Source organism: Arthrobacter sp. NPDC057259, assembly GCF_042668995.1.
In the GTDB taxonomy this organism is placed as follows: Bacteria; Actinomycetota; Actinomycetes; order Actinomycetales; family Micrococcaceae; genus Arthrobacter.
This window is the reverse complement of sequence record NZ_JBHUYA010000001.1, coordinates 1-57,671: the sequence shown is the minus strand read 5'-3', so window position 1 is coordinate 57,671 and position 57,671 is coordinate 1. Positions and strand designations below refer to the sequence as shown.

47 protein-coding genes, 1 other RNA gene, 1 pseudogene and 1 riboswitch (1 of these 50 running past the window's edge) are annotated in these 57,671 nt (G+C 64.5%); of the genes and pseudogenes, 26 read left to right on the top strand and 23 right to left on the bottom strand.

All coding sequences use genetic code 11. The features are described 5' to 3' along the window. On the bottom strand, positions 1-681 hold the 5' portion of the coding sequence (locus ACFUCU_RS00245; protein WP_377969935.1) for a hemolysin family protein. 675 nt of this gene lie to the left of the window's left edge; only the first 681 of its 1,356 coding nucleotides appear in the window; its start codon is at positions 679-681; its stop codon lies off the left edge, out of view. A 323-nt stretch (positions 682-1,004) separates the two neighbouring features. Further along, complete coding sequence (locus ACFUCU_RS00240; protein WP_290257355.1) at positions 1,005-2,465, bottom strand: GuaB1 family IMP dehydrogenase-related protein; 1,461 nt, start codon at positions 2,463-2,465, stop codon at positions 1,005-1,007. Positions 2,466-2,726: 261 nt separating this feature from the next. Between ACFUCU_RS00240 and ACFUCU_RS00235 the strand changes: the two genes are divergently transcribed. The 5 genes from ACFUCU_RS00235 to ACFUCU_RS00215 all read left to right on the top strand — a co-directional run bounded on the left by ACFUCU_RS00235 (position 2,727) and on the right by ACFUCU_RS00215 (position 8,955). Beyond that, positions 2,727-6,539 (top strand): multifunctional oxoglutarate decarboxylase/oxoglutarate dehydrogenase thiamine pyrophosphate-binding subunit/dihydrolipoyllysine-residue succinyltransferase subunit, encoded by a 3,813-nt coding sequence (locus ACFUCU_RS00235; RefSeq protein WP_377969932.1) that lies wholly within the window; start codon positions 2,727-2,729, stop codon positions 6,537-6,539. Positions 6,540-6,658: 119 nt separating this feature from the next. After that, positions 6,659-7,258, top strand: a complete 600-nt coding sequence (locus tag ACFUCU_RS00230; RefSeq protein WP_290257353.1) for a GDSL-type esterase/lipase family protein — start codon at positions 6,659-6,661, stop codon at positions 7,256-7,258. An 88-nt stretch (positions 7,259-7,346) separates the two neighbouring features. Continuing rightward, a complete protein-coding gene (locus ACFUCU_RS00225; protein ID WP_377969930.1) occupies positions 7,347-8,174 on the top strand; it encodes a DUF4097 domain-containing protein in 828 nt (275 codons plus the stop codon). Continuing rightward, positions 8,174-8,776 (top strand): PadR family transcriptional regulator, encoded by a 603-nt coding sequence (locus ACFUCU_RS00220; protein ID WP_377969928.1) that lies wholly within the window; start codon positions 8,174-8,176, stop codon positions 8,774-8,776. The genes ACFUCU_RS00225 and ACFUCU_RS00220 overlap by 1 nt, the downstream gene beginning before the upstream one ends. 104 nt (positions 8,777-8,880) lie before the next feature. Further along, positions 8,881-8,955, top strand: a complete 75-nt coding sequence (locus ACFUCU_RS00215; protein ID WP_369299106.1) for a 50S ribosomal protein bL37 — start codon at positions 8,881-8,883, stop codon at positions 8,953-8,955. A 101-nt stretch (positions 8,956-9,056) separates the two neighbouring features. Here the strand turns inward: ACFUCU_RS00215 and rsrA are convergent, their stop codons facing one another. Both rsrA and ACFUCU_RS00205 read right to left on the bottom strand, forming a co-directional pair. Then, positions 9,057-9,323: a mycothiol system anti-sigma-R factor gene (gene rsrA / locus ACFUCU_RS00210; protein WP_377969926.1), complete on the bottom strand. Its 267-nt coding sequence runs from the start codon at positions 9,321-9,323 to the stop codon at positions 9,057-9,059. Beyond that, entirely contained in the window at positions 9,320-10,099 is a 780-nt protein-coding gene (locus tag ACFUCU_RS00205) for a sigma-70 family RNA polymerase sigma factor (RefSeq protein WP_377969925.1), read from the bottom strand. Before ACFUCU_RS00205 ends, rsrA begins: the two co-directional genes overlap by 4 nt. Positions 10,100-10,361: 262 nt before the next feature. Between ACFUCU_RS00205 and ACFUCU_RS00200 the strand changes: the two genes are divergently transcribed. From ACFUCU_RS00200 to ACFUCU_RS00165, 8 genes are all read left to right on the top strand, one after another. Beyond that, on the top strand, positions 10,362-10,910 hold the full coding sequence (locus ACFUCU_RS00200; protein WP_290257349.1) for a DoxX family protein: 549 nt from the start codon (positions 10,362-10,364) through the stop codon (positions 10,908-10,910). 7 nt (positions 10,911-10,917) lie between these two features. Then, entirely contained in the window at positions 10,918-12,339 is a 1,422-nt protein-coding gene (aroA, locus tag ACFUCU_RS00195) for a 3-phosphoshikimate 1-carboxyvinyltransferase (RefSeq protein WP_377969923.1), read from the top strand. Further along, positions 12,323-13,438, top strand: coding sequence for a ribosome small subunit-dependent GTPase A (locus ACFUCU_RS00190; protein WP_290257347.1), 1,116 nt, complete (start codon positions 12,323-12,325; stop codon positions 13,436-13,438). Before aroA ends, ACFUCU_RS00190 begins: the two co-directional genes overlap by 17 nt. Before the next feature lie 90 nt (positions 13,439-13,528). Then, positions 13,529-14,341 (top strand): histidinol-phosphatase, encoded by an 813-nt coding sequence (gene hisN, locus ACFUCU_RS00185; RefSeq protein ID WP_364139048.1) that lies wholly within the window; start codon positions 13,529-13,531, stop codon positions 14,339-14,341. Positions 14,342-14,438: 97 nt separating this feature from the next. Beyond that, positions 14,439-14,552, top strand: a riboswitch (SAM riboswitch). Between the two features lie 35 nt (positions 14,553-14,587). Then, positions 14,588-16,003 (top strand): aminotransferase class V-fold PLP-dependent enzyme, encoded by a 1,416-nt coding sequence (locus ACFUCU_RS00180; protein ID WP_377969921.1) that lies wholly within the window; start codon positions 14,588-14,590, stop codon positions 16,001-16,003. A gap of 55 nt (positions 16,004-16,058) precedes the next feature. Then, complete coding sequence (locus ACFUCU_RS00175; protein WP_377969919.1) at positions 16,059-16,817, top strand: class I SAM-dependent methyltransferase; 759 nt, start codon at positions 16,059-16,061, stop codon at positions 16,815-16,817. A gap of 78 nt (positions 16,818-16,895) precedes the next feature. Continuing rightward, a complete protein-coding gene (locus ACFUCU_RS00170; protein WP_377969917.1) occupies positions 16,896-18,191 on the top strand; it encodes an Nramp family divalent metal transporter in 1,296 nt (431 codons plus the stop codon). 10 nt (positions 18,192-18,201) lie between these two features. Continuing rightward, positions 18,202-18,909, top strand: coding sequence for a metal-dependent transcriptional regulator (locus ACFUCU_RS00165; RefSeq protein WP_377969915.1), 708 nt, complete (start codon positions 18,202-18,204; stop codon positions 18,907-18,909). Between the two features lie 7 nt (positions 18,910-18,916). Here ACFUCU_RS00165 and ACFUCU_RS00160 read toward each other — a convergent pair whose 3' ends face one another. Beyond that, entirely contained in the window at positions 18,917-20,368 is a 1,452-nt protein-coding gene (locus ACFUCU_RS00160; RefSeq protein ID WP_377969913.1) for an MFS transporter, read from the bottom strand. A 132-nt stretch (positions 20,369-20,500) separates the two neighbouring features. On the opposite strand from ACFUCU_RS00160, the gene ACFUCU_RS00155 reads away from it, so the two are divergent. Both ACFUCU_RS00155 and ACFUCU_RS00150 read left to right on the top strand, forming a co-directional pair. Continuing rightward, positions 20,501-20,872 (top strand): hypothetical protein, encoded by a 372-nt coding sequence (locus ACFUCU_RS00155; RefSeq protein WP_290257340.1) that lies wholly within the window; start codon positions 20,501-20,503, stop codon positions 20,870-20,872. Positions 20,873-20,923: 51 nt separating this feature from the next. Beyond that, complete coding sequence (locus tag ACFUCU_RS00150) at positions 20,924-21,058, top strand: hypothetical protein (protein ID WP_290257339.1); 135 nt, start codon at positions 20,924-20,926, stop codon at positions 21,056-21,058. 45 nt (positions 21,059-21,103) lie between these two features. Here the strand turns inward: ACFUCU_RS00150 and ssrA are convergent. From ssrA to ACFUCU_RS00105, 9 genes are all read right to left on the bottom strand, one after another. After that, positions 21,104-21,472, bottom strand: a transfer-messenger RNA (tmRNA) gene (gene ssrA, locus ACFUCU_RS00145). A gap of 120 nt (positions 21,473-21,592) precedes the next feature. Further along, positions 21,593-22,063 carry an SsrA-binding protein SmpB gene (gene smpB, locus ACFUCU_RS00140; protein WP_290257338.1) on the bottom strand — a complete coding sequence of 157 codons (471 nt, stop codon included), beginning with the start codon at positions 22,061-22,063 and terminating at the stop codon, positions 21,593-21,595. A 39-nt stretch (positions 22,064-22,102) separates the two neighbouring features. Then, positions 22,103-23,515, bottom strand: coding sequence for a peptidoglycan DD-metalloendopeptidase family protein (locus ACFUCU_RS00135; RefSeq protein ID WP_377970773.1), 1,413 nt, complete (start codon positions 23,513-23,515; stop codon positions 22,103-22,105). 26 nt (positions 23,516-23,541) lie between these two features. Next, entirely contained in the window at positions 23,542-24,456 is a 915-nt protein-coding gene (ftsX, locus tag ACFUCU_RS00130; protein WP_290257337.1) for a permease-like cell division protein FtsX, read from the bottom strand. Continuing rightward, complete coding sequence (gene ftsE, locus ACFUCU_RS00125; protein ID WP_364139062.1) at positions 24,453-25,268, bottom strand: cell division ATP-binding protein FtsE; 816 nt, start codon at positions 25,266-25,268, stop codon at positions 24,453-24,455. Before ftsE ends, ftsX begins: the two co-directional genes overlap by 4 nt. Before the next feature lie 248 nt (positions 25,269-25,516). Continuing rightward, positions 25,517-26,632: a peptide chain release factor 2 gene (gene prfB, locus ACFUCU_RS00120; protein WP_290257335.1), complete on the bottom strand. Its 1,116-nt coding sequence runs from the start codon at positions 26,630-26,632 to the stop codon at positions 25,517-25,519. Between the two features lie 28 nt (positions 26,633-26,660). Next, positions 26,661-27,071, bottom strand: coding sequence for a pilus assembly protein TadG-related protein (locus tag ACFUCU_RS00115; protein WP_377969910.1), 411 nt, complete (start codon positions 27,069-27,071; stop codon positions 26,661-26,663). A gap of 74 nt (positions 27,072-27,145) precedes the next feature. Continuing rightward, entirely contained in the window at positions 27,146-27,640 is a 495-nt protein-coding gene (locus ACFUCU_RS00110) for a hypothetical protein (RefSeq protein WP_377969909.1), read from the bottom strand. Next, positions 27,621-28,076, bottom strand: a complete 456-nt coding sequence (locus tag ACFUCU_RS00105) for a TadE/TadG family type IV pilus assembly protein (RefSeq protein ID WP_377970772.1) — start codon at positions 28,074-28,076, stop codon at positions 27,621-27,623. The genes ACFUCU_RS00110 and ACFUCU_RS00105 overlap by 20 nt, the downstream gene beginning before the upstream one ends. A gap of 573 nt (positions 28,077-28,649) precedes the next feature. Here ACFUCU_RS00105 and ACFUCU_RS00100 point away from each other — a divergent pair. Then, a complete protein-coding gene (locus ACFUCU_RS00100; protein WP_377969907.1) occupies positions 28,650-29,204 on the top strand; it encodes a hypothetical protein in 555 nt (184 codons plus the stop codon). Between the two features lie 294 nt (positions 29,205-29,498). Beyond that, the gene (locus tag ACFUCU_RS00095; protein WP_377969906.1) at positions 29,499-33,692 is read left to right on the top strand and encodes an NACHT domain-containing protein; all 4,194 of its coding nucleotides are present in this window, start codon (positions 29,499-29,501) and stop codon (positions 33,690-33,692) included. A 109-nt stretch (positions 33,693-33,801) separates the two neighbouring features. Here ACFUCU_RS00095 and ACFUCU_RS00090 read toward each other — a convergent pair whose 3' ends face one another. Beyond that, positions 33,802-37,326 (bottom strand): NACHT domain-containing protein, encoded by a 3,525-nt coding sequence (locus ACFUCU_RS00090; protein ID WP_377969905.1) that lies wholly within the window; start codon positions 37,324-37,326, stop codon positions 33,802-33,804. A 749-nt stretch (positions 37,327-38,075) separates the two neighbouring features. Between ACFUCU_RS00090 and ACFUCU_RS00085 the strand changes: the two genes are divergently transcribed. The 4 genes from ACFUCU_RS00085 (at position 38,076) to ACFUCU_RS00070 (ending at position 42,248) form a co-directional block, all read left to right on the top strand. Next, positions 38,076-38,771 (top strand): hypothetical protein, encoded by a 696-nt coding sequence (locus tag ACFUCU_RS00085; protein ID WP_377969904.1) that lies wholly within the window; start codon positions 38,076-38,078, stop codon positions 38,769-38,771. Positions 38,772-38,899: 128 nt separating this feature from the next. Next, complete coding sequence (gene istA / locus ACFUCU_RS00080; protein WP_377969903.1) at positions 38,900-40,576, top strand: IS21 family transposase; 1,677 nt, start codon at positions 38,900-38,902, stop codon at positions 40,574-40,576. Continuing rightward, positions 40,573-41,388: an IS21-like element helper ATPase IstB gene (gene istB / locus ACFUCU_RS00075; RefSeq protein WP_377969902.1), complete on the top strand. Its 816-nt coding sequence runs from the start codon at positions 40,573-40,575 to the stop codon at positions 41,386-41,388. The genes istA and istB overlap by 4 nt, the downstream gene beginning before the upstream one ends. A gap of 182 nt (positions 41,389-41,570) precedes the next feature. Beyond that, positions 41,571-42,248 (top strand): cation diffusion facilitator family transporter, encoded by a 678-nt coding sequence (locus ACFUCU_RS00070; RefSeq protein WP_377969901.1) that lies wholly within the window; start codon positions 41,571-41,573, stop codon positions 42,246-42,248. A 153-nt stretch (positions 42,249-42,401) separates the two neighbouring features. On the opposite strand, the gene ACFUCU_RS00065 is transcribed toward ACFUCU_RS00070, so the two are convergent. Next, positions 42,402-43,001, bottom strand: a complete 600-nt coding sequence (locus tag ACFUCU_RS00065) for a cation transporter (protein ID WP_377969900.1) — start codon at positions 42,999-43,001, stop codon at positions 42,402-42,404. Between the two features lie 379 nt (positions 43,002-43,380). Between ACFUCU_RS00065 and ACFUCU_RS00060 the strand changes: the two genes are divergently transcribed. Next, a complete protein-coding gene (locus ACFUCU_RS00060) occupies positions 43,381-43,512 on the top strand; it encodes a hypothetical protein (RefSeq protein ID WP_377969898.1) in 132 nt (43 codons plus the stop codon). 211 nt (positions 43,513-43,723) lie between these two features. Here the strand turns inward: ACFUCU_RS00060 and ACFUCU_RS00055 are convergent, their stop codons facing one another. Then, positions 43,724-44,068: a helix-turn-helix domain-containing protein gene (locus ACFUCU_RS00055; RefSeq protein WP_377969896.1), complete on the bottom strand. Its 345-nt coding sequence runs from the start codon at positions 44,066-44,068 to the stop codon at positions 43,724-43,726. A 629-nt stretch (positions 44,069-44,697) separates the two neighbouring features. Between ACFUCU_RS00055 and ACFUCU_RS00050 the strand changes: the two genes are divergently transcribed. Next, complete coding sequence (locus ACFUCU_RS00050; RefSeq protein WP_377969895.1) at positions 44,698-45,522, top strand: metallophosphoesterase; 825 nt, start codon at positions 44,698-44,700, stop codon at positions 45,520-45,522. A 103-nt stretch (positions 45,523-45,625) separates the two neighbouring features. On the opposite strand, the gene ACFUCU_RS00045 is transcribed toward ACFUCU_RS00050, so the two are convergent. Then, a complete protein-coding gene (locus tag ACFUCU_RS00045; RefSeq protein ID WP_377969893.1) occupies positions 45,626-46,177 on the bottom strand; it encodes a hypothetical protein in 552 nt (183 codons plus the stop codon). Between the two features lie 232 nt (positions 46,178-46,409). Here ACFUCU_RS00045 and ACFUCU_RS00040 point away from each other — a divergent pair, with 232 nt between their 5' ends. After that, positions 46,410-46,679, top strand: a complete 270-nt coding sequence (locus tag ACFUCU_RS00040; protein WP_377969891.1) for a hypothetical protein — start codon at positions 46,410-46,412, stop codon at positions 46,677-46,679. 1,664 nt (positions 46,680-48,343) lie between these two features. Here ACFUCU_RS00040 and ACFUCU_RS00035 read toward each other — a convergent pair. Next, on the bottom strand, positions 48,344-49,708 hold the full coding sequence (locus tag ACFUCU_RS00035; protein WP_377969889.1) for a hypothetical protein: 1,365 nt from the start codon (positions 49,706-49,708) through the stop codon (positions 48,344-48,346). Positions 49,709-50,208: 500 nt separating this feature from the next. On the opposite strand from ACFUCU_RS00035, the gene ACFUCU_RS00030 reads away from it, so the two are divergent. Beyond that, positions 50,209-50,379 (top strand): hypothetical protein, encoded by a 171-nt coding sequence (locus tag ACFUCU_RS00030; RefSeq protein WP_377970809.1) that lies wholly within the window; start codon positions 50,209-50,211, stop codon positions 50,377-50,379. A 750-nt stretch (positions 50,380-51,129) separates the two neighbouring features. Here ACFUCU_RS00030 and ACFUCU_RS00025 read toward each other — a convergent pair. The 4 genes and pseudogenes from ACFUCU_RS00025 to ACFUCU_RS00010 all read right to left on the bottom strand — a co-directional run. Continuing rightward, a pseudogene (locus ACFUCU_RS00025) lies at positions 51,130-51,369 on the bottom strand (site-specific integrase); the annotation flags it as partial. Positions 51,370-53,099: 1,730 nt separating this feature from the next. After that, positions 53,100-54,041 (bottom strand): type II secretion system F family protein, encoded by a 942-nt coding sequence (locus tag ACFUCU_RS00020; RefSeq protein ID WP_377969887.1) that lies wholly within the window; start codon positions 54,039-54,041, stop codon positions 53,100-53,102. Next, positions 54,038-54,892, bottom strand: coding sequence for a type II secretion system F family protein (locus ACFUCU_RS00015; RefSeq protein ID WP_377969885.1), 855 nt, complete (start codon positions 54,890-54,892; stop codon positions 54,038-54,040). The genes ACFUCU_RS00020 and ACFUCU_RS00015 overlap by 4 nt, the downstream gene beginning before the upstream one ends. Beyond that, positions 54,892-56,115, bottom strand: coding sequence for a CpaF family protein (locus tag ACFUCU_RS00010; RefSeq protein ID WP_377969883.1), 1,224 nt, complete (start codon positions 56,113-56,115; stop codon positions 54,892-54,894). The genes ACFUCU_RS00015 and ACFUCU_RS00010 overlap by 1 nt, the downstream gene beginning before the upstream one ends. 597 nt (positions 56,116-56,712) lie before the next feature. Between ACFUCU_RS00010 and ACFUCU_RS00005 the strand changes: the two genes are divergently transcribed. After that, the coding region (locus ACFUCU_RS00005; RefSeq protein WP_377969881.1) for a GH25 family lysozyme at positions 56,713-57,671 on the top strand (959 nt) is incomplete at its 3' end.

The following is a 57,671-nucleotide window of genomic DNA, read 5'->3' as shown; positions in this document are numbered from 1 at the left end:
TTCGACCCGGATGCGCGGGGTCATCACGTCGGCCGCGGTGCGTCCGGAGAAGTTCAGCGTCCGCGACACGAAGTTCGCGGTCCCCTCGTCCAGGGTGCCCATGGCGGCGGAGCGGCGGACCAGCGAGGCGAGCTCGGCGGGCGTCCGGGCCCCGGAGATCTCCTCCTTGGCCTCCAGGCCGAAGAGGTGCAGGACCTTGTTGGAGAAGCCGTTGAGCAGCACGATGGCCGGCTTGAATATGGCGGTGAACACCAGCTGCGGCCGGGCGAGAGCCTTGCCGACCTGGAAGGACAACGCGATGGCCGCGTTCTTGGGCACCAGCTCGCCGATCAGCATCGAGAGCAGGGTCGCCAGGATCATCGCCACGATCAGGGACACCGACGTCGCGGCAGCCTCCGCCAAACCGAGGGCAGCGAGCGGGCCCTCCAGCAGGCGGCCCACCGAGGGCTCCATGACGTAGCCGGTCAGCAGCGTGGTCAGGGTGATGCCCAGCTGGCAGCTGGAGAGCTGGGTGGAGAGGGACTTCAGGCATTTGAGTAGCGGCGCGGCCGCCGTGTCGCCGTTGTCCACGGCGCGTTGCACCGTTGCCTGGTCGAGCGCGACCAGGGAGAACTCGACAGCCACGAAGAATCCGGTGCCGAGGATGAGCAGGAAACCTGCTCCAAGCAGTAGCCATTCCATTTAGCGGCCCGCTTCGCGGGGCTGGAGGCTGGGCCGGGGGAAACGTCCCGGCGGAGGATGGTCAGCGGACGCCGACCCTGTTTCCTGGAAGACACTCCGGCCGGCGAAGGATGCGTGCCGGGCGCACGGGCTGTGCCGGGCGGCGGGAGTGTGATGGGCGCGTGAACGGGGTTTGCCGGCTCTGTGGGTGGACTGGGCGGGAAGGGCGTGCGTTCCGCGCTGACAGCCCCCAGGCCGGCACCTAGATTTACTGTCCATAAGACTTTCAGTCTACAGGAGCACCGTTCCCCGCCACCGGGGTGTTTCCCACCGCCCGGGTGCCTTTACCAGCTCTGCGGGACCGGGCGGCCTTCCTCGTATCCGGCGGCGGACTGCAGGCCCACCACCGCCCGCTCGCGGAAGGCGGCCAGGTCCGTGGCGCCGGCGTAGGTCATGGAGCTGCGCAGGCCGGCGGTGATCATGTCCAGCAGGTCTTCCACGCCCGGGCGCGCCGCGTCCAGGTACATCCGCGAGGTGGAGATGCCCTCCTCGAAGAGCGCCTTGCGGTCCTTGTCGAAGGCGCCCTCGCGCTGGTTGCGGTTCTGCACCGCCCGCGCCGAGGCCATGCCGAAGCTTTCCTTGTACTGGCGGCCGTTGGCGTCCAGCTGCAGGTCGCCCGGGCTCTCGTGGGTGCCGGCGAACCAGGAACCGATCATCACCTGGCTGGCCCCGGCGGCCAGGGCCAGGGCCACGTCGCGCGGGTAGCGGATGCCGCCGTCGGCCCAGACACGGCCGCCCGCGGCCCGGGCCGCAGCGGAGCATTCGAGGACGGCGGAGAACTGCGGGCGCCCGACGGCGGTCATCATGCGGGTGGTGCACATGGCCCCGGGGCCGACGCCCACCTTCACGATGTCCGCGCCGGCGGCGATCAGTTCGCGGGTCGCCTCGGCGGTGACCACGTTGCCGGCCACGACGGGGACGCCGGGGTTGAGGCCCTTGACGGCGGCCAGGGCGTCGAACATCTTCTGCTGGTGGCCGTGGGCGGTGTCCAGGACCAGGACGTCGACGCCGGCGGCGAGCAGTTCGGCGGCACGGCCGGCCACGTCCCCGTTGATGCCGACGGCGGCAGCCACCTTGAGGGATCCCCCGGCGTCCAGCGAGGGACGGTACAGCGTGGAACGCAGCGCACCCTTGCGGGTCAGGACGCCGGCCAGCACGCCGTCGCGCTGGACCGGGGCGAAGTCCGTGCCCGCGGCATCCATCGCCTCGAAGGCCCGGCGCAGCGCCTGGCCCGAATCCTCCCCGGCGGCGTCGAGGTCGGCGGCGTCGAACACCAGCGGCTGGTGGCGCATCACGGAGCCCAGCGACGCGAAGCGGTCCTGGCCCTCGAAGTCCGCGGCGCGGACAACGCCGGCGACAGCACCGGCGTCGTCCACCACGACGGCGGCGCCGTGCGGACGCTTCCCGATCAGGTGCAGGGCGTCGATCACGGTGTCGGTGGTGCTCAGCCGCACCGGGGTCTCGAAGACCGCGTGCCGGGACTTGACCCAGGAGGCGACGTCCCGCAGCACCTCCAGCGGGACGTCCTGCGGCAGGACGGCCAGGCCGCCGCGGCGGGCCATGGTCTCGGCCATCCGCTTGCCGGTCACGGCCGTCATGTTGGCCACCACCAGCGGAATCGTGGAGCCGGTGCCGTCGTCCGCGGCGAGATCGACGTCCAGCCGGGACGTGACCTCCGACCGGGACGGGACCAGGAAGAGGTCCGAGTAGGTCAGGTCGGTGCTGGGCTCACTGAGGAAACGCACGGTTGCTCCTTGCCGGGAAAGGGGTTCTCCGAACGATTCTAGGCGAGCCCTGCGACACTCCGGCGGCTGCCCCGAACCCGCTATTCCCGGCCCGCTACGGCCAGGCAATGATTTGAGTCACGCTTATTGGCGGATTCGCGCGGGTCGTCACTAGACTGGCAAAGGTCTGGGTTCACTGGACGCGGAGAACTGGTTCGATTGACGTGCTGCGGCACCGTGGAAACCAGCGGGAATCAAACTCATGGAAGAGGCGTATTTCAAGTGCCAGAGCAGCCAAGCCACCGTCTACCCGAGGAATTTGGCGGAAACGAGTGGCTCGTTGACGAACTGTACGAGCGGTACCAGCAGGACAAGAACACGGTAGACGCCAAGTGGTGGCCCCTGTTCGAGTCCTTCGAAGCCAGCGACGGTTCCTCGACCAACGGCGCGACGGCTCCGGCCGCAGCCCACCCCACCACCCGCGAACTCCCTGTCGTGGCGCCCGCCGCCCCGGCCCAGGCAGCCCCTGCCGCCCCGGCTCCCGCGGCTCCTGCCGCCCCGGCTGCTGCGCCCGCCGCTGCCGCCCCGGCCCCCGCCGCTTCGAAGGCTCCTGCCACCGTGGCCCGCGACGGCGCGAAGACCGCAGAGCCCGGCGCCGGCACCCAGCCCATCCCGGCCCAGCTCCCCAAGAACGTCAAGGCACCGACCGCCCCCGAAGAGGACGTCGTCTCCGTCCTCCGCGGCCCGGCGAAGGCCATCGCCGCCAACATGGTCACCAGCCTCGAGATTCCCACCGCCACCAGCGTCCGCGCCATCCCGGCAAAGCTGCTGATCGACAACCGCGTCGTGATCAACTCCAACCTGGCCCGCGCCCGCGGCGGCAAGGTTTCCTTCACCCACCTGATCGGCTACGCCGTCATCCGGGCCCTCGCCCAGTTCCCCTCCATGAACGTCTACTACGACGTCGTCGACGGCAAGCCCTCCGCGGTGCAGCCGGCGCACGTGAACTTCGGCATCGCGATCGACATGCCCAAGCCGGACGGCACCCGCCTCCTCATGGTCCCGAACATCAAGAAGGCGGAGACCCTCAACTTCTCCGAGTTCTGGCACACCTACGAGGACCTGATCAAGCGCGCCCGCAACGGCAAGCTGACCGCCGACGACCACGCAGGCACCACCGTTTCGCTCACCAACCCGGGCGGCATCGGCACCGTGCATTCGGTCCCCCGCCTCTCCAAGGGCCAGGCCGCGATCATCGGCGTCGGCGCGCTGGATTACCCGGCCGAATTCCAGGGCGCCAGCGAGAAGATCATCGCCCAGAACGCCATCAGCAAGGTCCTGACCCTGACCTCCACCTATGACCACCGCGTCATCCAGGGTGCCGGCAGCGGAGAGTTCCTGAAGCTGGTCCACCAGCTGCTCCTCGGCGCGCAGGGGTTCTACGACGAGATCTTCGAATCCCTCCGCATCCCCTACGAGCCCGTGCGCTGGAGCCCGGACCTGCAGGTGGACCCGGCCGACGAGATCAACAAGGTTGCCCGGATCCAGCAGCTGATCCACTCCTACCGCGTCCGCGGCCACCTGATGGCGGACACCGACCCGCTCGAGTACGTCCAGCGCAAGCACCCGGACCTCGACGTCCTGACCTACGGCCTGACCCTCTGGGACCTGGACCGCGAGTGGCCCACCGGCGGCTTCGGCGGCAAGCCGATGCTGAAGTTCCGCGACATCCTGGGCGTGCTCCGCGACGCCTACTGCCGCACCACCGGCATCGAGTACATGCACATCCAGGACCCGGCCGAGCGCAAGTGGTTCCAGGACCAGCTGGAGCACCCGTACTCCAAGCCGAGCCGCGACGAGCAGCTCCGCATCGTCTCCCGGCTCAACGCCGCCGAGGCGTTCGAGACCTTCCTGCAGACCAAGTTCGTCGGCCAGAAGCGCTTCTCCCTGGAGGGCGGCGAGTCGCTGATCCCGCTGCTGGACGCCATCATCTCCGACGCCGCCGACGACGGCCTCGACGAGGTCGCGATCGGCATGGCCCACCGCGGCCGCCTGAACGTGCTGACCAACATCGCCGGCAAGACCTACGCCCAGGTCTTCCGCGAGTTCGAGGGCACCCAGGACCCCCGCTCCGTGCAGGGCTCCGGCGACGTGAAGTACCACCTCGGCACCGAGGGCACCTTCACCTCGGACAACGGCAAGCAGACCAAGGTCTACCTTGCCGCCAACCCCTCGCACCTTGAGGCCGTGGACTCCGTGCTCGAGGGCATCGTCCGCGCCAAGCAGGACCGCCTGGACCAGGGCGAGACCTTCCCCGTGCTGCCGATCATGGTCCACGGCGACGCGGCCTTCGCCGGCCAGGGCGTCGTCGCGGAAACCCTGAACCTCTCCCAGCTGCGCGGCTACCGCACCGGCGGCACCATCCACGTGGTGGTCAACAACCAGGTCGGCTTCACCACCGCACCGTCCTCCTCGCGGTCCTCCACCTACTCCACCGACGTCGCCAAGATGATCCAGGCGCCCGTGTTCCACGTGAACGGCGACGACCCGGAGGCCGTGGTCCGCATCGGCCAGCTGGCCTACGAGTTCCGCCAGCGGTTCCACAAGGACGTCGTCATCGACATGGTCTGCTACCGCCGGCGCGGCCACAACGAGGGCGACGACCCCTCGATGACCCAGCCGCTGATGTACAACCTGATCGAGGCCAAGCGCTCGGTCCGCAAGCTCTACACCGAGTCCCTGATCGGCCGCGGCGACATCACCGAGGAAGAGGCGGAGCAGCTGCTGCGCGACTACCAGGAACGCCTGGAGCGGGTCTTCGCCGAGACCCACGCCGCGCAGACCTCGCCAATCCCGGTCATCACCGCGGACACCGGCGCCGTCTCCGACCTGGAGCTGCCCTCGGCCCAGCAGTCCGACACCGGCTCCGGCGCCCCCGAGTCCACCGCGATCTCCGCGGAGACCCTGGCCCGGATCGGCAAGGCCCACATCGAATACCCCGAGGGCTTCACCGTCCACGCCAAGCTCAAGCAGCTGCTGGAGAAGCGTGAAGTGATGTCCCGTGAGGGCGGCATCGACTGGGGCTTCGGCGAACTGGCTGCCTTCGGCTCGCTGACCATGGAGGGCGTCCCGGTCCGGCTCGCCGGCCAGGACTCCCGCCGCGGCACCTTCGTGCAGCGCCACGCCGTCTTCCACGACCGTGCCAACGGCGACGAGTGGACCCCGCTGGCCAACCTCACCGAGGACCAGGCCAAGCTCTGGATCTACGACTCCCTGCTCTCGGAATACGCGGCCATGGGCTTCGAATACGGCTACTCGGTGGAGCGCCCCGACGCACTCGTGCTCTGGGAGGCCCAGTTCGGCGACTTCGTCAACGGTGCGCAGACCATCATCGACGAGTTCATCTCCTCCGCCGAGCAGAAGTGGGGCCAGCGGTCCTCGCTGGTGCTGATGCTCCCGCACGGCTACGAGGGCCAGGGCCCGGACCACTCCTCGGCCCGGATCGAGCGCTTCCTGCAGCTCTGCGCCGAGGAAAACATGATCGTGGCCAACCCCACGACCCCGGCCTCGCACTTCCACCTGCTGCGCCGCCAGGCCTACAGCCGTCCGCGGAAGCCGCTGATCATCTTCACCCCGAAGCAGCTGCTGCGCCTCAAGGCGGCGGCCTCCTCGGTGGAGGACTTCACCTCGGGTGCCTTCCGCCCGGTCATCCCGGAGCACGAGCAGCTGCAGGCGGACGCCGTCGAGCGCGTGCTGCTGGTCTCCGGCCGGCTCTACTACGACCTGCTGTCCACGCGGCAGAAGACCGGGGACACCACGACGGCGATCGTCCGCGTCGAGCAGCTCTACCCGCTGCCCGCCGAGGAGATCGCGGCCGAACTGGCCAAGTACCCGAACGCCGAGGTTGTCTGGGCCCAGGACGAGCCCGCGAACCAGGGTCCGTGGCCGTTCATCGGCCTGAACCTGCCGGACGCCCTCGACCGCCGCGTGCGCCTCGTCTCCCGCCCCGCCTCCGCCTCCACGGCGGCCGGGTCGATGAAGCGCCACGCCGCCGAGCAGGACACCTTGCTCAAGCAGGCATTCGCACGTAAGTAGCACCGGGCTGCCCGGCCGGAAGTGGACCACCACGAACCGGCCGGGCAGCGTCGTTTAAACCAGCAGCCGGGTCCGTGGGCAGCGTCCCGGGTCGGGGCGCAGGGAGTGAAGAGGTAGACGTGGAAGATCGTAAGCTGCGGATCGCAGCCGTGGGAGATGAACTGCTGGCCGGCATGGGCGATCCCCGCGCCCTGGGCTGGCTGGGCCGGGTCCTGGCGCGCACGCCGCAGGACGGCCTCAGCCTCGAAAGCTACCCGCTGCCCTGCCCCCAGGAGGGCACCGAAGGCCTGGCCGAGCGCTGGCTTGAGGAAGCCGGCCGCCGCTTCTCCCCGCAGAGCGAGAACCGGCTCGTCATCGGCCTCTCCGGACGGGACATCGAATTTGGCCTCTCCACCGCCCGCAGCCGGCTCAACCTCGCCAACATCCTGGATTCGGCCTCGCAGAACAAGATCGAAGTCTTCGTGGTGGGGCCGCCGCCCACCCTCGACCCGGCCCAGAACCGCCGGCTTGGGGACCTGAACACCGCGTTCGCCGACGTCACCACCCGCCGCAAGCACCTCTACGTGGACACCTTCTCCCCGCTGCTCAACCACGACCAGTGGCGCCAGGACCTGGCCGCGAACGGCGGGACCCCGGGGCAGGCCGGTTACGGCCTGATGGCCTGGCTGGTGCTGCACCGCGGCTGGTTCCAGTGGCTGGGCATCGCCACCCCTGAATAGGACGCGATATATCTTGACCCTTCCCTTCCGTGGCGGTAGCGTGGAGCCATCAACGCGATATATCGCATCCTGCAGCCGAAGAGGAACCATGGAAGAGAACTCATGGACCGTCACCGGTCCCCGGACCATCGACGTCGACGGCGTCCGTTCGCTCAAGCTCGGCATCGTCCGGGGCCGCTTCGACATCGTCAGCCATGACGAGGACGTGGCCCGGATCGAAGTCTCCGCGATCGACGGCGACCCGCTGGCCATCAGCCTGACCGACGGCCGGCTGGAGATCCGGCACCAGCTGCACGGACCGCAGGGCTGGTTCAAGAACCTCATGGGCACGGTCAACAACAACTCCACCAACTCGGTGGTCATCAGCATCGCCCTGCCCGCCGGCGCGGACGTCGAGGCGGGGACGGTCAGCGGCGACGGCATGGTCTCCGGGTTGACCGGCCACACCCGGCTCAACACCGTCTCCGGCTCCGTCCTGGCCGATGGTACGGAGGGCGAGCTCGGGGTCAACACGGTCAGCGGCGAGGTCATCGCCCGCAACCACCGCGGGGTCCTCACGGCCAAGAGCGTCTCCGGCGAGGTCACCGCCTCCGGCGACTTCAGCAACATCCGCGCCAACACCGTCAGCGGCGACCTCAGCTTCGACCTCTTCGGCTTCACCCAGGACTTCGGCGCCAACTCCGTCTCCGGCGACGTCACGGTCCGGCTCCCCCACGACGTCGGCGTGGACATCATCGCCAAGTCCGCCAACGGCGCCGTCGTCATCGACAACCAGCAGTACACCCAGCCCGGCGGCAGCGTGCAGACCATCGCCGGCCCGGACGCGAAACTGATGCTGGTGCGGACGAACTCGGTCTCCGGCAAGACCGCGCTCTTCCACCGCCAGCCGGAACCGGGCAGCGAAGCGGGCCTCTGATGCCGCCCGTCTTCGCCCACGGCGCGCTCCGGCTCTACCTGCTGGCCCTGCTCGAATCGGGCCCCAAGCACGGCTACGAGCTGATCAAGGCCCTCAGTGACCGCTTTGGCGGCACCTACTCCCCCAGCGCCGGGACGATCTATCCCCGGCTGGGCAAACTCGAGGAAGAGGGGCTGGTGGCCACCAGCTCCGAGGGCCGGCGCACGAACTACAGCATCACCGATGCGGGCCGGGTGGAGCTGGACCGACGGCGGGACGAACTCGCCGCGGTGGAAAGCGACATCTCCGCCTCCGTCCGGCGCCTGGCCGATAAGCTGCGCGACGACATCCGGAGCAACATGCAGGGCCTGCGGGCCGATCTGGCCGCGACCGCCGAAGCCGCCCGCGGCGCGGCCCGGGCCGGCGCGGCGGCGCGCTACTCGCGGGAGGGCGACCTCCGGCTGCGCGAGGCCGAAATGCTGGTGCAGTCCTTCCGCGACGACATCCGGGTGGAACTGCGGCGGCACGCCGGGCAGGAACCGGTCAGCCCGGTGACCCTGGAGACCGTCAGGACGGTCCTGGACCAGGCCCGGATCTCCATCCTGAACTCCCTGGACGGGTGACCGTCCGACCCTGGCGGAAACGCCCGTCCGGTTCGCGGCGGCCCCGCCAATGTGGGAGACTTGAGGGCAGCTCTTTTGAGTACCAAAAATTAAGGAGGCCAGCTATGAGCAAGCGTGCACGTAAACGTCGTGACCGTAAGCGTGGCGGCGCGAACCACGGTAAGCGCCCCAACACCTAAGCCACGGCTTGGATAGACAGCTTTAAAGCCGAAGACCCCGGAAACCATCTGGTTCCGGGGTCTTCTGCTGTCTCGACCGGCTGTTGTTGCCGGCGGCCGGCTCAGACGTCGGCGTCGGCCGGCTTGTACGAGTGGATGCGGTCGAGGATGGAGTTCTTGAGGTTCTCCGGGGCCGCCTCGGAGCAGGAGCGCTTCACCATGACCCGGATGACACACTCCAGGTCATACTGCTCGTGGCATTCCGGGCACCCGTCGAGGTGGTCCTTGATCTCTGCAATGTCGTCGTGCGTCAGGGCGCCGTCGAGATACTCATAGATGCGCTGCATCCGGGTGTCTTCGCAGTCGCCCAGTCCCTGGCAGTCGCTCATTTCCTGTTCTCCTGATTGTTGCCTTCGGCCACGGCGGTCTCGCCAGCGGCCCTGAATCCCCGCTCGGCCGCGTAGTCGGCCAGCATGTCCCGCAACATGCGCCGGCCGCGGTGCAGCCGGGACATGACGGTCCCGATCGGGGTGTTCATGATGTCTGAAATTTCCTTGTACGCGAAGCCTTCGACGTCGGCGAAGTACACCGCCAGCCGGAACTCCTCCGGAATGGACTGCAGTGCCCGCTTCACGTCGGAGTCGGGCAGGTGGTCCAGCGCCTCCGCCTCCGCCGACCGCAGCCCCGTGGAGGTATGCGATTCGGCGCGGGCCAGCTGCCAGTCCTCGATGGTGTCCGAATTCGACTGCAGCGGCTCGCGCTGACGCTTGCGGTACAGGTTGATGTACGTGTTCGTCAGGATGCGGTACAGCCAGGCTTTGAGGTTGGTTCCCGGCTTGTACTGGTGGAAGGCGGAGAAGGCTTTGGTGTAGGCCTCCTGCACCAGATCCTCAGCATCCGCGGGGTTCCGGGCCATCCGCATCGCCGCCGAATACAGCTGGTCGACGTACTGCATGGCGTCACGTTCGAAGCGGATGCGCCGCTCCTCCGTGCTTTCGACGTCGGTGTCCAGCGGCGTGCCGCTGCCGTCCACCGCGACGGTTTCGCTGGCGGCGCGCTCGGCCGCAACGTCCTCGGCGGTGGTGTCCCGGTCCGACGGGGTGGCGGCTGCATCGTTCCCGGCTGCCTGGTGCTTGGCCGCGACGGCCGGATCCATGGTGCTCATTGCCTTCAAGTCTACTGTCACCGCGGGCCTGCCACCGGTTGGGATGGTTCCCGGCGGACCCGCGAAGGCACGGGCCCAGGGGTTGGCGACGTCCGTGTCGGTCCGTTCCGTGGTCTGAACCAGAGTCAAACTTCCACCTCTCCTCGCTGATTGCGGCACTATCTGCACAACCCCCGTCAGCGGGCAAATATTCCGCAAAAGTGCAAGACTAGAACCGGTTCCCCGCAGAACACCCGCGGTTCATCCCTCCAGGAGGAAATTCATGTCGCCTGTCCGGTTCTTCGCCCGTCCCATGCTCGCCTCCAGTTTCGTGCTCGCAGGCATGGACAAACTGCGGAACGCGGATGACACGGCCACTCAGCTTTCCCCGCTGTTGAGCCGCGCGGCCGACGCGCTCCCCTTCCAGACCTCCGAGAAGACCCTTGCCCGCGTGATCGGGGGCGCACAGGTGGGCGCCGGCGCCTGCTTCGCCCTCGGAAAGTTCGCCCGCCTCTCCGCAACGGTCCTGGGCGTCATCTCCGCCCTCAACGCCTACGTCGAGTGGCGCTCCGCAGACATCTCGTCCAAGGAAGGACGCGAGAACCGGCGCAAGCAACTGCTCAAGAACATCACCCTGACCGGCGGCGTGCTCCTGGCCTCCGTCGACACCAACGGCAAGCCGAGCCTGGCCTGGCGCGCCGAGCACCTCGCGGCCGACGCCCGCCGCTCCACCGCCCACCTTGCCGCCGATGCCCGCAAGAGCACCGGCAAGAAGCTGAAAAAGGCCGACAAGGCGGTTCGCAAGGCCGTGGACAACGCCGTCGGAGCCTAGAGCGTCAATGACTGGTACTGCCCCCGCCGCAGCTGAATCCGTGCCCGCCGGGGGCGGCCCGCACTGGCCTGCGCCCTTTGCCGGCCACCCCGTCGACGCCACCGTGACGGTCCCTGGCTCCAAGTCCCTCACTAACCGCTACCTGGTGCTCGCCGCCCTGGCCGACGGCCCGTCCCGGCTCCGCGCCCCGCTGCATTCGCGGGACTCGGCCTTGATGATCGCGGCACTGCGCCGTCTCGGGGCGACCATCACGGAGGTCCCCGGCGACGGCGCGTTCGGCCCCGACCTCGAGGTGCGGCCGGCTGCCGCCGGGGCGTCCACGGGGTCGGCCGACATCGACTGCGGCCTGGCAGGAACCGTGATGCGTTTCGTCCCGCCGCTAGCCGCCCTCCGGCAGGGCCGGACGGTGTTCGACGGCGATCCCCACGCCCGGCTGCGGCCGATGGGCACCATCATCGAGGCCCTCACCGGCCTCGGCGTCGACGTCGCCGCGCCCGACGGCGGCCCCGCGACGGCCCTCCCCTTCGCCGTCGAGGGCACCGGTGAGGTCCGGGGCGGCCACCTGGTCATCGATGCCAGCGCCTCGTCCCAGTTCGTCTCCGCCCTGCTGCTGGCCGGCGCCCGCTTCACCGAGGGACTGCACCTGGAGCACCGCAGCGCGGCCTACCCCGGCCAGCCCGTCCCAAGCCTCGACCACATCGCGATGACCGTCGCCACGCTCCGGGAGCTCGGCGTCACCGTCGACGACTCCCGCCCCAACCACTGGATCGTCTCCCCCGGCCCCATCCGCGCCTTCGACCGCAGGATCGAGCAGGACCTCTCCAACGCCGGACCGTTCCTCGCCGCGGCCCTCGCCACCCGCGGAACCGTCCGCATCCCCGACTGGCCGGAAGGCACCACGCAGGTCGGCGACCTCTGGCGCGACATCCTCGCCGCGATGGGTGCAACCGTCAGCCTCGAGGGCGGCACCCTGACCGTCACCGGCGGCCGGTCCATCAGCGGCGGCACCTTCGCCGACACCAGCGAACTCGCCCCCACGGTCGCGGCACTCTGCGCTTTGGCCGAAGGCCCCTCCACCCTGACCGGCATCGCGCACCTGCGCGGCCACGAAACGGACCGGCTCGCCGCCCTCGTCACCGAGATCAACCGGCTGGGCGGCGACGCTGAAGAAACCGCCGACGGCCTCGTCATCCGGCCCGCGCCGCTCCATGGCGGGGTGGTCCGCAGCTACGCCGACCACCGGATGGCCACCGCCGGCGCCATCCTGGGCCTCGCCGTCCCCGGCGTCGAGGTCGAGGACATCGCCACGACGGCCAAGACCATGCCGGACTTCCCGCGGCTCTGGGCCACCATGCTCACCCCGGCCGACGGCACCGGTACAGACGAAACCAGTGCAGACAAGGACGCCGCCGGTGGCCCGCAGCACTGACTCCTGGGACGAATCCGACGTCCGGATCCGCCCCAACAAGAAGGGGTCCCGTCCGCGCACCAAGGACCGGCCCAGCCACGATGACGCCGTGACCGGCCGGATCATCACGGTGGACCGCGGCCGCTACACCGCCGTCGTCGCCGAGGGCACCGATGAAGAGCGCACCGTGATCGCCGCGCGTGCCCGCGAACTGCGCCGCAATCCGGTGGTGGCCGGCGACTTCGTCTCCCTCGTCGGCAACGTCAGCGGCGAACCGGACACCCTCGCCCGGCTGGTGAAGATCCAGGACCGGCGCACCCTGCTGCGCCGCAGCGCCGACGACACCGATCCGATCGAGCGGGCCGTGGTGGCCAACGCGGACCAGCTGGTGGTCGTCGTGGCCGCCGCCAACCCGGAGCCCCGCACCGGCTTCATCGACCGCGCGCTGGTGGCCGCCTACGACGCCGGGATCGAGCCACTGCTGCTGATCACCAAGGCCGACATCAAGGACCCGGCCGAGCTGCTGGCGAACTACCGCCACCTCGACCTGCCCGTCATCATCTCCAAGACGGCCGACGCCTCCGCCTCCGGCATCGACGCCCGCTCCGACGACGGCCTCTCCGCCCGGTTGGACGGCCCGGCCGTCGCCGAACTGCACGGCTACCTGGACGGCAGGGTCACCGTCATGCTCGGCCACTCCGGCGTCGGCAAGTCCACCATGGTCAACGCCCTCACGGGGGCAGAACGGGCCACCGGTGGCGTCAACGCCGTCACGGGCCGCGGCCGCCACACCTCTTCCTCCGCCTTGGCACTGAAGGTGACGGACGCCCCGGCCGGCAGCTGGATCATCGACACCCCTGGCATCAGGTCCTTCGGGCTGGCCCACGTGGACCCGGACCGCATCCTGCGGTCCTTCCCCGACCTGGCCCCCGGCACCGAGGACTGCGAGCGCGGCTGCAAGCACGACGCCACCGCCGTCAACTGCGGTGTGGACGCGTGGGTGCAGGCCGGCCACGCGGGACCCTCCGGCCCGGCCCGGCTGGCCTCGCTGCGCCGGCTGCTGGGCACCGACCCGCGGCAGGAAGCCCAGGAGACCAAGGAACTGGGCACGGTCTCCTGACCGTACGTCACCCATTCGTCCCGCGGGCGATCCGGCCGTCCGGGACGTGGCCTCCCCGGCCGGGGCGCGTTTAGACGGTAGTTTGGAAGCATGAGCCAACCCGCGTCGAGCTACAACGATGACCTGCGCCTTGCCCACGTCCTGGCGGACTCGGTCGATTCCCAGACCATGAGCCGCTTCAAGGCCCTTGACCTCAAAATCGAGACGAAGCCGGACCTGACGCCGGTCACCGACGCCGACAAGGCCGCCGAGGAGGCCATCCGCGGCCAGCTCTCCCGCTCCCGCCCCCGCGACGCCGTCCTGGGCGAGGAATTCGGCAGCTCGGGCCACGGCTCCCGCCGCTGGATCATCGACCCGATCGACGGCACCAAGAACTTCGTGCGCGGCGTCCCCGTCTGGGCCACCCTCATCGCCCTGGTAGACGAGGGCGAGCCGGTGGTCGGCGTCGTTAGTGCCCCTGCCCTCGGCAAGCGCTGGTGGGCCGCCAAGGGCGCCGGCGCCTACACGGGCCGTTCGCTGGCCGCCGCAACCCGGCTGCGGGTCTCCAACGTCTCAGACCTCTCCGACGCCTCCCTCTCCTACTCCAGCCTGGGCGGCTGGAAGCAGCGCGGCAACCTCGACGAATTCCTGGGCCTGACCGAGGAAGTCTGGCGCACCCGCGCCTACGGCGACTTCTGGTCCTACTGCCTGGTGGCCGAGGGCGCCGTCGACATCGCCTGCGAGCCGGAACTGAACCTTTACGACATGGCCGCCCTGGTCCCGATCGTCACCGAGGCCGGCGGCCGGTTCACCTCCCTCGAGGGTGAGGACGGCCCGTTCGGCGGCAACGCCCTGGCCACGAACTCGATCCTGCACTCCGAGGTTCTTAAGCGGCTCAATCCGAACCTCGACGACCTGCTCTAAAACCGCGCCTTCCCTAAGGGCCGGTTCCGCGTAACACAGCGCTTCACATTGCCGCGCCCCTTTCCGGGGCGCGGCAATGTGTCCTAGGCTCGAACCAGGTCACGAGTGCCAGCGCTAAACCCCGGTTTGCTGGCCGGCAACCCTCCTTTCGCGGCGGGGTGCCCCGGGTGACGACCTGGCCGGTCCGGAGCGGACCCGGCAAGCGCGGATCCCCTGCACGCGGGGTCCTTTCTCGAGCGAGGTCCCATGTCGACTGCCATTTTTTCGTCCCCAGCATCCATCTCCACGGCTGTATCCGCCGCGCGCGCCCCGCTGGCCGCCGTGACCGGCGCCGAGATCCAGGCGCCGCTGATCCAGGGCGGCCAGGTCCGCTACGCCAATCTGGACTACGGCGCCTCGGCCCCTGCCCTGTCTGTGGTCTCCGCGTACCTCAACGAGATCCTGCCCTACTACGCCAGCGTCCACCGCGGCGCCGGCTACGCCTCCCAGCTGAGCACCTCGGTCTACGAGAACGCGCGGACCATTGTGCGGGACTTCGTCGGCGGCCGGGCCGACGACGCGGTCATCTTCACCCGGAACACCACCGATTCGCTGAACCTCCTGGCCGGGTGCCTGCCCACCGCCGGCGGCCGGCACCTGGGCGAGGTCCTGTACCTGGACATCGAACACCACGCGAACCTGCTGCCGTGGCAGGGGGTTCCGCACCGCAGCGTCGTCGCCGCGCCTACCCTCGCCGGGACGCTGGCGCGGCTCCGGGCCGAGCTGGCAACCGGCGGCATCAGCCTCCTCGCGGTCACGGGCGCGTCGAATGTCACCGGCGAGATCCTGCCCGTCCGCGAGCTCGCGGCGCTGGCGCACGAGCACGGGGCCCGGATCGTCGTCGACGCCGCGCAGCTGGCCCCGCACCGCCGCATCGACGTCGCGGCCGACGGCATCGACTACGTCGCCTTCTCGGGGCACAAGCTCTACGCACCCTTCGGCGCGGGTGTCCTGGTCGGGCGGCCGGACTGGCTCGACGCCGGGACGCCGCACCTGGCCGGCGGCGGCGCCGTCCGCGACGCCCGGCTGGACGCCGTCAGCTGGACCACCGGACCTGCCCGGCACGAGGGCGGCTCCCCCAACGTCCTCGGCGCGGCCGCCCTGGCCCGCGCCACCCAGGCGGTCGCGGCCCTGGACGAAGCATCCTGGCACGGCCACGAGGATGCCATCCGGTCCTTCCTGGCCGACGGCCTGCGGGAGATCGACGGCGTGAGCGTGCACCACATCTTCGAGGAGACCGACCACGGGGAGGGCCACGGCACCATCGGCGTCGTGAACTTCTCGGTCGCGGGGTACGACGCCGGTCTCGTCGCCGCGTACCTGTCCGCAGAGCACGGGATCGGTGTGCGGGACGGCAGGTTCTGCGCGCATCCGCTGCTCAAGCGGCTGGGCCTGCCCGCCGGGTCGCTGCGGGCCAGCTTCGGCCTGGGCTCCCGGCTCGAGGACGCCGAGCGGCTGCTGGCCGCGCTGCGGACGCTGCGGCGGGACGGCCTGGGCTGGGACTACCTGGTGGATGCCGGGCGCTGGGTACCGGCGAACGACACCCGCAGCTACCCGCACTGGGCGCCCAACACCCCCGGCACCGCCGGGGCGGCCCCCTGCACCCTCGACGGCCCCGAATAGCCGGTGTGCGGTAGATTCGACGGGTATCTTCCCGAGCTGCCGAAGGAGAGTTCACGTGGCAGGCGGCGGCCCCAAACTGCATCAGACCCGGCGGAAGGAGCTCGGAGCGAGCTTCCAGGACGGCGGGGAACACTATGACCGGGTGCGGCCCGGCTATCCCGCCGACTCCGCCGACTGGCTGATCCCCGCCGGAGCCCGGGACGCGGCCGACGTCGGGGCGGGCACCGGAAAGTTCACCGCCCTCCTCGTGGAACGCGGCCTGGCCACGGCCGCCGTCGACCCGTCGGCGGACATGCTGGACCAGCTTCGCACCGCGCTCCCGGGCGTCCCGGCCACGGTGGGGACCGCCGAACACACCGGGCTCCCGGCGTCGGCGTTCGACCTGGTCACGGTGGCACAGGCCTGGCACTGGTGCGAGCCACTACAGGCCAGCACCGAGGCCGCCCGCATCCTGCGGCCGCACGGGGTGCTCGGGCTGATCTGGAACCAGCTGGACACCTCCGTGCCGTGGGTGCACCGGCTCTCCCGAATCATGCACGCCGGGGACGTCCACAAACCCTCGTTCCGCCCACCGGTCGGGCCCGAATTCACCGGGCTGGAGAGCCACCTGACCCGGTGGGAGGACCCGGTGACGCCGGAGGAGATCCTGGAGCTGGCCAAGTCCCGCAGCTACTTCCTGCGGGCCGGGGAGGCCACCCGGGCCAAGGTGCTGGCCAACCTCCAGTGGTACCTGTACGAGCACCTCAGTCATGGTCCCGGCGAGACGCTGGCCCTGCCCTACCTCACCCAAAGCTGGCGCGCGATGAAGGTCTGAGCCTATGATTTCGGTATGCCTAACTTTTTTGTTCAGGCATACGGAACTCATTTGACCCACCAGCCGCAGGAGCCTGCAATGTTGCACCTCGCCGAACAGGATCCCGCCGCCGGCGGCCGGAGCCCGGTCCGTGGCAGGAAGGGGCCCCGCCGGGCCCTGCTGGGGCTGCTGGGGCCGGCCTTCGTCGCCGCGATCGCCTATGTGGATCCCGGGAATGTGGCGGCCAACCTTACCGCGGGCGCCCAGTTCGGCTACCTGCTGGTCTGGGTGCTGGTGGTGGCCAACGTCGTCGCCGTCCTGGTTCAGTACCAGTCCGCCAAGCTGGGCATCGTCACCGGCCGCAGCCTGCCGGAACTGCTCGGGGAACGCCTGCGTCCCGGCTGGCGGCGCGCCTTCTGGGTCCAGGCCGAAATCGTCGCGGCTGCCACGGACCTGGCCGAAGTGGTCGGCGGCGCCGTGGCCCTCTACCTGCTCTTCGGACTCCCCCTCCCACTGGGCGCCGTCGTCGTCGGCGGCATCTCCATGGCGCTGCTGGCCATGCAAAGCCGAAACCGGCAGCGGCCCTTCGAATTGGTCATCATGGGCCTGCTCGCCATCATCACGGTGGGCTTCCTGGCCGGGCTGTTCATCAGCCCGCCGGACCCGTCAGGGGTCCTCTCCGGGCTGATCCCCGGGTTCCGCGGACCGGACACCGTGCTGCTGGCCGCGAGCATGCTGGGCGCCACCGTCATGCCGCACGCCATCTACGTCCATTCGGCGCTATCGCGCGACCGGCACCGCCCCGACCGGCACCGGCACGTTCCGCAGCACGCGGTGGAGCGGCTGGTCCGCGCCACCCGCTGGGACGTCATCGCGGCGCTGGCCGTAGCCGGCATCGTCAACATCGGCATGCTGCTGCTGGCAGCGTCGACCCTGGGCGGGGTGGAGGGCACGGACAGCATCGAAGGCGCCCACGCCGCCATCAGCGCCAGCCTGGGACCCGTGGTGGGCGTGGTCTTCGCCGTCGGGCTACTCGCCTCCGGGCTGGCCTCCACGTCAGTGGGCTGCTACGCCGGGGGAACCATCATGGAGGGGTTGCTGAAGATCAGGATCCCGCTGATGCTGCGCCGGCTCCTGACCCTGGTGCCCGCCGTCGTGCTGCTGGCCGTGGGCTTCGACCCGACCTGGGCGCTGGTGCTCAGCCAGGTGGTGCTGAGCTTCGGCATCCCCTTCGTGCTGGTCCCGCTGGTCGTGCTGACCAGCAGTACCCCGCTGATGGGCGGCTTCGTCGACCGGTTGCCGCTGCGCATCGCGTCGGTGGTCAGCGTACTGCTGGTGATGGCCCTGAACCTGGCGCTGCTGTGGTTCACATTCACCGGTGCGGCCGGACGGTAGGCTAGGGGCTGTGAAAACCAGCCTGCCTTCTTCCTCGATCGAGGACTACGTCAAGGTCATCTACACCTTCACGGAGTGGCAGGACAAGCCGATCACCTCCACGCAACTTGCCCAGCGCCTCGGCGTCGCGAACTCCTCGGTCTCGGAGAGGGTCCGCAAGCTCAAGGAGCAGGGCCTGGTGGACCACAAGCCCTACGGAGCCGTCACCCTCACTGCGGACGGTGAGCGGCTGGCCCTGTCCATGGTCCGGCGGCACCGGCTGATCGAGACGTTCCTGGTCCAGGAGCTCGGCTACCGCTGGGACGAGGTCCACGACGAGGCGGAGACCCTGGAGCACGCGGTCTCGGACACCTTCATCGACCGGATGGCTGCGAAGCTGGGCCACCCGGTCCGCGACCCGCACGGCGATCCCATCCCCGCGGCGGACGGCTCCGTCCTGATGCCCCCGGCGGTGCAGATGAGCGAATTGCCAGCCGGCCTGGGCGGCCGCATCACGCGGATCAGCGACGAGGACCCGGACCTGCTGCGCTACCTGGCGACCGAACGCATCGAGTTGGACGCCGCCGTCGCGGTGCTGGGCAGGAAGCCGTTCGGCGGCCCCCTGGTGGTGCGGATCGCCGGACCTGACGGATCACGGGAGCTCGACCTTGCCGACCGGGTCGCCGACGCCCTCTGGGTGCACCCGGAGTCAGCCGACGACGAAGAACCCGGCAGCTGAGCTGCCGCTAGTCTCCGCTAGCCCTTTGGGCTCCCCCGCCGTCGCCCGGCACGCCGTCTGGCGCAGGTCCGGCGGACGCGTCCGCGGGCGCTGGCGGATTCCGGATCCCGACGGCGGAGGCCAGCGCGCCGGCGACGAACAGCGCGGCGGTGACCAGCGACGTCGCGTGCAGTCCCGCAGTGGTGATGACCGGCCCCGTGATCAGCCCGGCGAAGGCGATCGTCACCAGCCCGGCGATGCGGGCGACGGCGTTGTTCACGGCCGAGCCGATCCCGGCCTCCTCCGGCGGAACCGCGCCGAGGATGGCCGAGGTCAGCGGCGCCACGGTCACGGCGAGGCCGATCCCGAAGACCACGACGCCGGGAAGGACCTGCCACGCATAGTCCAGGGGCAGGCAGATGCCGAGCATCAGCAGGAAGCCGGCCGCGCAGAGCAGCGGCCCGGCGGTCATGAACCAGCGGGGGCCAAAACGTCCGGAGAGTGCCCCCATCCGGGAGGAGAGCAGCAACAGGATCAGGGTGGACGGCAACAGGGCCAGGCCGGCGGCAGTGGCTCCGAGCCCGGCCACCTGCTGGAGGTAGAGGCCCAGGACGAAGAAGCCCAGGTTCAGTGCCCCGTAGATCACCAGGGTGGCGGCGTTGCCCCAGCCGAAGTTCCGCACCGTGTAGAGCCGCAGCGGCATCATCGGCGCGCGTGTCCGGCCCTCGTGCACCAGGAATGCGGCGAGTCCGGCGATGCCCACGGCCAGCGGCAGCCACACCTGGGGCGAGCCCCAGCCCTGGCTGCCGCGTTCGATGAACGCATAGACGATCCCACCCAAGCCGACGACGGCGAGCACCGTGCCGGCGACGTCTATGCTGCTGCCGGGAGGCCGCTCCAGGTCCTGGGCCCGCAGCCGGCGCAGCGCCGGCCAGACGGCGGCGGCGGGAACGATGTTCAGGAAGAAAATCACCCGCCAGGTGAAGACATCCACGGAGATCCCGCCCAGCAGCGGGGCGGCGACGATCGCGCCGGAGGTCCACGCGGACCATTTGCCGATCGCGGCGGACTGGGCCGGGCCGCTGAAGACGGTGACGATCAGCGCCAGTGAGCTGGGCACCAGCAGCGCACCGGCCACACCCTGGAGGCCGCGGAAGATGATCAGCGACTCGCCGTTCCACGCCACCCCGCACAGGATGGACGTGGCGGTGAACCCCGCCAGCCCCCACTCCAGCACCCGGACCCGGCCGAACTGGTCGGAGAGGGATCCCGCCACCAGGATCAGCGCGCCGAGGGTCAGCAGGTACGCGTCCACCACCCATTGCTGGACCACCAGGCCGCCGCCGAGTTCCCGGCTGATGGCCGGCAGCGCCAGGTTCACCACGGAACCGTCGAGGAACGCGATGAAGGAGGCCACGATCGCCACGTAGAGCACGCGCTTCTGCAGGCTTGTCATGGGTGCGGCGGGGGTGCCGGGCATGGTTCGTGCCTTCCTGATCCGGTGCCCTGAGCCTAGCACCGGGCGCCCCAACGAGTGCCCGCGGCAGTCCTGCAGCGCCGTCGGCAGTGGCCCGCCGGCGCCGCTTCTCCCGCCGTCGCGTAAAATTGACGGATGATTACCCGTCGCGAAGCAGCCCAGGTCCTCGATATTCCGCTGGAAATGGCCAGCCGCCACGGCATCCCCGCCCGGCTCTCCGACGCCGAACTCGCCGAACTGCTGGACAGCCCTCCGGCGTGGCTTCGCCAGTCCAAGGCCAACCGGACCGGCAAGCGGCCGGTGTGGGCCCAGCTCACCTGCGCCGTGTGCGGCTACTCGGAGGCCGCGCGGCCGAAGAAGTGGTGGCCCGAGTTCAGCTGGGTGTGCTGCGAACGGCACTCCCCCTTCGAGCTGCCGGAACTGGCTCCCAACCACGTACGGAGCGAGTACGAGGGCGTCGGAACCCGGTTTGTCGGCGTCGTGGACGTGGCCGTACCCGGGGCGTAGCCTGAAACGAACGGGTTCATCCCGGGCCCGTTTCTTTTGAGGGAGTGCGCCATGCCTGATAAGTCGCCGCACCGGCACCAGAGCAAGAAACCGGTCAAGACCATCAAGGAAAAACGGGCCGAGAAAAAAGCCAAGCACATCGTCGATGAGCACACGGACCAGGTGTCCCACATCAAGCGGCGTTAACGACGAAACGGCCGGAAGCAGAAGCTTCCGGCCGTTTCGCTGGGTTGGTGGAGATGGGGGGAATTGAACCCCCGTCCGATGTCGTGTTGTCAGGGCTTCTCCGGGCGCAGTTTGCGTCGGATTTTCTCGGCCCCAGCCATCCTGCAAACAGGTGGCTGATCCGGGCCCAGTCATCTAAGAGTCCCGTTTACCCCGATGACGAGGGTAAACAGCAGTGGCTATCTAAATGACGCCAGGATCCGGGGCAATAGCAACCTCGGGCTGACGGACTGTCTTACTGCTTAGGCAGCGAGAGCGAAGTCAGTGCGTTTTGATTCGGCACTTATTGGTTTGCAGACAGCGTTTACGAGATAATTCTGCATCCTCGGCCCGCTTCACCTGTCGCGACTAACATCGTCGAAACCGATCATCCCCATGTTTAGTTATCAAACGTCCATAACCCGCCGTTCGGGACCTTGTGGATCCCTCCCGGACACTCAATGATAACGCAGCCGCCGTCGGAATCATTCCCGCGGCCGCGTGGCCGTCCCGGCCTTAGCGGCGGTTGCGTTCCCGCATGACGCGCAGGGCCTCGCGCTTGTCCTGCTGTTCGCGCAGGGTCTGGCGCTTGTCGTATTCCTTCTTGCCGCGCGCGACGCCGATCTCCACTTTGGCGCGTCCGTCCACGAAGTAGAGCTGCAGGGGAACGATGGTGAAGCCGGACTCGCGGACCTTGTGCTCGATCTTGGTCAGTTCCTCGCGGTGCAGGAGCAGCTTCCGACGGCGGCGGGCGGCGTGGTTGGTCCAGCTCCCCTGGTGGTACTCGGGGATGTGGATACCCTCCATCCAGAGCTCGCCGTTGTAGAAGGTGCAGAACCCGTCCACCATGGACGCGTGGCCCTCGCGCAGGGACTTGACCTCGGTACCCATGAGCGCGATGCCCGCCTCGTAGGTATCCAGGATGTGGTAGTCGTGCCGGGCCTTGCGGTTGGTGGCCACTGCCTTCCGGCCACTTTCTTTGGGCACGGTGCTAACTCCTCAATCGATGGTGCAATTCACTCCAGTTTAGAGCAGGCCCATGGGGTCGACCGCCTGGCCGTTGACCCAGGTCTCGAAGTGGGCGTGGCAGCCGGTGGAGTTGCCGGTGGTGCCGGAGTAGGCGATGAGCTGTCCCTGGCTGACCTGCTGGCCGACGGAGACCACCACGGAGGTGTTGTGGTAGTAGACGGTGGTCAGTGAGTTGCCCTGGATGACGCCGTGGGAGATTTTCACCCGGTTGCCGCCGCCGTCGTTGCCCCACCCGGCGGAGAACACGGTGCCCGCGGCCGCGGCGTAGACCGGGGTGCCGCAGGTGGCACCGAAGTCGATGCCGGTGTGCATGTAGCCGCCCTGGCCGTAGAAGTCGATGGTGCCCGGGGGCGTCGCGCGCCAGCCGAAGCCGGAGGTGATCGGGATGTTGGCCGCGAAGGGGTGCCGCAGCCCGAATGCCGAGATGGGACCCGGTGCGGGCGGAACGTAGGGAGCCTGGGGCGGCGGCGCCTGGCCCTGGGCCTTGGCAGCGGCGGCCGCTGCCGCCGCGGCGGCCTCGGCGATCCTGCGCTGCTCCGCCAGCCACGCCTCGCGGAGCTTGCGGTCCCGCTCGGCGATTTCGGCGGCCACGGCGTCCTGCTGGGCCTTGACCTGGGCGAGCTGGTTCTGGATGCCCGGCTTGGCGGCCTGGAGTTCGGCGTTGATCCGGGTGGTGTCGGCGATGAGCTTGTCCACCTGGGCCTTCTTGGCCTCGGCCTCGTCCCGGGCCGCCTTCTCCCGCTCCAGCGCGGCGTCGGCCTTGGACTTGAGGTCCTTGATCTCGGCTTCCACCGCCTGCAGGCGCGCCTGTGAGTTCACGTTGGTGGCGTTCTGCTGGGTGAGCTTGTCCATCGCCGAGTTCTGGCTGCGCAGCGCCTGGTCGGCCAGGTCGATGGTGTCCGTGAGGCTGCCGCCCTGGTTCGAGCCGAAGAAGAGCGAGAGGTTGGAGGGGACGCCGCCGGACTTGTACGCCTGGGTGGCGATCTGGCCGATCAGCTTCTTGGTCTCGGTGATCTTCTGCTGGTCATTCTGGAGCTGCTGGGTGATCTTGGCCTTGTTCTGCTGGGCCAGGTCCACGCGCGCGGCGAGGGCATCGACCTCCTTGACCGCCCCGGCCACCCGGCCCTGGGCCTCCAGGAGGGATTGCTGGGCCCCGGGCAGCTGGCCCTGGTACACCACCAGGTCGGCCGCGGCCTGGGAGATCTTCGCGTCAACGAATTCGAGGGAGTCCTGGACCCGGGCGGCCTGGTCCCGCAGGGCGGCCTGCTGGTCCTCGAGGTTGTCCGCCACCGCCAGCGGCGCGGGCGCGCCGAGGCTGGCGGCGAGGGCCAGCACGACGGCGGTGCTGACCAGGCGGCTGTGGCGGAGGGCCTTGCGGGCCGCCGCGGTGCGTCGTGCCTTCGGTGTCATGGGCAGTTCCTCTACGTTGCGCACGGCTAGACCCTAAGGTACCGGCGGAGGGTCAGGAGCGATGATATTCCGGCGAGCACGATGCCCAGCCCGATCAGGGCGGGGGCAAGGATCAGCGTCTGGCCCGGGGAAATGAAGGCGGTATCCGGGTACTGCTTGGACAGGAAACCGTTGAGGAAGAAGTTCGCCACGGCCCAGAGCGTGCCGGAGGCCAGGGCCGCACCGATCACAGCGGCAATAACGCCCTCGAGGATAAAGGGCAGCTGGATGACGGTCTTGGAGGCACCGACCAGCCGCATGATGCCAGTTTCCCGGCGGCGGCTGAAGGCCGAGAGCCGGATGGTGGTGGCGATCAGCAGGATGGCGCAGATGATCATGACGCCGGCGATGCTGACGGCCACGAGCGAGGCGGCGTTCATGGCCGAGAAGAGCCGTTCCAGCAGCTGGCGCTGGTCGATGACGGATTCCACCCCGGCCTGGGAGGAGAAGTTTTCGCTGATGACCTGGTACTTCTCCGGGTCCTTGAGGTTGATCCGGAAGGAGGCCGGGAGCTGGTCCGGGGTGACCGAGTCGACGATCGGCGAGTTGGAGAACTGCTCCTTGAAGTGCTTGTACGCGTCGTCCTTGGATTCGTACTGGAAGTCGTTGACGTACTGGGCCACGGACGGGGACTGCAGGAGCTTGCGCAGGTTGTCCTGCTGCTCCTGGGTGGCCGGACCGGAGGCGCAGCCGGGCGCCGTCGAGCCGTCGCTGCAGAGGAAGATCGCCACCTGGACCTTGTCGTACCAGTAGCCCTTCATCTGGTTGATCTGCAGCTGGAGCATGCCGGCCGCGCCGACGAAGGTCAGCGAGACGAAGGTGACCAGGATGACCGAGACGACCATGGAGAGGTTGCGGCGCAGGCCGCTGCCGATTTCTCCGAGGATGAAGGCGAGCCTCACAGCTGAACCTCCCCGGCGTCGTCGGCCTTGGCCGTGGTGTTGCCGGCCGTGCCGGCGTCGTCCCTGCTGCCGTTGTCTTCCCGGCCGCCGGCGTCGCGGGCCCGGCGGGCCTGGCCCACCGTGGGGATCATCGAGGTGTAGAGGGCGCGGGCCTCATCACGGATGACCTTGCCGTTGCGGAGTTCGACGACGCGCTTGCGCATCTCGTTCACGATGTCGTCGTCGTGGGTGGCCATCACCACGGTGGTGCCGTTCTGGTTGATCTTGTCCAAGACACCCATGATGCCCATGGAGGTGGTGGGGTCCAGGTTGCCGGTGGGTTCGTCGGCCAGCAGGATGCCGGGACGGTTCACGACGGCGCGGGCGATTGCCACGCGCTGCTGCTCGCCGCCGGAAAGCTCATGCGGGAGGCGGTTTTCCTTGCCCTCGAGGCCAACGGTTTTGAGGACCTCGGGCACGGTTTCGCGGATGACGCTGCGGCTGCGGCCGATCACCTGCATGGCAAAGGCGACGTTGGCGAAGACGGTTTTTTGCGGCAGCAGGCGAAAGTCCTGGAAGACGACGCCGATCCCCCGCCGGAGCCGCGGCACCCGCCAGCTGGAGATCCGGGCCACGTTCTGGCCGGCGACGTAGACCGCGCCGGAGGAGGCCCGGTCCTCCTTGAGGACCAGGCGCAGGAAGGTGGACTTGCCGGAGCCGGAGGCCCCCACGAGGAAGGCGAACTCTCCCCGGTCGATCTCAAGGTTGATCGAATCCAGCGCCGGCCGCGCCTTCTGGTCGTAGACCTTGGTGACATTTTCGAAGCGGATCATGACCCTATGTACCCAGCAGGAGCCGGGCATCTTTCAGACCAGTTCTGCCGCCGGGGCGCGGGCTTTCTTTTGGGGGAAATAGGGCACCGGCCCTCCGACTATACGCACCAGCCCCGGCGCGCCGGCCGGAGGGTGGTGGCGTGTCGCGGGAAATTGGGGCTGCTTTGGTCTGCCGGCGTGGCGCGGGCGGCGGGCGCTGGCCGGGCGGCGGGCGCTGGTCCGGTTGGGCGGCGTCGCTTCCCGGGGGTTTACTTCTCCGCGTTGCGGTTGTCGGTGCGCCAGCGGATGCCGGCGTCGATGAAGTCGTCGATCTCGCCGTCGAACACGGCCGAGGTGTTACCCACCTCGTGTTCGGTGCGCAGGTCCTTGACCATCTGGTACGGGTTGAGCACGTAGGAGCGCATCTGGTCGCCCCAGGAGGCCTTGACGTCGCCGGCGAAGGCCTTCTTTTCGGCGTCCTCCTGCTCCTTCTTCAGCAGCAGGAGGCGGGACTGGAGGACTCGCATGGCGGCGGCGCGGTTCTGCAGCTGGGACTTCTCGTTCTGCATCGACACGACGGTGCCGGTGGGGATGTGGGTCAGGCGCACCGCGGAGTCGGTGGTGTTGACCGACTGGCCGCCGGGGCCGGAGGAGCGGAAGACGTCCACGCGGATCTCGTTGTCCGGGATCTCTATCGAGTCAGTGGATTCAATCAGCGGGATGACCTCGACGGCGGCGAAGGAGGTCTGGCGGCGGCCCTGGTTGTCGAAGGGGCTGATCCGGACCAGTCGGTGGGTGCCCGCCTCGACGCTGAGCGTGCCGAAGGCGTAGGGCGCCTTGACCTCGAAGGTGGCCGACTTCAGGCCGGCTTCTTCGGCGTAGGAGGTGTCCATGATGGTGGTCGGGTAGCCGTGGCGTTCGGCCCAGCGCAAGTACATCCGCAGCAGCATCTCGGCGAAGTCCGCGGCATCCACGCCGCCGGCGCCGGCCCGGATGGTCACCACGGCCTCGCGCTCGTCGAACTCGCCGGAGAGCAGGGTGACCACCTCAAGGTCGGCGAGCGCCTTGCGGACCGATTCGAGCTCCGCGGCAGCCTCCCCCATGGAATCCTCGTCGCCCTCGTCCTGGCCGAGCTCCACGAGCACCTCGAGGTCGTCGATGCGGGCCGCAAGCTTGTTGAGGCGCTCGAGTTCGGACTGCTTGTGCGAGAGCTTCGAGGTGATGACCTGTGCGGCGGACGGATCGTCCCAGAGATTCGGCTCGCCGGCGCGCTCGCTCAGTTCGGCGATGTCCTCCTTGAGCGCCTCGACATTGGAGACGTTCTCGATCGAGGCGTAGGTGGCGCGCAGGGCGCGGATTTCAGCGGGAAAATCAATGTTTGCCATGGTTTTTCAAGCCTACCCCGGTTGCGAGTCAGCGCGTCAGCCGGGACCGCGCCGTCGACGTCGCCTCGATCCTGATGCCGTCGGGGACCAGGAAATTCACGATTGGCGGGTGCACCGCCGCGCTGAGGACCACGACGGCGGTGGCCCCGTCGGGGCTGCCGGTCGCCGGGGTGACGGCCAGGCCGCTGAAGCGGGCGAAGGCGCCGTCGCGGGTGAGGTAGTCGAGGGTGGTGCCGCGGACGCGGGGACCGCTGAGGATGGCGGTGGGCGTACCGGAGCTGCCGTCGATCTGGCCCAGGGTGAAGCTGTCCGCCGCGGCGATCGAGGCGCCGTCGGCGAGGGAGAGCAGCTTCTTGTGTTCGAGGTACACGCTGGAGGCCGCGGCGACCACGGTGACGATCAGCAGGGCGATCAGGACATAGCCAATGATCAGGACCATCAGCTGACCGGACTCTCCGGCGTCATGGGGCTTTCCTGGTGCCCGTTCCGCGCCGTTCGCTCGTCCCAGGACCATCAGCGGAATCGCCCGACGATCTGGGTGGAGGTAGCGCTCAGGTGTCCGGCGTCGAGCCGCAGGGCCTCGCCGAAGGGGACGAACGGCAGGGGCACGGTGAGCCGGACCGTCACGGTGACGGCCGATCCTGCGGCGGTGCAATCGGGGGAACTGCAGGCGGTCTCCAAGGTGGCGTTGCCCGCGGGCTGCCCGTAGTCGGCGAGCGCGAGCTGGACGGCCTGTTCCGCCGCGGCGCGCCCCGCACCGGCGTCGGTCTGGGCGACGAAGACCTTGGCTGCCTGGTCCGCTGCCCCGGCCACGGCAAACGACCCGCCCTGCAGTTGGCCGAGGGTGATGACGAAATACACCACCGGGACCATCAGGAGCAGCGCGAGGAAGGTGAACTCGACGACGGCGCTCCCCTGTTGCGGGTTGGTCCCGGCGGTGTCGGGGTCCGGGACGTCCGGGCGGGCGGGGTCAGGGACACCCGGGGGTTCAGGGCTGGAAGGCGGCATGGCCCTTCACCTCCAGCATCCCGGTCGGCCCGATCAGGCCGATGACGGGCAGCGGGGCACGGACGGTCACCTCGAGGGTGCGGATCCCCCCGTAGCTGGCCTCCCCCGTGCTGACATCGCGGGCGAAGTCAGAGGTCAATGCGACGCCGATCAATTGCGCCGTGCGCTCCCTCGCGTCACCGGCGCCCCGGTCGGCGAGCGTGCCGTACCGCGCGCCGGAGGCAGCGGCGTCAATCAGGGTGTTCCGGACGTGCAGAACGAGCGCGAGCTGGACGACGGCCAGGAAGAACACGGTTGTGAGAGCGCCGACCATCACAAAGTCGACAACCGCGGCACCCCGCTCGGGGTGGTGGGCCCGGGGTGGTTTACCGGCGCGGCGCCGGACCGGGACGAGCCGAACCGCTTTTCGCCCGGCCGGGCGGCGCGAGAGTCCTATCCGGGCCACGCGGTCCTTGTCCCCGTCATGACGGCTCACCGCTCCCCTGCCGCCGCCGTCGCGCGCCCGCGCCGGCTTACCTGCCGGTGGGTGCATCACCGCCTATTGCCCGACCTTCTGCATAGCTTGATTGAAGAGCCCCTCGAGCGCCGGCCCGGCGATGGCGAGGAGGGCCGCGACCAGGACGGCGGACATCAGCGTGATCATCACCCAACCGTTCTTTGTAGGGTTCGAGCGTGTTTAAGGCGCGACCTCGCCCGCCCTACGCCGCCGTGGTTGAAGCGCGTTGGACAGCCGATGACCGCACCTGCCCGTTTGTGGCCATGTACCTACTGACTCCTCCTTTACGCGTCCGTTGCCATCCATCTGAGGCATTCGAGGAGCGAAGCGAATCGATTGCCTCAGAACATCGTCCGACAAAGTGCGTTTCGTCTTTTTGTCGACCGTGGCTGCTGCGCACAAGCAGGAGCGGCGGGTGCCACAGTAGACTGCAGCCCGCCCGCATTTTCCAACGCAGGGGCCGGACATCGAGCTTTTCAACTAGGAGGAGCTCCACGGAAAACTAGGAGCCTTGTGACGGAAAAACTGTCACCACGAGAAAAAATCGAAGTTTTTGCGTCGTATGCAAGCGACGTAGTGCAGCTCCCTCTTCATCAAGTAACACATCGGTGCGATCCCAGTTTTGGACCCGTGACCAGAGAACTACTTGAATCCTTTGAAGAGGCTCACTTCACCCAGCTGCTTGTCTTCATTAGACCTTTGGCACTCCTAAAAAGTGAGCCAATCTATCTCGACAAGGTTGTGAATGCAATTAGCGAGCTGGATCGTTCCATGGCTCCTAAATGTCGCGGCATAAAGCAGCGTCTGGCCTCATTGACTACTCAGACGCAGCAGGATTTGAGGATTATCACGGATGAAAATGCAAACACTCTCTGGGCGGGAAGTGTGCATGATCTAATTGACGTATATCTCTATGGTCGCCTTCTCCACACGAATACGCATCAAGTTCGCGATTGGAAACAATTCGATACACCGGTCCGACAGTATGCCGTAGGGCACGCTAACTCCTACGTTGCAGACCATGCCGACCTTGTTTGCGAGACCCTCCAAATCATCAACAAGACCTAACCCATTTCAGATGTTTCTCGATGGCTGAGTGCTCATTACCGATTTTCCGGCTCCGGAGGGGCCAACCAGCCCGCCGTAACCATCCACAACCGCCCGGCTAGCTCTTGTTGATTCATCGGCCAGCACATCCCCTTAAGGACCGCATTTTTCGGATGTGGGGACGAGTTCTTTTCTCCCCTCCTGCGGTTGCGGCCGCTCCTGATGCACGCGCGCCACGCTAGGGAGCCTCTTGGAAAACCGCACGCAAAATGTCATCGTCCATGCCACAGCATTCACCACCCCTAGGATAAGAAAATGGTTACGAGTGACTTCGAAGCTCATGTGGCGCCCATCGATCGCTTCTGGTTGCCCGCTGACCGGGCGTACGGGTTGGACCAATCGGGCTGGCTTCAGGACAGGGACGTATCAACCTACTACGGCACAAACCTGGACATGGTTACGACTGCCGAACTCTCGTCCAAGCGATGCTTAGTTCTGCTAGGCGAGCCAGGCATGGGCAAATCCGCGACGATCACTTCTCAGTCCCCCCTCCTCCCTGCTGGGACTTCCGCCCAGGTACTCCACGTTGATCTGGCTTCTTACTCAAGTGAGGATCGTCTAGTTCGGAAAGTTTTCGAGGGGCCAGAGGTCACGTCTTGGCTCAACAGCCGGTCGGAGTTGTGCCTTACATTTGACAGTTTTGACGAGGCACACGGCCGAATCGAGAACCTCCATCAACTTGTGGGCGAATACCTCGACGTGTGGGACTGCAGTCGACTTCAGCTTCGAATCGTAAGCAGAACAGCCGAGTGGCCGACGTCGCTCGAGATGAATCTAAAGAAGCACTTCGATGAGGTAGTCCCCTACGAGCTCCTCCCGTTGAGGAGGGACGACGCTGCGCTACTGCTGGGATCGTATGGCATCGACCCTGATGAGTTTCTGCTCACGGTGGAAGCCTCGCAGGCGGTACCACTTGCCTCTCGCCCGCTCACCTTGAAGCTACTGGCAAGCACGTACAAGCGTGAAGGCAACCTTCCCCAGCAAGCCTTTGAGCTCTACGGCAAGGGGCTGCTCACCTTATGTGAAGAGATGAATCCGTCTAGGCGCGATGCTGCGAGGGGACCAGCTATCCCGGCCGCGGCCCGACTGGACACGGCGAGCCGCCTCGCAGCCTTATCAATTTTTGGCGGTCGTCCTACCTTCTGGCTAGGCCCGCAGGTCGAGGCTGACAAAGACACCTTAACGATTGAAGATTGCAGCGGGGACTACCTCGCGAATCTAGGAGTTACGTCCGGGGAACAGACTGCCGTTGCCGTGACGGCCGTTCTACGAACGGGTATTTTCTCCGGTCGGGGTAACCGGACACTCGGCTGGTCTCATGCAACCTTTGCTGACTACTTGGCAGCCCGATGGGTGCTCAGTAGTCAGCTAAATCAGAATCAAGTGTCCACATTACTGGAGTCAAATTCTGGAAAGCTGCATCCCCGAATTCGGCAGATCGCCGCGTGGCTCGTCGCAATGGATCCGCGATACGCTTGGCTAATTGCGGTGGATCCGGAAGCCTTCATCATGAACATCGAAATGCCTGATGCTGGCCTCCGGCAGGAAATTGTGTCCGGGATTTTTTCCAAAGCTCGAGATGGCAAGATCCATCATGACTACCTCCGGAATTTCTCTGGCTTGAATCACCCCGCTATCGCTGAGCAGATCCGTAACGCTTTGTCGGAGAACTCCTATGACACTGCTCGCATCGCTATCGACATCGCGCGTGACTGCAACGTCGAAGCCTCGATACCGGACTTGTCCGCTATAGCCCTAGACGAAGACGCGGACCTGGACCTTCGCGTGGCGGCGGCTTGGGCAGTATTCGAACTCTCAAAAGATCGTCCTGGCGCTTACTTGCTGCCCCTGCTGGTACCCTCTCCGGTTGTCGGAGACGGAGTGGGCCAGAATCAAGAGCTCCTTGGGGCAGCTTTGATGGCGTCGTGGCCCCATGCGGTCTCATCGGCAGAAGTGTTCAAGTTGCTCAAGCCGCAGCAACCGAAAAACTATTTCGGACTGTATTCCATCTTCATCAACCGCTTTGCAGAATCATTAACTGCTGTTGATCTTGTGCCAGCATCTAGCTGGCTCGCTTCTCAGCCGGAGTTGTGGGGTGATTCTAGTATGGCCGCCTTAGTTGAATCCATCCTGGCGCTGAGCCTAAAAAATCTGGAACAGGAGGCAGCACTCGCTGCTGCTGTCAGAATCGTGAAGTCCCGTTTGCAAGAATTCGAACCTTGGTTCAAAAAAACAAGCCACTTGGAATCGTTAGATCTGTCCGTAGATCAAGGTCGCATCCTCGCTGGTGCTTTGTTGGATGAGGCAGATCCCGTCACTGTATTAGCTCTAACTGACAGATACGGGCTCGGAGGTCCCGCCCTGATTAACGCCGGCGACTTCGAATGGCTTATGGATGAGTACGTCGCCTCCAGCGGAACCCGACAAAAGAATATTGCTAGGGCCCTCCAGCGTATAGCGGATCCTGAAAATCGCGCTCACCTAGATACGATACTTGGGCTAGCGAACGATCACCCGGTCGCGTCTGTGTTCGCATCTTGGCGGGATGCTATCGATTTGAACTCCCAGGAGGCAACAGAGGAGCGTGAGTTACTCGCGCTTCATGAGAAGACGAGAAAAATGGTTAGCGCGCGTAAGAAGAAGGAGGAAGAGACAGACGAAGAGGCTCGGACAAAGATTCTTGACCTTTTGCCAAAGGCGAAAGGCGGTGATGCTGAAGCGTTCTGGAAGCTTACGCGTTACTTGACCATCCCTCCCGGAAGCGGTCGCCATGAGGCCGAGCATCAACCGGACTTAACGAAGCATCCACGCTGGCAGGCACTAACTCCGGAAAACCAGGAGGACATCTTGATCGCCGCCTCCCTTTACCTTCGCGGAGGAGCCTGCGCCCCCGGTGAGTGGGTGGGAAAGGACATATGGTATTACCCTGCGAGGGCCGGTTACCGAGCCTTAGTTCTCCTGCTGCGCAATAATCCTGAGGGCCTGCGATTTCTGGAGCCGGCCGTATGGCGCGCGTGGGGTCCGATCATCATCGGATGGGGGCCAACCGCCGATGAAGAAAACCGAGAAGACAAACGGCAGATTCTCCGGCTCGCCCTGCCGCACGCCCGCAGAGAGTTGACGGAGACACTCCTACACTTAGTCGACAAGGCCATTGCCGACAAAGGGCACGTGTTTTTTAGGGATGAGTTTGAACTTCTTGACTCACCCTTATTGGCTTCCGCCTTGATTACCAGACTCAAGTCAGGAAACCTCCCCGAAGTGCCGATGTGGGACCTCATCGATATTCTGATGGTCAGCCATAGTGAATCGATCACTCCTCTACTAGTCGGTTGGCTCGGGCCTCAGGAGCGTGAATCTCAGCCTGAAAAGGCCGCCCAGGCGATGATGAGACTTCTTTTCAATGACTCGGATAAGACGTGGACAGTTTTGTCCGAGCTTATGGACGGTGACCCTGAATTCCTAAAAACCGTCGTTCTTTCCATCGGCTTCATGGATAGGCGAAAGGCTCCGAAGCTGGGCGACACCGAGTTGGCAGCTCTCTATGAGTGGCTCTTGATCAACTTTCCGCCGGAAGCGGATCCTACTACCTCAGAAATTTCCACTGTCGGCCCCCCGGAGGTGGTGGCCGCCTGGCGGGATACTGTCCTCGAAACCCTCGTGAAACGCGGAACTGCGAGCTCTGTCTTGGCTGTGAAAGGCATTGTTGATGCTCACCCGGCCCGTTCGTGGCTAAAGTACTCCCTCTCGCAGGCCGAGGCTACGCTGCTCGAAAGAAGCTGGGAACCAGTAACGCCAGAGCAGCTCGACCGATTAGCGGCAAGTCGCAAGTCACGGCTCGTCCGTTCAGAAGCGGATTTGTTCGCAGCCAGCCTGGAGGCTCTGATCAAAGTTCAGGAGAGACTCCAGGGCGACACGCCCTCTTCACCGCTCCTTTGGGACACGCATTCAAAACGGCCGAAGTCAGAAGACGAAGTGTCGGATTATTTACGCACCGAACTGCAAAACTTGCTCCTCCAAAGTGGTGTGGTGGTCAATCGGGAAGTGCAGGTCCGACGGATCCTGCCCTCCCCATTGCCTGAACGCACTGATCTGCGGATAGACGCGGTGACATCGCCCGCTGGCGCTGCGGCTGACCTGATCACGATTGCCGGCGAAGTTAAGGGCTGCTGGAACAAGGAGATCCTCGGCTCGGTGCAAAGCCAACTCGTCGATAGGTATATGGCGGACATCCACTCCAGTTTCGGCATTTACATTGTCATCTGGTTCGATCCCGAGTCGTGGACTCCAAGCGACCAGCGCAGGCGAAGTGCGGCGGCGTTCGGAGGGCTGGAGGAACTTCGGGCTGCTCTGAACGTAAAGGTCTCTGAACAAGCGAAGGCTGGTCACAACGTAGCGCTAGTCATCCTCGATGCATCGCTTCGTCGGCCAGTAGCTTTGAACGTCTAGGCCGAATCAGCAGAGGCCATAACCCAGGTCTGGCGAGGCACATACGATCACGCAAGCGGCCCAAGACCGGAAGTTGGGACACTGGCTAGCAACTTGTAGTTCATTACAGTCACAGTCCTACGCGTGGAACCACCGGTACCCAGCCATTATCCTGGATCTCCTCTGCCAGCGCCGGTTCCTGGTTTGAGGATGAATGGCACCTTTCCGCCGCGGAGACCCAGGATCCTGGGTAGAGCGCGGGACTCTGCAGTATGCGCTGTGAAATGCCCTGCTCAATGGCAGATGAAACATGCCCGATAGTGCCTGGAGAGTCCGGCCCCAACTTGGTGAGCGCATCCATCAGGCACTCGCTGGAACTCCGAAGCAGCCTGTCGGTGACGGCTCGCGCCACGCTCCAGTTATGGGGGTCTGCCGAGGCCATGCCCCGGAGTTGCTCATCCCGCAGTGGTTCCAGAGGGTCGTTCCCGTCATGGCCCGCTGCAAAGTGCGAAACCACGAGTGCCAGTCGATCCGAGTACTTACCAGCGGCAGCAAGAACGTCGCCCCCCAGTCGGCGAGGGATACGAGTCGCCCCGAGTCGGCTAGTGGACGTAGCGAACGAGTAAAACTCATCTTCTGATGCGGCGGCCATGACAGCTGCTAAGTTGTCCAGGTGCTTCAGCACAACGTTGCCATCCGCCGTAGCCAGGAGGGCGAAGGCCCAGGTTCTCCTCGAAAGAGAATCCTTATACGTGTCGAAGTTGGATTGCCACCACATGGTGGACGGATTCTTACGGAGAGCCATGACAAGAGTGCCGTAGTCGACTGCCGGGCCGAAGGGCTTTCCCTCTTTCTCAAAGGACCCTTCGGGACGCGTGTCCTGAGTAGCCGCACCGATGATCGCTATATCAGCAGCCAGCCAGCAGGGGCCGTGCAGGCGAGCCAGTTCTCGCGCCGCATTCTGCCAGGGCTCCGTGGTGCCCCTCTGGCCCATGGCCTGTGATCTCGCGGCATGCTGGAGGCGCTTATACCGGTCATCCTCAGCGACGAGGGCGTTGAAAGACTCGGACCGAGGGGGCCGTTCTGGCTGGTCAGTCCAAAAGTGGCCACTGGAAACCGCAGGCCCCTCCCGACCCGACTCGGCCAGACGAATGAACCAAAACGGGCGCATACTTCGGAGCAAATTGCCGGCCTGGCTTGAACTCGTTGACTCTTCTTCCGAACACCACCCGTCGAGGACCGACCTGAGTAGCCGCGAGTCTTGGGCCGACCCGCTGGCGGGCGATACGCCCGCGGACAGTGCCGAACGGCAGGACTCCGCGTCGACAAGAGCCATCCTCTCCGCTAGGTGAGTTAGCTTTGGCACCCCAAACCTTCCCCCAATGGCTAGCCAGGCCGACTCAAGTGGTGTGCCCAGCGCAGCCGCCACTCTGGGCTGCCACCATTCTGCGAAGTCCTTGGCATCGACCAGGCGGTGCTTCTGCAACATGGACACACGGGCGAGAGATATAGCATCGCCCGGCGCCCGATCAATATCATCCAGCAATTCCGCTCCCAAGGCTTCCCCGCCAGAGGCCGGACTTAGCACCTGAAAGTTAGTGCCGCTTGCCTGCAGCGAAGTGGTCAACCTGACTGTGAGGTCGTCCGTCAGAAGCCTCGTCACGTCTCGCTGAATCGCTGGCTTATTGGTGAAGATTCCGTCGCTTAGCAATGTCCATACAGCGACTCGTTCCTGCAGGGGATGCACCATGTCGGCCAAGGCCTCTTCTAGCCCATATCTTAGGCTGGCAAGCTCGTTGGGGTTGGCAAAGCCGGCGTAAAACCTGGCGGTGTTCAGCCAGTAGTTCCGCTTGATGAGCTCCTTAAGGACATCGGATTTCGGCAAGGGATCCCGACGGTCCTGCCCAGCCCACTCGGCAAGAAACTTCGCAGCGAAGTATTCTCGGACAGGTTGCACAGCAAACTCGAACGTCCCTTCCGATTTGCTTGTGAGCGCCCAAAATCGGTCGGTCACAGCCTGGAAGAGCTCCTCCGCACGATCAACCGGGCCACCAGTTCGGCGAAAGTAAAGAAAAAGGGTGTCCTGGATGGCCTGCAGAGTCATACGGTCGGCCCCCCGTTCGCTCTCGACCCCAGACTGCATGTGCCATCCGAGGAAGGACGTCACTTCAATGACGTGCGGAACATGATCGCGATGGATCTGCTGCTTGTTTACCTCTCGGTCCATAAAGGTGTCCATGTAGTCCGTATACAAAGGCGTCCTGCTAACGGGCACAGCATCACCCTTTCTGCTGATCAGGAACAGGAGAATAGTCAGCTGCATCGGGTTGTCAGCAAGTTGGGCTACGTGATCATGGGTCGTACGTTCCTCGAACGTACGACGCAGCTTCTGTAGCGCAAGTCCGCGAATGCCATTCAGTTCAGTCCAGCGATTGACAAATTCGCGCTGCAAGTCAGCGTCCAAGGGGCACAGCTCGAGGGTCTGAAAGATTCCTTTATCAGGTTCAGGCAAACCCGAGGCGTTTGGCCTTGCGGTGACCAGGATTTGGAAGCGACGCTTGGCATCCGATTTACCCATCCGCGACGAGAAGCGGTCAATCTCTTCGACGACAATCTTGCGAAGCTTCAGATCACCAACTTCATCCAAGCCATCGAGTACCAGCAAGGTGGGATACCTGTCTAGAAGGCTCTGTAGGCGCTCCACCGTCACCTGGCGGCCGCCGCTATGGAAGGTACACAGGGAGACGAGGAAGAGCTCAAGCGAACGCTCAAACTTGCGCCTGTATCGGGGCTTGCGGGTCATATCCTCTTCGCCAAAGGGGTCTCGTCCCGAAAGCCACAATGCGTAGTCACTGAGATCTACGCGCAAGGGAAGCTTGGGATCTGTCACCGCAGGCAATCCATCGGCGACTGTTGCCAACTCAGGGGCGATCGCAGCTCGATGGATCTGGCAGAGAAACTGACCTAATGTGGATTTTCCCTGGCCAGGAACGCCAAGGAGATAAGTCAAAGGGAACAGCGAGTTCAGCATGTAGCCAACGGCTCCTGTGCCGCCACTTATGTCCTCATGACCAGCGTAGAACCGTTCCATTGAGGCTCCGGGTTGCTGAACCTGCTTTGCTTTGACATCGATAAAAAGTTCAGCGATGTCCACCCGGTCCATGTCGAGTTGGGAAAACTTGATTTTTGAGTCGTCTCCCCACTGGGAGGCCATAACCTTGAGCATCGTGTCCCGCATCTCATGAGCCTCGCCATCCTTCTCTGCCCCGAAAATGAGATAGCGGATGGCCGCCGTACCAGCCAACATTTCCTGATAGGACCATTTGACCGAATCAGGCGCGGCATCGACTTCGGCGTCGATGTCTGCCTGCCACCAACACTCAACGGGGATCCCGAATTCATTGCTGAACTCGTCCAGGGAGATTTGCAGTCTTTGCATGCTCCCGCTGTCCTTGGACGTAGTAGTCCCGGCCACGGAGGTCATCAGAATGTAGCGGGAGATCCCTTTCTCGTGCACCAGTTTTGAGATTTTGTCCCGCTCACCCTCGATGGTGGCACGCAGCCACGTGTGTGGGTTTTGCTGGACCTTGCTGGACCATTTGACTTGGTAAATGATGCTGCCAGCAGAGATCGCATCGACGCCGCCGTCCGACATCCCTATGGGGAAGCATTGAACATGGTCGTACTTTAGGCGAAGCAAAGCGCCGCACAGTTGCTGGAAGGCGCCTTCACTCAGCCTGGAGTAAAGGTACTTAAACGAGTTTCCTGGCTGCTCGGAGGCGGACCGCGACGTGCGAGCGGTGCCGGGTTGTGGCTGGCGTGGTCGGCCTTGGCTAGATGGCCGGGGACCACCCGGCCTCGGCGCGGCGAATGGATTCGATCCTGTTCGCGGCCTTCGGAAGTCTCCTGAGTCCATGAGGACATCCTGCCGTATTTTGAACAAACTTTTCCGTTGCGCTCGGCTCTTGGGCTGGCGAGGTCTCCGCAAAATTGTCCACTGACATACTTGGGGGTCTTTAGGATCAAATCCCAGCATCTTCCGCGCCGCCGCCAGGGCCATTTTCACACCTGCAAATCCTGAATATTCCCATGGATCAATTCCCTTTTCTGGGCGCACTGTCAGCAGCAGGGGTCTGGTCGCTTCCATTACAGCCACTCGGATCGCGGTGTCGTCTGCAGCTCAACCTCATCCATGCGGGGATTTTTCACGAAGGGAGTCATGGGGTACAGCGCCAAGTTGGGATCCATAAGTGAGGCGCCTCAAAGGTTGCCGAGTGCCTCTTGGCTTGGGCCGTCGCCGGTACGCGACCTCGACCCAAAGACTTCAGGGACGGCCCGGTTATCCGCCAGCATTGGTAGAGTCGTGCCCGCGGCATAAGCCGCCTAGGACCTGAGGGGACTCCCATGTGGCTCGGCAGTTGGCTGCGGCAGGCATTAGGCGCAAACGCGGCCCCGATACCGGCGAGTCAGCGGGAACAGGCTGCAGCCCGGCCGCCGGTGAAGATGGCCCTTTCCATATCCTTCAGCCCGTGCTTGGAAGTAGCCGGCACGACCACGTTCGCCAAGGAAGCAGTGGCTGCCCTAGCCGACAGAAAAGGACTCAAGGAGCGTGGCTTCTACGAGGGCAAAGCCCAGCTCCAACGGGAGCCTGATAATGCGGTAGACCCGCAGGCCGTAGCTGTGCTCGTTGACGGTGAGAAGGTCGGTTGCCTCCCCTCCTCCGCGACCAAGTCCATCGGCCTGCCTATCGGGGCGAGTGAACCGGTGGAGTACCAGCTCCACGTACTCCGGGGACAGAAGCTGCTTGCGAAAGCCTACGTTTGGCTGGCAGACAGCAAGCCCGAATGGCCCTACACAGAACAGAGCCCGCCCGCGCTCACGTCCAGGGAACGGATCGACAGCACCCACAACCGCCGGTCTGAAATGGTTCAGGAAGCCCTGGAGGGCGGTGGTGCGCGGGCCGCCCAGTTCAAGCGGGGAATGGTTGACGGCGTCCACTACCTCGAGCTCGTGGAGCCGATCAAACAGCTGAAGCGCAACGGCCAGCTCGATGAGGCACTCGTCCTTTGCTACAAAGCCATCCTGACTATGTCAGTCTGATCGGAGCCCACTAGGACGGCCCGAACGGTACCCACCTGAGCGACTTGCCGGACCTAATGACGGCTTGAATGGTACCCACCTGTGAGCGTAGATCCCGTCGAAGTAGGGATTAACGGCGGGAGGACCGGATGGGGTCGAGAGTGGAGTTGTTCGCGCAGATTCGAAGGGACGCCAGAGTCGATGGCGCATCCATCCGCGAACTTGCGCGCAGGCACAAAGTGGCGAGAAAGACCGTGCGCAAGGCCTTGAGCTCCCCGCTACCGCCGGAACGAAAGACTCCCGAGCGGTCCTCGCCCCGGCTCGATCCATTCAAGGCAGCAATCGACGCGATGCTCATCGAGGATACGACGGCGCCGCGGAAGCAACGCCATACCGCTCGGAGGGTCCTGACCCGGCTCATCGAAGAGCGCGGCGCGGAGGAGCTGTCGTATTCGACTGTGCGTGATTATGTGCGGGTCCGCCGGGCGCAGATTGATGTGGAGGCCGGACGCCGGGGGGAAGTGTTTGTCCCGCAGGAGCATGCCCCAGGCGCCGAGGCTGAGGTGGACTTCGGTGAAGTCTGGGTGGTCCTGAAAGGGGTGAAGACTAAATGCCACATGTTCGTATTCCGACTGTCCCACTCGGGCAAGGCCATCCACCGGATTTACCCGACGCAGGCCCAGGAAGCATTTCTCGAGGGCCACATCGAGGCGTTCAGCGAGGTTGGCGGTGTGCCGGTCAGGCACATCCGCTATGACAACCTCACCAGCGCGGTCACTGCCGTGGTTTTCGGGCAGGGCCGGCAGCGCCAGGAGAATGACCGGTGGCTGTCGTTCCGCTCGCACTACGGCTTCGATGCCTTCTACTGCCAGCCCGGCATCGCCGGAGCTCACGAGAAGGGCGGGGTCGAGGGCGAGGTCGGTTGGTTTCGCCGCAACCGGCTCTCCCCCATGCCTGTCGCTGAATGCCTGGATGAGCTCAACGACCGGATCCGAGCCTGGGAAGGGCTGGACGATGGCCGGCGGATTGGTGACAGGATTCGCACCATTGGCCAGGACTTCGCCGCCGAACAGCCGTTCCTGGCCCCGCTGCCCAAGGAGGTCTTCGATCCGGGTCTGGTGCTGACGCCGCGGGTGGACCGGTCTTCGATGATCACGGTGCGGATGGTGAAGTATTCCGTCCCGGCCCGGTTCATCGGCAGGAAGGTCCGGGTGTCCTTGCGGGCATCCGAGCTCGTGGTGTTCGAGGGCCGCTCTGTGGCCGCCAGGCATCAACGGATCGTGGCCAAGAACGGGCAATCCGTGCAGCTGGATCATTATCTGGAGGTCCTAAAGACAAAGCCCGGCGCGCTGCCCGGTTCCACGGCGTTGGCCCGGGCGCGGGAGTCGGGGGCGTTCACCAGCGCCCATGAGGCATTCTGGGCGGCGTCCCGCCGGGTCAATGGCGATGCGGACGGGACTCGGGAACTCATCGACGTGCTGCTGCTCCACCGGTCCATGGACGCCGGCGACGTCCAGGCGGGGATCGCCGCTGCCCTCGGAGTGGGTGCCGTCAGCGCCGACGTCGTCGCAGTCGAAGCGCGCAGACACGCCTCCAGCGTCCCCCCGGGTGGGTCCGGTTCGGACCGTCATCTCGGCCCTCATATTGACGTGAATGTGCAACGAGTTGTCAGTCTTACCCAGCGCCGGCTCATGGATCCCGCCGCAGTCATCGCCGGGCTCCCGCCGGACGCCCGGCCCCTACCTTCGGTCAGTGCCTATGACGAGCTGCTGGCCAAACGCGCCGAGCACCCCGCAGGAATCGCGTCGAAGGAGAACATCTCATGACCCCAACTGCACCCTCAACGACGGTCACTCCGTCCCTGCGCCGGCGGCGCGGTCTGACAGAACAGGCCGCGGTTGCGGCCGTGGACCAGGCCTGCCGCCGGCTGCGCCTGCCGACTGTTCGGGGGGTCCTGGACGAGGCCCTGACCGTCGCCGAGAAGGAACAGCTAAGCTACCAGGGATTCCTGGCCGAGCTACTAATGGCGGAGTGTGACGATCGGGACCGGCGATCGTCCATTCGGCGTGTCAAAGCCGCGAACTTTCCCCGGGACAAATGGCTGGGGGATTTCGATTTTCAGGCCAACGCAAACATCAACCCCGCCATCATCAATGCGCTGGCCACCGGGGACTGGATACGTAAAGGTGCGCCTCTGTGTCTCATCGGGAATTCAGGCACGGGCAAATCCCACCTGCTCATTGGGCTAGGCACTGCCGCGGCCGAGAAGGGCTACCGGGTCAAATACACCCTCGCCACGCGGCTCGTGAACGAGCTCGTCGAAGCCGCCGACGAGAAAGTCCTCGCCAAGACGATTGCTAGATACGGGCGCGTAGACCTCTTATGTATTGATGAGCTTGGCTACATGGAACTGGACCGCCGCGGCGCTGAGCTTCTCTTTCAGGTTCTAACAGAACGGGAGGAGAAGAACTCGATTGCCATCGCAAGTAACGAATCCTTCTCCGGATGGACCAGGACATTCACCGACCCGAGGCTCTGCGCCGCGATCGTGGACCGGCTCACGTTCAACGGCACCATCATCGAAACCGGCACCGATTCCTATCGCCTCGCCCACAGTCTCGCCCGGCCCGGGTTCTGATCAGGATGAAGAACGCCCAAGTGACATTCCAACTCTGACGCAAGATGTGGCGCGGTGATCTACCAGTTGAACTGGCCCCCAGAAATTGGGCCGATTACCTCCGTCCAGGGTCGCTTGCTCTGCTGGGTGCTCTCCTCGTGTGGTGGGAGCACCGATGCTCTATGGGTGGGAGAATTTTCAGTGTGGATTCTGAGATCGTGACCCGGCCCTCCAAGCCCGTTAGTCCGCGCTGGAGCCAGCGCCGGCGTGTGCTGATCGTGTTGTGCTTGAACGCGTCGTTGATCATCGGGCTGGTCACCGTGGGCCTGCTGGCCGGTTCCATCAGTGTGCTCGCCGCGGCCGGCGATACCGTGGCCGACTGCCTCGGCCTGGTTCTGGGACTGATGGCCATCGCGTTAAGGGACCGGGACCCCGACCATCCCCATGCGCACCGCCCTATCGCTATCGCCGCGCTGATCAACGCCACCCTGCTGCTGGGCGTCACGGTCACTGTGGTCCTGGAAGCCATCTCCAGGTTGCAGGAAGGATCCCCAGCGGTCCAAGGCCTGCCCGTGGTCATCGTTAGTCTGATCACCCTGGTGCTGATGCTCGCGGGAGCCTTCGTGCTGGGTCTGGACGCAGGCGAGGAAGACCTCCACATGCGCTCCGTACTCCTGGACGCACTGGCCGATGCCGCGATCGCCGGAGCGATCGTCGTGGCCGGAATAGTAATACTGGCCACCAACGGCCTGTATTGGCTGGACCCGATCCTAGCCCTGGTCGCCTCGGCCGTAATCGCCATCGCGGCCGTGAAGCTGATCATCAAGGCCATCGCCGCGCTGCGAGGCGCAGACATTGACTTCGACTTCGACGACGACTGAACCCGCGGGCCTAAGCGGCACAGTATGCATGCCGACGGGAGCTTGGCCAGGCGCCTGCGCACCTACACAAGACCCGATCCGCTGATCCTTGACGACTTTGCAGAGCGCGAACTCCCCCAAGGGGACGACCTCTAATAGATCAGAGTCATACGGTTAGTGGTGACGGAAGATCTCCACGGCCTCGCGGATCGCGTAGTAGACGATGACGAGGCCGGCCAGGGGGTCAGCCCACCACCAGCCGGCGAGGTCATCAAGCAGGACACCAAGGAGGACGGCCGTGGCGAGAAGACCGTCAATGAAGGTCACCCTGCCCTCGGCGGTCAGGACGGGGTTGCCCAAGGCCTTTCCGGTACGGGCCTTGCCGGCCGCGAGGGCGAACATCACTGCCGCAGTCACCGCGGTCCAGCCGACGCCCCAAGGGCTCGGCAGCGGCCGATGTCCCGCGGCCAGGGCCAACCCTGACTGAACGAGGAGGTAGGCGGCCAAGGCTATGAATGCACCGGCGATGAGCTTGAGAGCGAGCCGCTGCCGGTGTTCCCCAGTCCCGGAGAGCTCCCAAATCACGACTGTACTGGCGCCAATCTCAATCAGGCTGTCCAGCCCGAAGCCTGCCAGGGCCACAGACCCCGCCGCGATCGAAGCAACCGCGAGGACGACCACGCCCACAACGTTCCATGCCAGAGTGATCCCTTCCAGGACGAACCCCCGACGCCTCAAGAGGAGGCGCCGGCCCGGGTCTGCGTCAACAACCATACTGCTGTCCTAACTGAAGTCATCCTGCTCCGGCACGGCGGCCAGTGCGGGCTCGTAGACAAGAGAAAGCAGGCCCGAGTTCCCATTGAACTCTGGGTCCGCCACCGTGCGGGCGAGCTGCCCGCACCAAGGGCGAGCTGCCCGCACCAACAAGGGTAGCGGGACTCAGCCCGTCTCCAATCTCCGTGGCGAGCACGCTCAGGAAGTCAGTGGCACTCGACAACCTGGGAAATTAAGTGGCGGCAAGTCGCTCAGGTGGGTACCGTTCGGGCCGTCCTAGTGGGCTCCATTCAGGTTGACACGATCAGCCATCCAGGCTGCCGAAGGGGATGCAGGAGGCCGAGAGCCCGCGCCCTGGTACACGGAGCAGGCTGCGATTGTGCACCGGAAGCTCAAGCAGAAGGACGAAGAGATCGCAGTGCTCCAACGGTGGCTGTCCAAGTGCCCGACGGCGCTGCGGAGCGGTAGCCCGATCGCGGAGCGCCTCGCCAAGCTGGAAGCCGCCGGCTAGCTCCGACTATCGGGCCCGTCGCTGGGCCCAGCAGTAAGTAGGGGCCATAGCCCCTGCCAGTCGGCTTCGGTATACACCGAGATGTCGGAAGACGTACCCGCCGGTGGAAACGAGCAGCGTGCTGAGTGCCTCCTGCAGCTGCTCCTGGGTGACGCCCAGTATCCGCATAATGCAGTCGGTGCCGCTGTGCTGAATCTGGGACGGCGGACGCTTAGGGTTCACCTGGATCGGTGGTAAGCCTCCGCTTCGTGCTGCTGGTGACCCGTCCCCGGCGATGAGGCTCCCTCGAAGGAGACTTGGAGGAAGCCGCGAAGAAGTCCGTCACGTCCACTCCCAGGACATCAGCAAGGTCCCAGAGCCTCTCGTAGGCGACGCTCCGCCTTCCCCACTCGATTCCGATGATCATGACCCGTGTCAGCCCCGCCTCCAGCCCCAATGCCTCTTGGGTGAGCTGCTGCTCAATGCGGAGTTCGCGGATCCTGGACCCGACTTGGTTGCGTCGCTCCTGCCAACGCTGCAGCCGGGCGGGCGGGATCTGTGAAGGTCGAGTGGGCACACCCTATGCCACTAAGATGGAACGAGTTTGTCTGTATCACTAGTGATACATAAGAACGAATGAGATACAGATCACCAAGAAATCGAAAGGCGCTCCCGTGGCCGTTTCAGTCCTACTCGACCTAAACCAGGTCGTGTCCGTACCCGAACTCAAGCACTTCCTCAGTTATCTTCCGGCCGGCTTCGATGCGACCGAAGACCTCCGCAGCATTCATTCGGACGGAACCCCAAGTTTCCTAGAAATCCCGTTGCCAGTGCCCGAGCAGGATTAGAGGTCGGACGGCGCCACGATCCAATGGACATTAACCCGCTCTCGGTGACCGATGAGACGACGGGGAGCTTTGCGGTGCGGACGTCTTCAGGGACCCTGTACGCCATCCACCTGGATTCTCCCCCCGAGGTCGTGAGGCTCGCCGAGGACCAAGACCCGGCGCCACGTTATGCCCACCTCCCCGCAGCGAAACTCCGCCGGGATGCCGAGGCCATCAGGCTCCTAAAAATCGTAGAGATGCAGGTGGGGCGCCGTGGCCTGATGTGGCTGGACGTCCGCCGCGACGGGATACCCACTCTCCGGGACACAACAGAGGTGGTTTCCATCTCTTTCCTCCAAGGTACCCGGGCGTCTCGTCGATGAGTTTGAGTACGGCCGGAGCAGATGAAGGAGGCACCATCGAGGACTCACCAGACCGCCGCAAACCCTTCGCAGTCGCCGGCGACTGGCACGGCGACCTGGGGTGGGCCATCATGGCGATCCGATCAGCTGACCGTGAAGGGGTAAAGACCATGATTCACGTCGGCGACTTCGGCTTGGACTGGCCCGGAGCCAAAAGAGGCCGCTTCGAAGCCCGACTGAACAAGTGCCTGCTGAACTTCGGCATCACCCTGATCCTGTCCGGCGGCAACCATGACAACTGGGAAACCATTGATAAGCTCCCCGTGGCAGCCGACGGTCTCGCCACCTTCCGTTCCAACATAAAGGTGCTGCCCCGAGGTGGCCGCACGGCCATCAGCGGTCTGGTGATCGGTGCCTTGGGCGGAGCGTTCAGCGTCGATTACGGGCACAGGACGGCAGGCAAAGACTGGTGGAGCAACGAAGAACCTACGACTGAAGATGCCAAGAGGCTTGTCGCAGGCGGACCTGTTGACGTTCTCATCACCCACGACGCGCCGTTGGGCATCCCGTTGAAAAGCGACTTCGACCTCACCCCCGAACTCATCGACCGCGCGGAAGCGACGCGCGTTCTCCTGCGCAATGTAGTCGACTCGCTGGCCCCTCCCCATGTGTTCTGCGGCCACTGGCATCAACGCCGGACGCAAAAACTGAGCCACATGGATGGCCGCACATCACGCGTTGACGTCTTGAACAAGGAGAACTCTCGGGAGGGCAACGCGGTGCTCGTATGGCCAGGTCAGCCGCCCCTGCGTATCGAACCGCTCTATATCCGGGGCACTTAGGCGATGCGTCTTGCCTAACGCGGAGGCTAGAAAAGTCGACGCTTTCGTGCGTCAAAATGTGCTCCGCTCGTCCATAATATGGCCCTTCTGCCGGCGATGGACGCTACTCGGCACTCCGCGTCGACCGCCTATGCAGCAACACGACCTGGGCCGAACTTCCCAATTGGTCATCGAGTTTTTGCAGCCTTCGCGCCAATCTCTCGGCTTTAATCTGCTCTTGATGGAGCTCGTCCTGCAAGGTGTTTATAGCCCGGGCCAGCAGTTCGGTAAGCGCCTTCCAGTCCGCCGCCTCTTGTCTCGTCTTGGACTGCAGGTCGCGAAGTCTCGATAGCTCAGATTTCGCTCTATCAAGTGCCGTCCCAAGTTCAGTTTCTGCCTCGGTGGGCTGATCCGACCGGTCACGTAGATACTCGAAGCGGTGGCGCAAATCCGGATGCCTCTGATACAGGTGATGCCGCCCGACATTCGCTTCTTTCGCAAGATGGGTGACGGAATTCGCACCTAGCGGGACATGCTTTGGATGACCTGAAAGTATTCGTTGCATGGCGACGAGTATGCTCCTCCGCATTGGGTCCCTTTCTTGTCCAATCTCCATGTTGCTAGGCAGCTCGATTTCGGCCCGAGTGCCTGGTTTTTGGCCTGATACTGAAGTCATTGAAGGGTCCTCAAGGTCGCGCTGCCTTCTGGTCAAGCGTGACTCGCGTCGTATCACATTCAGCGGCAATTGAGTCGTACCGTCCGGCCTGCGCCAACATCGACTGCGCCATGGGCGACGGGGCAAGCTCGGCTTGGTCCCGTAGTACATTTGACCGACGAGTCAGTTCCCTAACATGGTCATCTGTGCGGGCGATGTTCAGGCAACCAGCAATACAACCCAGTAGGTCTGGATGCGTATCCTTCCCAACCTGTTTCAGCTTCTTGCAGAGTGCGGTTTCTTCCCTGAAAATGCAGAGAGCAATGCCAGCCCGGTTGTCGTAAACCCTCAAAGACTTGTCCTTGCGCAGCCTTCGTTCGTCTGCAGGACCGAGTTGACGGGGAAGCCGCCTGGTGGCTTCTATCGCCCGTTCGGCCGCTGGGCCCCCGATCCCGGCGCCAGTGGAGAGCACGGCGCTGAGATGACGTATCGTGTCGACGCGGTGGTTCCAATCCTCTTCTAGTAGGAGGTCCGGAACTCCAGACGATTTGGTACCGGCATACCCCTCTCCCATAGCCACACCTACGTGCTGATACTGGATTGCGGTGGTGACGTCACCATTCGGTCGATGCCGTAGGAACCAGGCCAGAGTGCGCCTAAAGCGTCTTAGGGTGATGGGGCCGTCTGGATCTAGCGGAATTGAGAGCACGGCAGGTTGGGTTGTGTGAGGAGCCAGACGCGTATTCACGAAAGCCACTAAAGAATCTATCCACCCTGTTACTGTGCCCGTGTGAACGGCAGCCGGCCTGCCCTGGGAGAACAGGAGCTCACTGCCCTCCCCCAAGACGTCATTTATCTGCTCCGCAGTCCGGATAGCAGTGGCAACAACCGGAATCGTGGCCCAGACTGCGCGGTTAGGTTCGCTCGGGGAGCCATCCTCACGTCTTGCAACACCTTTGGAGATGGAACCCTGAACCAACTGAAGGCGCGCCCCTCCCGGCCGGATAATCGGCGCAAGAGCACTGCCTCGCCGCAGATTCAGGACCTCACCAGGCCGCATTCCGGTGAGCCCTGCTATAACGACAAGACATGCGGTGCGGAGGTGGCCAAGTAGGGGGCCCCCTCCGTTTGCACCGCCAGCTGGGACCATGTCGTAGACGCTTAAGAACGGAATCCACGACTTGCCGCGAAACCTTGCACTGACTGCATAGTCCATTGCAGCGAGCCCCTGATCCTGACTGAGCTTAAGTGACGCGGCTCGGGCGCCTCGGTAGGCACTGGAAAATTTCTCGGCTGGAAGCCCGTGCCGGTACGCCAAAACGTGCCATCCAATTCCATTATCAGGTCGGCGGCGTCCTGACGTGGGCTGCCGAGGTGGCAACGGCGTCCCTGTTAATACGTACCGGTCCAGAATGCGTCGAGCGGACATATCGACGTCGGCTGGAGAGCGTGTTGCTATGCGATCAAGGTAATTCTCGTGTGCCGCAAGGATGTCTGGAGCAAAGCTGCTCACGAATGCGATACTCCATTCCAGTAGCGGGCTGAATGCGGACTCAGAGATTGGCAGCGTCTTGTTTTCCTGTTTGCGGCCTATTGGACTCCAAACGTGGTCGCGCCACAGCGGTTCAGGCCACTGACAATCCTCCGGCAGCCAGGGATTGAAGTGCCACAAGCGCACGACGTTTGAAAGGTTGACTGCGCATTGCTTGTCCTCAACGAAGCGTCTCTCAATCCATGCCTTCAGATCGTCGAGGTGCTCCGAGTCCAAGTCACCGGGGCAGGTGACAGGTGTGGATCTGTTACGTTCGGACCATTCGTTAGTCAGCCATTTCACTTGGTTGCGAAGTCTGAACAGGAAGTTCTTGATGGTGGCCGTGCTTGGCCATCGCACTGCCCTGCTTCCTGCGACTTCGAAGAGGGATTCCGGTGTGCCGTAGTTGATGAGGGCGTAGGCAACATGTCTTGCAAAGTCCTGAAAACCTTCGGGCCAGCCAGAGAAGTGAAGCGTCACTGAGTTGCGATCAGTGCGGTCTAAAGCACTCAGGGGCCACGACGAAGCGTTGAACGGAGCGACCCATGCCCTGGCGTCGTGGATGCGGTGCCCAGCAATGCTCGGTGCGCCGCTGTCGGGGAATGCGACATCGTTGCGGCAGCGCGCCGGTACGTAAGTTCCACGGACCTCAGCACTCATTCGGGGACCTCGTGTCGTAGCGCAGCCAAGATAGTGGGTACGTGCTGGCCAGCATCGCCGGCAGCCAGTTCTCGTTCCGCGGGAGTGTACCGCCCGACAATGGCTAACATCGTGTAATAGTGAGTGGCGAACCGCCGTTCCCAGATTTCACCTACGCTGTCACGGAGCTCTTCGAGGACGTGCAGAGCGGCCATCAGCCGGGGCAGCAGCCGCAGCACAGTGGCGGCATTCCGGCATTGCAGACAATCCAGAAACGAATAGAAACCTGTAGTGCACGCGACTCCGGTATCTGGACGTTGCTGCGGATCAGAGCAATTTACTAGAACGGAATCAGTATCGGGATCCACTTCCCGGTCCTTTGCAGCACGGACCGCAAGACTTTCACGAGCGTGGTCAACTAGCTTCTGCACTCCGAGCGCGGCTTGTTCCTGGTGTTCAAAAAGCGTTTCGGGGTCGCTTCGGACGTAGTGCAGGTACGTGTCTTCGCTGTGATCGCTCGGCTCCTTGGCAACACCCTGATCCGGTACACTCCGCCGAAGCCGGCTGAAGTCAATCGTGGTGCCTCTCGGAATCCAACCTGCACTGTGTCTGCTGCCGAAATTGCTACCTGCGTGACGGGCGGTAGCGCTGAAGGCGGGCCAGAACACCAGAAGCCGGCGAGCCGGCAAGCCCTGAAGATAGAGATGGGCCCGCGCCGGATCGGTCGCCTCGGCAATCAGCCGCACAGCTCTCGCCCCGGCACCATCTTCATCCTCCTCTGAGCCGTCGGCGGCCACGAAGATCTCGGCCCAAAAGCGACTGGCAGTTCCTCGTCTGGGTTTGTCTATGTCGAGTTGCAGGACTCCCGGCTCGTGCTCCGTCGGCACAGACGCGTTGATAATCGGGGAAAGGTTCATGCCCCGATGGGAGGCAAGAAGGACGGCAGCGGCCAAAACTTCATCGGACGAGAGAAACAGGTGTCTCCGCGCGGCACCTTCACCGCCTCCTTTTAGAACCGAGACTTCGGTGGCGCCGAGGGCCAACATTCCGGCCCTCGACTGGGGCTTGCCGTGAACAATCACTTCATGAAGGGCCTCGGCGCGAACCCTGTCCCTGCAATGGGGGTCGCCGTGTTGCTGAGCAAGGAGGTATGCCGCAGTAATGCGTGCGTGTGCCCCGACGACAACTCGGCGAGCCGCATTTCGAAGTTCAGTGAACTCTCGCTGGGGATACCGCTGAATGCTTTGAACAGATACAGGGCCTCCGGTGCGCTTGGAAGCCTCTCGCTGCGTGGCCTCGGTTACCTCCGGCGCCAACCTCAGTAGTTTCGCGACGTCACTGTAATACCCGAAGGCGGTCTGTGGCGCCTTCTCGGTTTCCAAGGCTGCTTTGTATTGCCGGAGATGAAATGGGGTCACCCCCGCCAAGCTTTCAATTACGTCATCCACACCGCCACGGTGCTCTTGATTCCACCTGTCCACCCATCGCAGGAACGCCGATACGCTTTTCCGCATAGCCCGGACAGTGGACACACGCCTGCCGCCGCTAGCGCTAGCTGTCCATAGCAGAACCGACCCGCCCAGTTCCGTCCGCATCCGCCGCGGTCCGACCATCTTGGATACGTCAAACAGATAATTCGAATTGTCTTCTAAAGCAAAAGCAAAACTCTGTCGTTCTGATGGTTGGTTTTCCTTCACCGCCTTCAGCCCTGCGGGCGGCATCGGAGCACGCCGGCCCCGGGTCATGCGCCAAAGCCCACAAGGGTGCTCGCTGCGGCGATGCCATCCCACACTTCGTCCACGGTGGTCCCACTGAAGAGAGCGGATCGACGCAAACCCTTCACTGGTTCCAAATAAATTCGTTTCGTCGTACTAACGGACGCATGACCGAGCAGATGACCCACTTCGTCAAACACATGCGAGTAATTCCTGGCCAGAAAGGGATCAGCCGGGCCAAGATCCAGGCGTTCATCAGTGGCCCTTATCCCTGCCACGAGAAGCATCAAAGCAAAGGAGAAACGCAGGGAATGGGGCGTGACGTGAACCCAGGGTGAACGCACACCCAACGAGTTCCGCGCAAGCGTTACCCTCGCGTTCGCAGTGTTGAACACAGAGTTCCAGCTTGTGTGGGGCATCGGCTCGCCGGCGTCAGTCAGCCACAGGCTCGCGGGTTCCAGCCCGTCCGGACCTTCAACAAATAGCCGAAGCCGACCCGCCTGAGAAAGGGTTGGGACCTCGAGTATCCGCCCCCCGTTTACGCGAAGCCGCTGCCCGCGCCGACCGCCGGTAAGGTACTCGGTGACTACCATTCGATCAACTCTCTTGTCATAGCGACCCGATCGCTGGGCTCTCCGAACGATGTCACGCCGTTCGCCGTCCAAGTAGGCACGAAGCGATTCCAAACCACTCCGGTGCAAGGGCATGTAATGTCGAAACACGCGCCCTTTGCCCACTACCGGCACCTTGTCTCCGACGGCCACGGGGACTTCCATGGCAAGAAGTGACCCAGCTTCCCCTCCCCGCAATCCTGTCGACAGGACGTAATCCGAGAACGCTGCGTTCCTTGCCGTGTTCCGACCTCGGAAGGCATTATTGGGGAGACCGGCAACGACCTTGCCACTCTCAACGAAAGTTGCCTGGTACCCGCGCAAGCCCACGTCCCGCCACATGGAGTACTCCGCCGGCGTGAGCCACCGATCTCTAGAACCCCGCGCGTTCTTCTCACGATGACCGCCGACCTCGGATGGGTTCAGCAACCGATCCTGCTCGCCGACAGGATTCCGCTCAATCCAACCCTCGCGGCACGCCCAACCATAGAAGTGTCTGAGTGCGGACCATCCCTTATTCCATGTCGCAGGAGTCACTCGGCCTGAGTTGTGTTCGTCGTAGACTCGCCACATCTGGAAGGAACGAACATCTTCGCTCCGCGCTTCGTCCCAACGGACGTCACGCGTTCCAAGGAACCCGAGCCATAACCGAAGTTCCACGGCGTATGTCGTGGCCGTCGACACGCGGTCACGTGGGAAGGCCTGCCTGAAATACATATTCAAGCGATCATCTACCTGCGCCCCCGAAACGAGCGTTGGCATCCCGGGGGAAATCCCGAGCCTCTTCTCCCGGTCTGCTACGTCCTGCCATTCCTTGGCCAGCGGGTGAAAATGAGGCACGACACCTGATTTTTGCCCGGTCTTCGCCAGAACCCAGACGGTGGACTGATAGCCCTCACTGGGGACATCGGCGTCGGCGAGCGACGATGCGGTGGAAGCTGCCTCGTTACAGGTAGCGGAAGGAACCGGCTGGTCTGCTTCTGCGGCAGGACTATCTAGTGGAGGGAGGGGCATTCAAGAAATCTAATACCGAGCGGAAAAAAATCAAAGAGTAACTCGCCACTTTCGAAAAAAGGAACTACTGGGCGTAAAATTGGAACCAATAGGCGTAATTGAAGTGATCAACATGGAAAGAGTCGCCGACAAACAGAGTGAGCAAAGGCGCGACTACCACCGGAATTAGTCCGTCAGACGTCTCGGCGAGGGAATTCTCGCGGTGGGCGGACGGCAAAGTTCGCCGCCTTCCCCAGGCCCATAGTCGGTCGGCAGCAGCGACCAAGACATGGCCTCAATTTCTTTTTTGAATTCTTGCACATAGGAATGATGAAGCCTGTTGCCACCGCATGGGCGCTATGCGGCGCATGCAAATCCGATCTAATTCGGTTGATGCGGCGGCCCTTTTCAGGGTAACTCCGACAACAGCGAATCGATATGCCGTCGTTTCCAGTGTCTTCGCCTACGTTTGCAATTTGAAGTACGACGTAGCACTGAAGTGTCCTCTCACCGGGCTAGACCCGGTTACGACCATGCCGGGCGTCGGACAAATGGAAACCTGGATTACATACTGCCAGCATGCGCGCCTGTCAAAGACTAATAGGTTATCCCTCGTTGACACTCCGCTTCACATTGCGGGCGGCTTGCCGAAGGGGCTTTATAAGGAGTTTGACCTGCTGGTCAGCATCCAATGAATAGAAACAAGCCGATTTGATCAACTTACCTCGCATAGGAAAGGATCACAAATTCTCTCCCTTACACTGCGGAACGTCGTCTCCGTGATTGCGGATGTTCGGACTCTATATTTGCCTCAGACTTCGCTGGGCCCAGTCGCGGCGATTTCTCGCTCACAAATGTGGACGATGCGTTAACGCATTTCCGAGCACAAATCATCTCCGCTTCCGAAATCCTGAAGTTCTTCAAAGATTCGTCTTTGACGTTCTTCGCCACGGAAAGACCGTAATTCTTCAACGCCAAGCAAGTTCGAATCCACCGGATTACGGGGCGGCTTTCCGGAATAACGACGTGTCTGGTCTTTCCCCCGGGTTCGATTATCAGGTGAGTTGGCTGGTAGGCCGCCTGCGACGACCAGGAAAACAGTGGGCAAGAACCGTAGTCACTGTCCAAGCTGCCGCTTCCGTCAAGTCCTCGACCGTCGCCCAGTGGTTCTGGATGTTGTTGCCTGAACGTCGACAACGCCACCGCGACAGATTCCGCACAACAGCGGCTTTTTACAGAGAACTGACCGGGACGTCACCCCTCTCCCGCGGGTCGTCTCCGGCCATTTTGCCCTTGTGACGCTCCACAGGCGCCGCACCCGCGCACCAGAGGAGCGCGAAAAGCAGCCTGTTCATGACGCGGGCCGGATGTTTTGGAGTAGCCATGTGATTCCCCTTTTTTCTTGTGCTGCTGACGCTTTTGATGTTCATTCGATTCGTGGGCGGACTCGCCCGTCAGAGGCCTAGGGTGATGGCAGCCAGGCCCGGGAAAACGGCGAAGACGACCGTCAGGGGCAACACGCCGAAGACGAGTGGGACCATCATCCCGATCTCCTTTTTGCCTGCAGATTCCATGAGGTCCCGCTTTGCGGCGTCCCGAACGTCCTGGGCCTGGGCCCGGAGGATTTCCGCCAGCGGTGTGCCCCGTTCCACCGCGACGATGAGTCCGTCGACGAAGCGCACCAGCGGGGCCAGGTTGGTCCGGGCGGAAAAGTCCTGCAGGGCTTCCACCAGCGGCTGGCCGGCCCTGGTAGAGGCGAGCACCAGGCCGAATTCCTTGGCCAGTTCCCCCTGGGTGCGGCGGCAAACGCGGTCCAGCGCCCCGGTGGCGCTCTCTCCGGCGCTCACGGCCAGGGCCATCAGCTCGGCGACGCTTGGGAACTCCGCCATCATGCGGGCCTCCCGTTTCTTGATGCGGGCACCGAGTGCATAGTCCCGGAGCATGAAGCCGGCCAGACTCGCGGCGACGACGATCAGGACAGCGAAGAGCGGGTTGAGCCGCATGGACAGGCCACTGATCAGGACCAGGGCCACCGCACCCAGGAATCCTCCGGCGGCCCAGAGCAGTTGTTCCGCGCGAAACTCGATGGCGGTCTTGTCACTCCCGGCGCGCACCAGCCTGCGGTTCAGGGCGGTCGTTCCAGGGTTGAGCCGGCCCAGAGCCCGCATCCAGTCGGCGAAGACGGGCCGAAGGATGCGTTCCAGGGGTCCGAAGGGAGTGAGATTCCGGGGTGCCTCGTGCAGGAGCCGGGATTGCACGCTATAGGAGCGAAGCTGCGGGGCGATCCGTTCGGTAAAGCTGACCGGCCGCATGAACGGCAACCGGACCAGCACCAGCCACAGCGCGGCTCCGAGCACGGCACCGCACGCCGCCGCGGAAGCCAGGAGCGCGCTCATCGGAGAACCCGTTCGTCCTGCGGAAGGGCGCCGATCCGGAGCATGAGTGTGTAACAGACGAGCGAGACCACCAGGCCTCCGACCAGCACGGCGGCGCCGGCGGCCGTGTTGTAGGCGGCGACCGCTTCGGGCCGGCTGGCGAGCAGGACGAGCACAATCCAGGGTGCGGCGACGGCGAGGCGGGCGGCGTTCACAGTCCAGGACTGCCTCGCCTCCAGTTCGCTGCGGGTACGGGCGTTCTCTCGCAGGAAGTCCGCGAGAGTGCCGAGCAAACGCCCAAGATCTGAGCCACCCACCTCGCGGGTGAGGCGCAGGGCTTCCACGATGCGGTCGGCGACGGGGTCGGCGAGCCGCTCCTTGAGCCGATTCAGGGCCGGGTCGAAGCGCCCAGCGGACCGGTAGTCGGCGCCAAAGTCCTGGAAGAGCGGACGCAGCTCGGAGGGCCCCTTGTCGCCGAGCTGGATCAGGGCCTCGGGGAGTGACAGCCCGGCCCGGATCGCCGACCGCAGGTGGTCGACGACGTCGGGCCACAGCTCCCGCAGCACGGCCGTGCGTTTTTGTGCCCGCCACCTGACGGCGCCCAACGGCAGCCATCCTCCGAACAGCCCGAAGCAACAGGAGATGGGCCACGAGCGGGTGCCGGCGAAGAAGAGCAAGGACACGAAACCTCCGACGCCGATGCAGGTGGCCAGGAGTCCGGCCCTGCTGACCTTTTCGATGCCGGCGGTGCGCAGCAGGTCATCAAGGCGGTTCACTTTCGGAGGCCGTGGCGCCCGGGGCGGCTGCTCCCAGGCCGACCACCAGATAAGCAGCAGCCCCACTCCCCCGAGCAGCCCAAGCAGCGGCGCCATCAGTGTGACTCCAGCAGTGCCGCGACGTCGTATCCGGCGCGAGCGAATTTCTCGGCCGCCGGCATTGAGTTCGCCCGGGCGGCCAGCTGGCCGCCCTCGAGCTCGAACACCATGGAGGACTCGATGACCCCGTTCTCGACCCTCCGGCCCAGAGCGAGGATCTCCGTAACTAGCCGGCGGCCGTTCGCGTGCCGGCTGCAGTGGACGACGAGGTCGATGCAGGACGCGACGGTGGGGACGACGAAGGCGCTGGAGATGTTCTCGCCGGCCAAGAGAGGCAGGGTGCAGATCTTCGTGACCGCGTCGTGGGCTGAGTTGGCGTGGACGGTGCACATCCCGGGCATGCCACTGTTAAGCGCGATCAGCATGTCAAGACTTTCAGCCTCCCGGACCTCGCCGACCACCAGGCGGTCCGGGCGCATCCGGAGCGCCTCCTTTACCAGTCGGCGGAGTGGGATTTCGCCTTCGCCTTCGAGGTTCGGTTGTCGGCATTGGAGTCCGACGACGTCGCGGAGCGGGAACTTCAGTTCGAAGATTTCCTCCACCGTGACCACGCGCTCCCGGGTGCCGATGCTGGCCGCGAGACAGTTCAGCATGGTTGTCTTGCCTGCCTGCGTGGCGCCCGAGACGAGGATGTTTAGCCCGCTGGCCACCGCCGCGCCAAGAAATCGGGCGGCCTGCGGCGTGAGGGTGCCGAGCTCGACGAGGTGCTCCAGCCGGCTGGCTTTCACGACGAACTTGCGGATATTGATCGCCCAATGGCGCCGGGTCACGTCAGGGATGACGACATGGAGCCTGGAACCGTCCGGAAGGGATGCATCGACGAAGGGCGACGAGAGGTCGAGACGGCGGCCGGAGCTTTTGAGCATGCGCTCGACCAGATCGTGGACCTGCTGTTCGGTGAGGGCCGCGGACGTCAGCTCCGACTCGCCGTTGCGGGCCACGAAAATCTCGTTCGGAGCGTTGAGCCAGATTTCCTCGATCGCCGGGTCATCCAGAAGGGGCTGCAACGGCCCGAACCCGGCGACGGCGTCGAAGACGAAGCGACGGGCCGTGTCCAAGGGACCGATGGGAGGCAAAGGGGCCAGGAGGGCCCGCTCGTCATAGTCAAGGACAGCTTCGTCGACCAAGCGTCTTACTTCGACGGTCTGCCGCAGCGGATCCAGCCCACGACGCCGGATCAGTTCCCGGACCTCGTCCTCGACGATGCGCACAGCTTCCACGGTGCCCCCAACATGACCGCTGCCCCTTCCCCTGGGGCAGTGCAACTGGGGTTAAACCTAGGGTGGGGCCGTCAGAAGAACAACCAATTTTCTCCCAGTTGTGGAAAAATCCCCGCAGATTTATAACAATTTTCACACAGGTATCAGGCGAAACTCTGGTGCCGCTGTTGTGCCGGGATAAGGTGAGCGCGATAAGTCAGACATTCTCATACCCGAACCACGAATTCACCATTCAGCGGAGTGTGAGATCCCTAGACGCTGCTCGGCCGCGTCGTTTTTCCGGAGCGGTACATGAAGCGAACCTTACCCAGCCAGATTCTCCTCATCAGTCGCCGAGGAGGACTCGCCGTCTTGGCCGCCGCCCTATTAGCCTCCACAGCTCTGGCGGCCCCTGCCCTGGCCATCGAACCGGGCCCCTCGCCATCGCCCTCAGCCAGCGCCGCACCCACGGCGACAGTCAGTGAGACCTCTACTTCATCGGCCGCGCCCGTACCTCCGTCTCCCCCCATCGCGACGGCAACGCCGTCCCAAGCGTCACCGGTTCCTGCTACAGGCGGCGCCTCCCAGCCTTCATCGTCGTCCGATTACCGGTCCGCAATGCAGGCTGCTACGGCCACGGGTGGCGCCCAGATGGGAAAGGGACTGTCAGCCGGCAAGACCACCAGCACCCAAGGGACTTGGACACCAAACTTCGGAGTTCTCGGCCTGGACGTAAGCGAATACCAGCCGTCAGTCGATTGGGGACAGCAGTGGGCCATGGGCGCTCGGTTCGCGTACGTAAAGGCAACGGAAGGTAACTACTACACGAACCCGATCTTTGCCTCGCAGTACTCCGGCGCGCGAGGTGCAGGACTGCTCCGGGGCGCCTACCATTTCGCCAACCCGGCGGCGTCCTCTGGGGCCGACCAAGCTCGCATCTTCGTGGCAAGTGGTGGTGGGTGGTCATCGGACGGATACACCATGCCGCCGGTTCTGGACTTTGAAGAAAACCCGTATAAGGGCAAGACGATCAACGGCTACTACCAGGGGAATGCCTGCTATGACATGACACCGGCGGCGCTCACTGCATGGGCCCACGACTTCAGCAACACCATGGAGTCTCTGATTGGACGGCCGCCAGTGATCTACACCGGCAACTACTGGTGGCAGGATTGCGTCGGAAATCCGCTCGGTTTTAGCAACAATCCTCTTTGGCTGGCGTCCTATCCGCTCTCGGCCTCAACCGGCGCTGGCCCAATCCCTGCAAGTTGGTCTACCTATAGCATTTGGCAGTACTCGGACGCAGGGCAATTTGCTGGGGACCAAAATGTCTGGGGCGGAACCTTCGACAGCTTGCAGGCGTTTGCGACCCGGGGAACTCCTGCGGCGGCGAGTGCGGCGATTTCGGCAACCACTTCTTCTTCTGCCGCGGCGTTGGGGTCCAAGACGTCGGACATTACCTGTGGTTTGCGGGATGGTGGTTGTTACCAGAACTTCCAGAACGGCGCGATCATCTGGTCCCCCGCTACAGGTGCCTTTTCCTCTCAGAATGGTCCCGTACGGGATTCATGGAAAGC

Bases quoted from the DNA above. Each gene is read 5' to 3' on its own strand.
- ACFUCU_RS00040 (WP_377969891.1), top strand. From the start codon at position 46,410: ATGCGTATCCTTCCCAACCTGTTTCAGCTTCTTGCAGAGTGCGGTTTC.
- ACFUCU_RS00200 (WP_290257349.1), top strand. From the start codon at position 10,362: ATGTCGCCTGTCCGGTTCTTCGCCCGTCCCATGCTCGCCTCCAGTTTC.
- ACFUCU_RS00065 (WP_377969900.1), bottom strand. From the start codon at position 43,001: ATGGTTGTTGACGCAGACCCGGGCCGGCGCCTCCTCTTGAGGCGTCGG.
- aroA (WP_377969923.1), top strand. From the start codon at position 10,918: ATGACTGGTACTGCCCCCGCCGCAGCTGAATCCGTGCCCGCCGGGGGC.
- ACFUCU_RS00085 (WP_377969904.1), top strand. From the start codon at position 38,076: ATGTGGCTCGGCAGTTGGCTGCGGCAGGCATTAGGCGCAAACGCGGCC.
- ACFUCU_RS00015 (WP_377969885.1), bottom strand. From the start codon at position 54,892: ATGGCGCCGCTGCTTGGGCTGCTCGGGGGAGTGGGGCTGCTGCTTATC.
- ACFUCU_RS00045 (WP_377969893.1), bottom strand. From the start codon at position 46,177: ATGACTTCAGTATCAGGCCAAAAACCAGGCACTCGGGCCGAAATCGAG.
- ACFUCU_RS00090 (WP_377969905.1), bottom strand. From the start codon at position 37,326: ATGTCGGACGGCGGCGTCGATGCGATCTCTGCTGGCAGCATCATTTAC.
- istA (WP_377969903.1), top strand. From the start codon at position 38,900: ATGGGGTCGAGAGTGGAGTTGTTCGCGCAGATTCGAAGGGACGCCAGA.
- ACFUCU_RS00050 (WP_377969895.1), top strand. From the start codon at position 44,698: ATGAGTTTGAGTACGGCCGGAGCAGATGAAGGAGGCACCATCGAGGAC.
- ACFUCU_RS00220 (WP_377969928.1), top strand. From the start codon at position 8,174: ATGCCGCCCGTCTTCGCCCACGGCGCGCTCCGGCTCTACCTGCTGGCC.
- istB (WP_377969902.1), top strand. From the start codon at position 40,573: ATGACCCCAACTGCACCCTCAACGACGGTCACTCCGTCCCTGCGCCGG.
- ACFUCU_RS00205 (WP_377969925.1), bottom strand. From the start codon at position 10,099: ATGAGCACCATGGATCCGGCCGTCGCGGCCAAGCACCAGGCAGCCGGG.
- ACFUCU_RS00160 (WP_377969913.1), bottom strand. From the start codon at position 20,368: ATGCCCGGCACCCCCGCCGCACCCATGACAAGCCTGCAGAAGCGCGTG.
- ACFUCU_RS00180 (WP_377969921.1), top strand. From the start codon at position 14,588: ATGTCGACTGCCATTTTTTCGTCCCCAGCATCCATCTCCACGGCTGTA.
- ACFUCU_RS00020 (WP_377969887.1), bottom strand. From the start codon at position 54,041: ATGAGCGCGCTCCTGGCTTCCGCGGCGGCGTGCGGTGCCGTGCTCGGA.
- ACFUCU_RS00135 (WP_377970773.1), bottom strand. From the start codon at position 23,515: ATGACACCGAAGGCACGACGCACCGCGGCGGCCCGCAAGGCCCTCCGC.
- ACFUCU_RS00150 (WP_290257339.1), top strand. From the start codon at position 20,924: ATGCCTGATAAGTCGCCGCACCGGCACCAGAGCAAGAAACCGGTCAAG.
- hisN (WP_364139048.1), top strand. From the start codon at position 13,529: ATGAGCCAACCCGCGTCGAGCTACAACGATGACCTGCGCCTTGCCCAC.
- ftsE (WP_364139062.1), bottom strand. From the start codon at position 25,268: ATGATCCGCTTCGAAAATGTCACCAAGGTCTACGACCAGAAGGCGCGG.
- ACFUCU_RS00110 (WP_377969909.1), bottom strand. From the start codon at position 27,640: ATGCCGCCTTCCAGCCCTGAACCCCCGGGTGTCCCTGACCCCGCCCGC.
- ACFUCU_RS00030 (WP_377970809.1), top strand. From the start codon at position 50,209: ATGACCGAGCAGATGACCCACTTCGTCAAACACATGCGAGTAATTCCT.
- ACFUCU_RS00115 (WP_377969910.1), bottom strand. From the start codon at position 27,071: ATGGTCCTGATCATTGGCTATGTCCTGATCGCCCTGCTGATCGTCACC.
- rsrA (WP_377969926.1), bottom strand. From the start codon at position 9,323: ATGAGCGACTGCCAGGGACTGGGCGACTGCGAAGACACCCGGATGCAG.
- ACFUCU_RS00225 (WP_377969930.1), top strand. From the start codon at position 7,347: ATGGAAGAGAACTCATGGACCGTCACCGGTCCCCGGACCATCGACGTC.
- prfB (WP_290257335.1), bottom strand. From the start codon at position 26,632: ATGGCAAACATTGATTTTCCCGCTGAAATCCGCGCCCTGCGCGCCACC.
- ACFUCU_RS00095 (WP_377969906.1), top strand. From the start codon at position 29,499: ATGGTTACGAGTGACTTCGAAGCTCATGTGGCGCCCATCGATCGCTTC.
- ACFUCU_RS00170 (WP_377969917.1), top strand. From the start codon at position 16,896: ATGTTGCACCTCGCCGAACAGGATCCCGCCGCCGGCGGCCGGAGCCCG.
- ACFUCU_RS00155 (WP_290257340.1), top strand. From the start codon at position 20,501: ATGATTACCCGTCGCGAAGCAGCCCAGGTCCTCGATATTCCGCTGGAA.